The organism is Nocardia sp. NPDC058058, from assembly GCF_042885355.1.
In the GTDB taxonomy this organism is placed as follows: domain Bacteria; phylum Actinomycetota; class Actinomycetes; order Mycobacteriales; family Mycobacteriaceae; genus Nocardia.
This window is the reverse complement of the sequence record NZ_JBHVSA010000004.1, coordinates 965,462-1,023,132: the sequence shown is the minus strand read 5'-3', so window position 1 is coordinate 1,023,132 and position 57,671 is coordinate 965,462. Positions and strand designations below refer to the sequence as shown.

Below are 57,671 nucleotides of genomic sequence, written 5' to 3'. Positions count from 1 at the left end.
CGTTGTGCCGAGCTGATGTCCGGCCGCCATGACCAGCGCCGAAGCGGCGACCGCCGCCGTAGACAGGGTCTGCGCGACCCGCCCGCCGCCGAGTTCGCGGGCCATCCAGCCCGCGCAGAGCACCACGGCCGATGTCGCGAGAATCGCCGGAACACGCAGCAGTATCAGTGAATTGGGGTCGATCGAGGAGATGCCGCGTGCGATCAGCGGCACCAGCGGCGGTTGGTCGGCGTATCCCCAGTCCAGCCGCCGTCCCGCGGCCAGGAAGTACATCTCGTCGCGGTGGTATCCGTACCGATCCGCGCAGCCGAGCAGGATCGCCGCGAAAATGCCCGCCACCCAGTACATTCGGCCAGCGTGTCAAACGGCGATGAACGCCGGATGGATTCAGCGCACCCGTTTACCATGCGAACCCGACGCGGGGCTGCGGTCCCGACGCCGGGAGGTGGTGCGGTCAGCCGAACGGGCTGAAGCCGGAGCCGGAGTTGCCCGACCCGGTGTTGATCTGGCCCGAGCCGGTGCCGGCGGCGCTGGAGCCGCCGTTTCCGATCTGGACCGAACCGAATCCGGCGGCGGAGCCACTGCCGCCGTTGCCGCCATTACCGTTGCCGGAGCCGGTATCGATGCCGCCTTCGGTGACGGTGCCGATGTCCTGGAGCGGGATGCCTTCTGCGGACGCGCTCGGGGCCGCGGCGATGAACAGTGCGATCGCTATCGCGCCGGTGGTACCTACCAGCGTTTTCATTTAGGGAGACCTCCATATGGGGTGCAAGGGTGCGCCGACACCGTAGCCCACTCGTAGACCTTTTGAATGACGTTTGTTTCACTATTGGCCATGGCGCATTGGAGACTTGCGAAACCACCGCGCTGACCAGCCGATTCGACAAGCCTCGACGTCAGTTCTTACTCTGAAGTAAGATAGTCTTACTCTGGAGTAAGATTGCTGGGCAGGATCACCCTCCACACTCAAGAAAACTGGTGATTATGAGCACTCGAGACACCGCAAAGACGCGACGTCCGGATACTTCCGCCGTAGGCCTGAACCCGGTCAAGCGCGACTGGATGGGCGCTGCGATGCGGGTCATGACGACCATCACGGGGTCCGAACTCGCGGAGAAGTACAACCTGCGCAAGCCCATCGAACGGCTGACGTACGAGGGCACCAAGACCGGTTTCCGCAGCCTCGGCGCCGCGACCCGCGTCTTCGAGAAGGTATCCGGTGGTGGCGCTCCGAAGCGCTTGCCCGCCAACGAGTCCAAGAAGAAGGACTACTTCGATCTGACCCCGACCGACGATCAGCAGATGATCGTCGAGACGGTCCGCGACTTCGCCGGCGAGATCCTGCGCCCGGCCGCCTATGACGCCGACAATGCCGCCAAGGCCCCGCGCGATCTGCTCGAGCGCGCGTCCGAGCTGGGCATCACGCTGATCAATGTGCCCGAGGAGTTCGAGGGCGCGGCCGCCGAGCGTGGCGCGGTCACCAATGCTCTTGTGGCCGAGGCGCTCGCGCACGGTGACATGGGTCTGGCGCTGCCGCTGCTCGCGCCGAGCGGTGTGGCCGTCGCGCTGTCCCAGTGGGGCACCGACGCGCAGCAGAAGACCTACCTGGGTTCGTTCGCCGGTGAGAATGTGCCGCAGGCATCGGTCGTCATCTCCGAGCCGCAGGCGCTCTTCGATCCGTTCGCGCTCAAGACCAAGGCCACCCGCTCGCCCAGCGGTTACCGTCTGAACGGTGTGAAGAGCCTGGTTCCGGCCGCGGGTGATGCCGAATTGTTCATCGTGGCAGCCGAACTCGACGGTCGTCCGGCTTTCTTCATCGTGGAGTCGGACACGCAGGGTGTGGTCGTGGAGGCCGATCCTTCGATGGGTCTGCGCGCCGCGGGCCTGGGTCGCCTGATTCTCGACAATGTCGCCGTGTCCACCAACGCGCTGCTCGGTGATGCCGAAACCGCCCAGCGCTCCGAGGATTACGCCGATGCCGTGCGCCTGTCCCGCCTGGGCTGGGCCTCGCTGGCGGTCGGCACCGGTCAGGCCGTGCTGGACTACGTGATTCCGTACGTGAAGGAGCGCGAGGCGTTCGGCGAGCCGATCGCGCATCGCCAGGCGGTGGCCTTCATGGTCGCCAATATGGCCATCGAGCTCGACGGTCTCCGTCTCGTGACGCTGCGGGGTGCGTCGCGCGCGGAGCAGGGCCTGTCGTTCGCTCGCGAGGCCGCGCTGGCCAAGAAGCTGGCGACCGAGAAGGGCATGCAGATCGGCCTGGACGGTGTGCAGCTGCTCGGCGGTCACGGTTTCACCAAGGAGCACCCGGTGGAGCGCTGGTACCGCGATCTTCGTGCCATCGGCGTTGCCGAGGGCGTCGTCCTTCTCTGACCCGACTTCTCAACGGAGAGACAACTCATGATCAATCTCGAACTCCCCAAGAAGCTGCGGGCCAGCGCCAACCAGGCCCACCAGGTTGCCGCGGAGATCTTCCGCCCGGCTTCGCGCAAGTACGACCTCGCCGAGCACGAGTACCCCACCGAGCTCGACACCATGGCCGCCATGATCGAGGGCCTGTCCGATTCGGGCACGCAGGACATCTCCGGCGCCACCGGCGGCCGCAAGGCCAAGGGTGAGGGCGAGGCCGAGCCGGATGTGCACGCCACCGAACTGCTCGGAAACAGCAACGGCGGCAATATGTCCGCGCTGCTGAACGCCCTGGAGACCTGCTGGGGCGATGCGGGCCTGATGCTCTCGATCCCCTACCAGGGCCTGGGCAATGCCGCCATCGCGGCGGTCGCCACCGATGAGCAGCTGCAGCGTTTCGGCAAGGTGTGGGCCGCCATGGCCATCACCGAACCGTCCTTCGGCTCGGACTCGGCCGCGGTGTCCACCACCGCCACCCTCGACGGTGACGAATGGGTCCTCAACGGCACCAAGATCTTCGTGACCGCCGGTTCGCGCGCCACCCACATCGTGGTGTGGGCCTCGGTCGACAAGTCGCTGGGCCGCGCCGCCATCAAGTCGTTCGTGGTGCCGCGTGATGCCAAGGGCCTGACCGTGTCCCGCCTCGAGCACAAGCTCGGTATCAAGGCCTCGGACACCGCGGAGATCCGTTTCGAGGATTGCCGCATTCCGAAGGACAACATCCTCGGCAGCCCGGAAGTCAACGTGGAGAAGGGTTTCGCGGGCGTCATGCAGACGTTCGACAACACCCGCCCCCTCGTGGCCGCCATGGCCGTCGGCGTCGGCCGCGCCGCCCTCGAAGAGCTCCGCAAGGTCCTCTCCGACGCCGGCATCGAGATCGACTACGACAAGCCCGCCAACAACCAGCACGCCGCCGCCGCGGAATTCATCCGCATGGAAGCCGACTGGGAGTCCGCCTACCTGCTGTCGCTGCGCGCCGCCTGGATGGCCGACAACAAGAAGCCGAACTCCTTGGAAGCCTCCATGTCCAAGGCCAAGGCCGGCCGCATGGGCACCGACGTAACCCTCAAGGCCGTCGAACTCGCCGGCGCGACGGGCTACTCCCAGCGCACCCTCCTGGAAAAGTGGGGCCGCGACTCGAAGATCCTCGACATCTTCGAAGGCACCCAGCAGATCCAGCAGCTGATTGTGGCTCGCCGCGTCCTGAACCTGGGTAGCGACAAGCTGAAGTAAGTTCTGGCACTGCGGAAACCGGTGTGGTCCTAGTTTGGGGCCGCGCCGGTTTTTCGTTTTCGGGGGGTGGGGGTTGGGCGGAAGATGTTGTCCCAGTGGTTGTTCAGGTGGGTGATGGCTTCGGGGAGGGGGACGGCGGTGTAGGTGCCGGGGGTGGGTTCGGTGATGAGGTTGAGGGTTTTCAGGGCGGTCAGGCCGTCGGGTGATTGGAAGTCGAAGGTGGTGTTCCAGCGGGATTGGAACCAGGATTCGACTGATTTGTCTAGGTCGGCGGGGGTTTGGGGGTGGGGGGCGGTGTTGAGGAAGTGGTAGGTGAGGAGGGTTTGTTTGAGGTCGGCTTCCTCGGCGGCGTCCAGGAGGTGGTGGAAGACGCCCGCGCCGTTGTCGAGGGTGCGGAAGTAGAGGTGTTCGGAGAGGGTTTTGAGGAGTTTGATCTTGCGGTTCTTGAATTTGGAGAACTGGCGGAAGAGGTAGCCGCCGAAGGCTCCCGCACCGGCGGCCAGGCTGATGAGGGCGGTTTGGTCGAGTTGGACGGACTCCTGGCGGAGACCGGCCCAGAAGGCCAGCAGCAACAGGACCGGGGCCAGGGCGGCGATGAGTTTCGTTGCTATGACGATGATTCCGGAGATCATCGCGGGCACGCCGATCAGGAGCTTGTCCAGGGGGCGCATGCCGACCCGGACATAGGGGTAGAGCATTTCGAGATCGTTGCGCGGGACATCTCGGAACAGCTTCAACACCACCTCGCCACCCAGGCGCGGTATGTAGACGAGAACCTTGGAATAGCAAGTGAATTCGATGGCACGACGGCGTAATCCGAACAGCCACTTCACCTTTTCGGTGCGCTGGGAGACGCCGCGACGGAAGAACAGCGCGGTGTCGAGATCCTGTTCGTCGACCGCCAACCGCACCTTGACCAGGGAATGCTCGGCGAAGGCCCGGCGGATCTCCGCGCCGCCGATCCGGGTGAAGTCGGCGGCCTCGGCGAGCGCGACCAGTTCACGCTCCAGGACCTGCTGGGCCACAATGTAATCCGCGGTTGTCGCGGCGTGCACGGACCGCTCGTCCGCCGCCGGATCCAATACCTGATACGCGTCGAGCACCGCATCGCCGCGCAGGTGGTAGCGCTGGTGCACCAGCGCGGCGAGCAGGCGGGCGAACTCCAGGAAGGATTCCCGTTCCGCAGCGGGTACCTCGTTCGCGCAGAGCGCGATTACCGCGCTCTTGCGGAACGGCAGGAAATGTTCGGCCTCCATCGGTGCTCCTTCCGACGGGCGGGCCCGTCGGAGTTCACCTTAGGTGCCGGACACGGGTCGCCGAAGCAGGGTGCGCAGGGCTCCCGGCAGCGGCTTGGGATCGCGCTGCGCGGGGGCGCGCAGTGCCCACGAGGTCAGCGTCAACGCGGTGAAGACCAGTGGACTGATCCAGCGCGGAGCCGGATCGCCGACGGCCAGGTGCGAGGCGGCCGCACCCGCGTAGACGAAAACCAGTCCGGCGTAAGCCCATTCCTTCAGGCGCGGGAAGCCGGGTGCGACCACCGCGCCCACCGCGAGCAGTTTGGCGGTGCCGAGAATCGTCGCGAAGTACATCGGGTAGTGCAGGTCGTCGAAGGTGTCCCGCACGTACGGGACGCGGGCCAGATCCCAGTAGGAGCCGACGACCGATTCGGTGAGGACGACGCCGCTGGTGACGACGAAGGCGGCGAACTTGGCGCGTTCGGCCGTGGTCGTGCCCGCGTACGTATTGATCAGCGCGCCAACGCGACTCGCGGGCGCGGTGTACACCGGGGCGCCCGCGTTCTGGGCCGCCGCACTGGATCGTGTCTGTGTGCTCATCGCTCGTCCACGATCTCGCCGGTCTCGACGGTGGCGTCGACGGTCAGCGCCATGGTCGCACCGACCAACGGAAAGCCCTGGGAGGCACCGATTGCCGTGAGCATCTGCTCGGCGGAGTCCCAGCGCCAGGTGTCGGCGTAGCTGCCGTCTTCGAGGCGGGTGAGCCGAGTTTCGGTCAGCCCCGGGTTATTACGGCGAATCCCGTCGATGAGGATGCTGCGCTGGGCCAGCATGGCGTCGAAGTCGGCGGCCTCGACGCGGTAGTGGTGAATCCTGACGACCGGCATGATGTCGTTCCTTGCTCTATTCGGGTGGTCTTTCTGACAGGGAAAGCGTCACATCGGGCCGATCCGGCGAGTAGTGCCCAGCCGCACCGATCGCGGGTGCAACCGCGGGCGTATCGGTTGTGCAATCTGCATATTCGCAGATGGGAACCCATGCGGTGAGCACGAACTCGCCATCGCGCACCGAACCGGTGAAGCGCCCGCCCGCGTCGAGCACCCGGGCGCGCATATTGCGCAGGCCCTGCCCGTCGCGGGACGGCTGCGCGCCGACCCCGTCATTGCGAATGCTCAAGTGCAACCCGGCATCTCGTTGTCCACACGAGATCTCCGCGCGGGTGGCGGCGCTATGCCGGAGAATATTGGTGACCGCCTCGCGCAGCACCGGCACCAGCAGCGCACCCGCCCGCCCCGGCAGCCCGGCATCGGACTCGATATGCACCGCCACGTCGCCGTCCGCGAGTGCCCTTCTGGCGGACCGCAGTTCGCGATGCAGTGAGATCCCGGGCAGATCCTCGACCATGGCGCCCGCCTCGGTCCGCGCGTCGGCCGCGATGCGCATCGACTCCCCGATCTCGATCGCGGCCCGGCTCGGGTTCCGGGTGATGAGTTCGGTGATGAGATCGCTCTTGAGCGCGAGCACCGACAGCGTGAGCCCGAGCAGATCGTGCATATCCCGGGAGACCCGTAATCGCTCCACGTGCAGGGTGATTCGCATGAGTTCGGCGCGCGACCGATTCAACTGCTCGGACAGTTGCAGGAACCGGGACAGCCCGAACAGCACCAGTACGGCCTGCGCGGCAAGGAATACCCAGCCCGCCCGGCTGGTCAGATCGGTCGCGGCTTCGGTGTACACGGCCCGCAGCGCGATCAATCCGGCCGCGATGCCCAGCGCCCACAGCCCGGGCACGCTGAGCAGCACCGCGGTGGCGAGCAGGATCAGCCATACGCACCAGGACGCCCCCAGCCAGGGCAGTGGCAGCAGGGTGATGACCGCCTGGAGCGCCAGCAGCGGCGTGGCGTGCCGCGGCCAGCGCAGTTGCGCCAGTAGCAGACTCGACATGGCCGTGCCGCCCACCGCGATCGCGATGCGATAGTCCGTGGCCTCCAGGGTCTGATCGACGGTCCAGGCGATCAGGCTCATGACCAGCGCGGCCTGGGTCAGCCGCGGCGCGAATCGGGCGACCGGATCGATATCCACCGGCGGGGTGTGGAAGCGATGGTGTTCGTCGGCGGTTTCCCGCACGGTCTGGGTCATGCCGCGGGTCACCCGGGCCACCCGGGTGGCTGCCTGCCGCGCGGCTTCCGGGTCGGATTCCAGATCACGCTGCGCGGCCCGCAACCAGTCGATGACGATATCGAGTTGATCGCCGAGCGCGGCCCGCAATCGGCGCGCGACCTGTAATCGCTCACGGGCCAGCGTGATCCGCTCCAATTCGCCCCGCGTGGTGACGAGCCGATCGACCAGTTCCGGTAACCGCAGCAGGCTGTACATGACGATGCCGACGGCCGCCGTGGTGAGCACGCCGTACAGGTAGCCGGTCCAGCCGTCGCGCCAATCCTGGTGTGCGATACCGGCGCTCGCCGCGACCAGGCAGAATGCCTGCCAGCGCAGTCGATTCGGCACACACCACAGCACGGTGGCGGCGAGCAGGAACCCCTGATTGACCCCGCTGCCGCCGACCAGGAGTATCGGCAGGCAGGTCAGCGCGAGCTGAACCGGCAGCACCCATCCCCGGCTGCCCGGGCGGCGCTGGGCCAGCACCAGCAGTCCGGCCTGCACCGCACAGCAGAGCACCATGACCGGATCCGCGCCGCCGACGAGTACCGACAGCGTGAAGACCGCCAGAAACAGATACCCGGTCGATCGCGGTAGTAGTGCCACGCCGATGATTGCATATCAGAGCAGCCGTTCGGGCAACCGCGATACCGCACCGAACCTGCGGTGAGGAGCGGGTTTTCGTGCTGAGAGTGCTGGTTGCCGAGGATATGCGGCTACTGCGCGACACCCTGGTCGCCGCCCTGGAATTGGAAGACGATATCCGGGTCGTCGCCGCCCTCGATCGCGGTGAGGCGATCGTGGACACCGCTTTGGCGGAACAGGCCGACCTCTGCATCGTGGATATCGACCTCCCCGGCGTGGACGGCCTGACCGCCGCCGCCGACCTCGCCGTCCGCTACCCCGCCTGCCCGGTCCTGATCCTCACCGCCCTGTCCAACCCGCGACACCTCAAGCGCGCCATGGAGATCGGTGTCAGGGGTTTCGTCCTCAAGGACACCCCCCGGCAAGCATTGCTCGCGGCGGTCCGCACGGTCGCGGCGGGCGGCCACATCCTCGACCCCGATCTGGCCTTCACCGCCCTGCGCACCCCCGACTCCCCCCTCACCGACCGCGAAACCGATGTCCTGCGCAGCTTTTCCGCAGGCGCGGACCCCCGCGAAATAGCCGCCCACCTCAACCTCACCTACGGCACCGTCCGCAATTACCTCGCCTCGGCCGTCACGAAACTACAGGCCCGCAACAAAGTCGACGCCGTCCGCATCGCCACCGCGTCGGGCTGGCTGTAATCCGCATTCCTCGAGCGAGATTCGTCAGCGCGGATGGGTGGCGGCCTCCCCCTGCTCGATACGCCTGCTGATCCGCGCGATGCGAGCGGCGGTGGATGGGTGCAGCACTGTGAATCGCGAATCGTAGCGTCTGGTGAAGGCCGACAGCATTTCTCGGAGCGGCGGGCCGTAGCCGAGATCGGCGACCACCTTGTCTGCCAAATACTCCTCCCGCCAGCTGAGCCACATCATCGGAAAGAGCTGCAGGTCACAAATTATGGCCAGGATGCACGCGTACCGGATATCGATGGCCGGAATCATGAGCGCTACCAGGGGGACGAAAGGGATTGGAAACGCGAGCAGCAGAACCAAGGCGTGGTACGCGGTCCATCGCTCCCGACGCGGCAACGTCTCGATCAGCAACTTCATCGGACCGGCGAAGATCTTGAGAGTCGTGGTCGCGCAGAGTGTTTCGATGGCGTTCAGAGTCCACCCGCCGATCACGTGATGACCGAATTCGTGCGCGACAACGGCCCGCAATTGGAGTGGTGGCAGATCGCGGATAGCCTGTGTCGACACCACGACCATGCGATGCGCATGCGAGTGTGCACGCGTCCCGCGTAGTTGGGATTGGTCCCGCACCATCAACCGCAGCCGGGATTCGGGCATGCCCGCCGCGTGCAGCACATCGCGACGAGCCGCGATCAGCGTCGCGAGGGGACCCTCGAACTCCGCCGGATACACCGCCTCATCCGGGTGTTCGCGAATCGAACGCAGGCGGCTTTCGTCATCCGGCAGCACCCAGGTGAACACCCGCATGAACAGCCAGGCCAGCACCCGGACCACCACGACCGCGATGGCCGCCCACAGACCAACCAGCACCACGAGACTTCGAAGAATCACCACGTTCGCGACAGCCCACGGCAGGGCCACGATCAGCCGGGCGAACGGCAGGAGCATCGCTTCCAGACGAAAGCGGCCGGTGAGTCGGTATTCGGATGCCGCGGACGCGGCAGCTGGGGTCATGCGAATCGGTCTCCGTCAGGCGCAACGCCGGTAGCAGGAGGTGTTCTGCAACGATACGAACCCTCCGCGCGGCGATGTAGCCCCCGATTCCTCTGGCCGAGACAGCTATTCACGATCGCGCCAGCGACCCCTAGCGGGCGGATGCGTCAGCCGGTTCCCAGTCGACGCGGTGGTCGAACATCCAATTCAGGTGGCCGACACCGCCCTTGGCGGCGCGGCGCAGGAAGAAGGGGGTGAGCATGCGGACAAGCCAGCGGGAGATGCCGTTGGTGGCCTTGTCGCCGCTGGTTTCCGCGCCGTGGGCGACGACGCGTTCGACGCGCTCGCGGCGGCGGTGTTCGAATTCGGTGAGGGCGGCGGCGGTTTCGGGGATATCGCGCAGGCAGGTGGCCAGGACGATGGCGTCTTCGACGGCCATGGAGACGCCCTGGCCGGAGGAGGAAGCGACGGCGTGCGCGGCGTCGCCGATGATGACCATGGAATCGTTGTGCCACTTGGCTACCGAGGGCATGTCGTACTGATTGAAGGCGGGGACGAAGGTCTCGTCCGGGGTGGCGGCCACGATGCGGGCGGCCGGGGTGCGGTCCGCGGCGAGCAGGCGCGTCAGCTCAGCACGCCAGTGCGCGATATCGGTTCCGGACAGCTCGGATTTCGAAAGCTCCCGGGTGTGCGGCACATTGGCGAACCACCAGATCTCCCCGGTGGGCGCGACCAGATAGCCGAAGAACACTTCCCTGCCGAAGATCATGTTGTAGATGCCCGGTTCGAGCGCCAGTTCGGCGTGCTGCTCCGGATCGTTCACGAATCCGCCGAGACCGTAGATGCCGAGGTAGTTGGCCTGCGGTGCGGTCGGGTCGATGATTTCCCGAGTGCGGGAACGGATTCCGTCTGCCCCGATGAGCAGATCGGCGTCCAGGGTGCCGCCGTCGGCGAAGGTCGCGCGCACACCGCCGCCGGGGATTTCGACGGCATCGACCAGGCGCCTCCCGAATTCATAGCGAATCCCCCGCCGCTCGGCCTCGGCATTGAGCGCCCGGTACAGATCGCGCCGCTTGACGCTGTGCGTGACGGTGCCGTCGGGCAGCATGCCACCGATCGGCATATCGGCGATGTGCTTACCGCGCGCGGTGGCGAACGACAGCGTCCCGGTGGGATGTCCGGTCGCCTGCACCAGCTCGTGCGCGTCGATCAGGGACAACGCGGCCAGCCCGTTCACCGCGACGGTCAGGTACGCCCCCAGTTGTTCGGCCGCCGCGTCCTCGTACGCCTCGCAGACAACGGCTTCGATACCGGCGCGCTGCAATGCCATGGCCGTGACCGGTCCCGCGATACCGCCGCCGATGATCAGTGCTTTCTTCACGGTATGTCTCCTCATGAGCTTCCTCGGCTGTGATGTATCTTGATTATCAAGACAATATTAGTTTGACGATCGAGGTTCTTGAATGTCAAGAGAAAATATGGAAACCCTGCGTGCGCAGGTCGGACAGGAGTCTCAGGCGCTACAGGCCGCGGTCGACGGCGTCGACGAGGCCGCCGCGGCCGTCCTCGGGGTCAACCGAACCGACCTGCGCTGCCTCGAAGTCCTCATGCGCGGTGAGGCCACGCCCGGTCAGCTCGCCATCGAACTCGGACTCACCAGCGGCAGCGTCACCACCGTGGTGGACCGGCTCACCAAGGCCGGATACGTGGAACGCCATCGCGAGGACGGCGACCGCCGCAAGGTACTGATTCGCAGCACCCCAGCCGCCCAGGCGAAGGCGTGGGAGATCTACGGCCCCATCGCGACCGAGGGTGCGGCAGAGCTGTCCGAATACTCGGCCGAGCAGCTCAACACCGTGCTGGAATTCCTGCGGCGCAGCCGGGACCTGCAAATTCGCCATCGCACCCGAATCGCAGAGCTGCCCAGAGCCATTCGCTGAGGGCGCTAACACAGCCGATACATTCGGAGGCTTTCCGCTTCACACACGGTGCCGACAATCGACGCATGTCGCACCCTGGACCCACCGTCGCGGAGATTCTGGCATCGCACGAAAGTGGTAGCGGGTCACCGATACACACGGCCGCGCGGGTGGCCGACGCCATCGCCGCGCGCGGAGATGACGGCACCTGGATCACGCCGGTGCCCCGGGAACAGCTGCTCGCCGCCGCCGCGGAGATCGAACAGCGACCGGGCGCGCGGACGCTACCGCTGTACGGGGTGCCGTTCGGGGTCAAGGACAGCATCGATGTGGCGGGCTGGCCCACCACGCTCGCCTGCCCCGACTTCGCCTATACCGCAACCGAAACCGCGCCCGCCGTACAACGGCTACTCGACGCCGGGGCGCTGTTCGTCGGCAAGACCAACCTCGATCAGTTCGCGACCGGACTGAACGGCACCCGGACGCCGTATCCGATCCCCCGCAGCGTATTCGGCGGGGATCTCATCTCGGGCGGCTCCAGTTCGGGCTCGGCCCGGGCAGTGGCGCTGGGCGAGGTGCCATTCTGTGTCGCCACCGATACCGCCGGTTCGGGCCGAGTTCCGGCCGCGCTCAACGGGATTGTGGGGTGGAAGCCCTCGCGCGGGCTGATCAGCACGGTCGGTCTGGTGCCTGCCTGCAAATCGTTGGACTGCCTGACACTGATGGGCACCCGGATCGAGGATCTGGACCGCGTCTTCGAGGTGATCGCGGGCGTGGACCCGGCCGATCCGTGGAGCCGCGAGCGCGGGGAACGCTTCGACGGCAAGCGGATTCGGGTCGGACTGCCCGCCGAGGACGAACTCGAATTCTTCGGCGACGAGGTGTTCCGACACGCGCACCTGGGGATGCGCGATCGCCTCGCCCGCCTCGGATTCGACTGCACGCCAACCACACTGCGTCCGTTCCTGGACGCGGGCGAACTGCTGTACCAGGGACCGTGGGTGGCCGAGCGGCTGGTGGAGTTCGAGACCTTCCTCGCCGAACACCCCGATTCCATCCTGCCGGTGATCCGCGAAATCCTCACCGGCGGTTTCCGATTCAACGCCGTGGATGTCTTCCGCGCCCAGCAGCGCCTTCAGGAGCTCAAGGCCGCGGTGTCCCGCATGTGGACGGATTTCGATGTCATGGTCGTACCCACCATCGGCACCACCTTCACGGTGCCACAGGTGCTGGCCGATCCGATCGCCGCCAATACCGTGCTGGGTCACTACACCCATTTCGGAAACCTGCTGGACCTCACCGCGATCGCCGTGCCCGTGGGCATGACCGCGGATGGCCGCCCGCTCTCGGCCATGGTCTTCGGACCCGCGCTGGCCGATGACACGGTGCTCGCGGCGGCCGCCCGCATCCTCGACGAGCCGCGCCCGCTGGTGGCGCATTCGGAAGTCCGGCTCGCAGAGAGAGAACGAAGATGACGGCAGTTCAACACATTTCGGCGCGGCCGACCGAATACTCCTTCGAACCGGGCGCGCTGGCGCTGCTCGTCATCGATATGCAGCGCGACTTCCTGCTACCCGGCGGGTTCGGCGAGAGCCTGGGCAATGACGTGGCCCTGCTGCGCACCGTCATCGAACCGCTGGCCGCGTTGATCGCCGCCGCCCGCGCGGCCGGAATCCCCGTGATCCATACCAGGGAGGGACATCTCCCCGATCTGTCCGACTGCCCACCGGCGAAGTTGTTGCGGGGCAGTCCCTCACAACGCATCGGTGATCCGGGCGCGTTCGGGCGCATTCTGGTGCGCGGTGAGTACGGGCACGACATCGTCGATGAACTCGCGCCGCTCGCGGGCGAGGTGGTGATCGACAAACCCGGTAAGGGCGCGTTCTACGCCACCGAACTCTCGGATGTGCTGGCGGCCAAGGGCATCACCTCGCTGCTGGTCACCGGGGTCACCACCGAGGTGTGCGTGCACACGACCGTGCGCGAGGCCAATGATCGCGGATTCGAATGCCTGGTCGTCTCCGACTGCGTCGGTTCGTATTTCCCGGAATTCCAGCGAGTCGGGCTGGAGATGATCGCCGCGCAGGGCGGCATCTTCGGCTGGGTGGCCGATTCGGCCGCCGTCATCGGCGCTCTCGACGCCAGCACTTCGGCTCCATCGCACGCCAGCGCTCAGTGAACAGGAACCAGCATGTCCGTCGATACCAAGCTCCCTGACGAAACCGGTTCCGCCGCACCACTTTCACTGCCCTGGTGGACGCGCGGCGATACCAATGCCTTCTTCGGGTTGTCGTTCAATATTCTCGTCAATGTCCTGACCCTGACCACGCTTTCCATTGCGGTGGTGAAGATTCCGAGCGGTGATGTGCTCGGCACGGTGCTGCCCGCGCTGGGTGTGGCGCTGGTGCTGGGCAATCTCTACTACATGCTGCTGGCACGGCGGCTGGCCCGCCGCGAGGACCGCGATACGGTGACGGCGCTGCCCTACGGGCCGAGCGTGCCGCATATGTTCATCGTGGTCTTCGTGGTCATGCTGCCCATCTATCTGAAGACCAATGATCCGATGAAGGCCTGGTCGGCCGGTCTGGCCTGGGCGTTCATGATCGGCGTCATCGTGATGATCGGGGCGTTCGTCGGGCCGTTCATTCGCAAGATCACCCCGCGCGCGGCCATGCTGGGCACCCTCGCGGGTATTTCGATCACCTTCATCGCCATGCGGCCCGCCGCGCAGATGTGGGAGGCGGCCTGGATCGGACTGCCGGTGCTGGCGATCATCCTGATCGGCTTCTTCACCGATGTGAAGCTGCCGGGCAATGTGCCGATCGGCCTGGTGGCGCTGCTCGTCGGTACGGCGATCGGCTGGATCGGCGGCTATATGTCGGTACCGGACGTCTCCGCCGCCGCGCACAATATCGCGCTGGGCCTGCCGGATCTGCGGCTGCATCTGCTCTTCGACGGACTGGGCAATCTCGCACCGCTGCTCGCGACGGCAATTCCCTTGGGCGTCTACAACTTCACCGAAGCCATGAGCAATGTGGAGAGCGCGGCGGCCGCCGGCGATAACTACAACCTGCGCAGCGTGCTGCTGGCCGACGGCTTCGGCGCGATCATCGGCTCCGGGTTCGGATCGCCGTTCCCGCCCGCGGTGTACATCGGGCATCCCGGCTGGAAGGACGCGGGCGGCCGCACCGGATACTCCCTCGCCAGCGGCGCGATTATCGGATTGATGTGCTTCCTCGGCCTTTTCGGGGTGCTGGCCACCATTCTGCCGATTCCCGCGATCGTCCCGATTCTGCTGTACATCGGCCTGCTGATCGGTGCGCAGGCCTTCCAGGCGGTGCCGCGCCTGCACGCGGTGGCGGTGGTGGCGGCGCTGCTGCCCAATCTCGCGGAATGGGGTGTGGGACAGATCGACAACGCGCTCAGCGCGGCCGGTACCACCGCGGACAAGGTCGGCGAAGCGGCGCTGGGACAGGCGGGCGTGGTCTACGACGGATTGAAAACGCTCGGATCCGGTGCGGTGCTCGCCGGTCTGGTGCTCGGCACCATGGTGACGTTCATTCTCGAAAAGCGTTTCCGCGCAGCGGCTGTCGCGTCGGTGGTGGGTGCGGGGCTGGCGTTCATCGGACTCATCCACGCGTCCGAGGTCGGCTGGGCGGCCGCGCCGAAGGTGGCACTGGGTTACCTGTTCTTCGGACTCGTCTGCCTGGCCTGCGCGTTCCTGCCCAAGCCGAGTCAGGAGCCCGCACCCGACACGCTCGACACGGCGGAAGCGGAATCCACGTAGCGCGAAGGGGCGGGTGCGGGGCACACTCGGTGCTGTGAAGCTGATGCCAGTTGGGGGTGGGCTGTCGTGAGCACGCTTGCTCGAGGAGAGAACCGCCCCGCACCCGGGGAGCGCTTGACGGTCACCGTCGCCGGTTCGGCCGCGCTCGACGTCTCGGCGCTGCTGCTGGGCACCGACGGAAAAGTGCGGTCCGACGCCGATTTCGTGTTCTTCAACCAGCCCGCGGGCCCCGGAGTCACCTATCGGCACGGGGCCGGGCGCGGTGACATGGTCGATGTGCGGACCGGCGAGGTGCCCGCGAAGGTGGACAAGGTGGTGGTCACCGCCAGCCTGGACGGCAGCGGCCCCGCCACCTTCGCCGGGGTCGGCACCCTCACCGCGACCATCGGCTCCGATTCAGGGTCCTTGACCTTCCCCATGTCCGGGCTCAGCACCGAGACCGCCGTCGTGTGCGTGGAGATCTACCGCCGCGGCGGGGCATGGAAAGTGCGGGCCGTAGGACAGGGCTACGACAACGGCCTCGCCGGTATCGCCGAAGCGTTCGGCGTGAATATCGACGATGAGCCCGCGCCCGCGCCGCCCAGCGCGCAAGCGGTCGCCACGCCGCCCGGCCAGTACCCGTCCGCGCCGCCGCCGCGGCCCCCGAGCGCATCGCCGCAGGGCCAATACAGCCCGCCGCCAACGCAATTCGCGCCGCCTCCCGCGCCCGGGCAGTACAGCCCGCCGCCTCCCCCGCCCGCTGCCCCGCAACCTCATTCACCGTCGCCGGCTTACTCCGCGCCGGCCGCACCCGCCTTTTCGCAAGGAGCCCAGCCCATGCAGAGCGAACTGTTCGATCCCCGTCATGCCGAGGTCAATGGCATCGGTATTCAGAAGCAGGGCGGGAAGATGATCAAGGTCGCCGTCAATGGGGAGGTGATGGCGCGGGCCGGATCCATGGTCGCCTACCAGGGCGATCTGCAATTCAAGGCGCTCGGCTCCGGCGGTATCGGCCGTGCCATCCAGCAGCGGCTGACCGGTGAGGGCGTACCGCTCATGAAGGTCACCGGACGCGGTGACCTGTTCCTGGCCAATGGCGCGGCCGATGTGCACACCGTCGACCTGGACGGCACCGACGGTCTCACCATCAACGGCGCGAATGTGCTCGCCTTCGATCCGACGCTGACCTACAACATCAAAATGGTCCAGGGCGCAGCGGGTTTCGCCAGCAACGCGGGCCTGTTCAACTGCGTCTTCACCGGTCGCGGCCGCATCGCCATCACCACGCACGGCTCCCCCGTCGTCCTCAATGTCGACCAGCCCACCTACGCCGACCCGCAGGCCGCCGTCGCCTGGTCCTCCAGCCTGCAAACCGGCATCAAGCGCAATGACTCCATGGGCTTCAGCCGCCTCATCGGCCGCAGCACCGGCGAGGGCATGACCCTGTCCTTCTCCGGCCGCGGCTTCGTCATCGTCCAACCCTCCGAACTCCCGCCCGGCGGCCTCATCGGCGGCACCGGCGGCGGCCAGGAAGCCGGCCAGAGCGGCGGCCTGCTGGGCGGCATCCTCGGCTGATCACCCGGGAGCATCCCACCTAGAATCATGGGATGAAGGTGCTCGGTGCTTGCCCGCTGGATTGCCCGGATGGCTGCTCCTGGGTGGTGGACGTCGAGGATGGCGTCGCGGTCGGGTTGCGGGGGAACAAGGCGCATCCGGTCACCAGGGGTGCGCTGTGTGTGAAGGTGAATCGGTATCTGGAGCAGTTGAAGTCCGATGAGCGGATCACCTTTCCGATGCGGCGGGTCGGGCGCAAGGGTGAGGGGCGGTTCGAGCGGATCACCTGGGATGAGGCGCTCGACGAGATCGCCACGCGGCTGAACGGTGTGGTCGCCGAACACGGCGGGGAGGCGATCTGGCCGTTTCACGGGACCGGGAGCCTCGGGTATATCCAAGGGCTGGAAGGGTTTTCGGGGCGGCGGTTCTTCAATGTGCTGGGCGCGTCACTGCATGATCCGACGATCTGCTCGGTGGCGGGGACGCTGGGGGTGAAGTACACGCTGGGGACTTCCGGTGGAATGGATCCGGAGGATTTCGTCCATTCGAAGTTGATTCTGCTGTGGGGCACCAATCCGCTGAGTTCGGGGCATCACGGCTGGAAGTTCATTCAGGACAGCGGGGCGTACACCGTCGCCATCGATCCGGTGCGTTCGCGCACCGCCGAGCGCTGCGATGAGCATCTCGCACCGCTGCCGGGCACCGATGCGGCGCTGGCGCTGGGGCTCATGCATGTCATCGTGTCGATGGGCGCGCAGGATGACACGTTCATCGCCGAGCACACCGTGGGCTGGGACGAATTCCGCACGCGGATAGCCGAATTCACCCCGGAGCGGGTCGCGCAGATCACCGGGTTGCCGGTGGAGCGGATTGTCGCGCTGGGTGAGCGCATCGCCCGCACCCGTCCCACCGCCATTCGCGCCTCACAGGGTATGCAGCGGCACGCGGGCGGCGGCATGGCGCTGCGGGCACTGGCCTGCCTGCCGGGCGTCACCGGCGACTGGGCGATTCCCGGTGGCGGACTGCACTATTCGACGAGCGGGCATTTCGATCTGAACACCGCCGGTCTGGTGCGTTTCGATCTGCTGCCGCATCCGGTGCGCACGCTGTCCATGACCCGGCTCGGCGAAGGACTGTCGGAGACCGATGGACCACCGGTCAAGGCGCTGTTCGTGATCGCCGCGAATCCGGTCGGATCCAATCCCGATCAGGCGGGCGTGCGGCGCGGACTGGCCCGCGAGGATCTGTTCACCGTTGTGCTGGAACACTTTCCGACCGATACCGTGGACTACGCCGATATCGTGCTGCCCGCCACCATGCAGCCCGAACATCTCGACGTGCTGGCCGCGTACGGCAATCTGTATCTGGTGTGGAATGAACCGGCGGTCGCGCCGCCGGGTGAATGCCTCTCCACCACCGAGACTTTCCGGCAGCTCGCGCAGCGCATGAACCTCACCGAGCCCGCGCTCTACGACTCCGATGAGGAGCTGGCCGCACAGCTGCTGAAGGGCCATGACATCGACCGCCTGCGCCGCGAGGGCTTCCTGAAGGTATCGCCGCGCCCGGTCCCCGTCGACAAGGTGCGCTTCGTCTCCGACCGCGCCGCGATGGCGGGTCATGACCCGCTACCGGCGTACATCCCGCCCGCCGATCCCGGCGACGGACTGGTGCTGATCTCGGCGGCCTCGCACTACTTCCTGAACACCACCTTCGGGAACAACCCCGAATTGCGCCGCCGCGCGGGCGATCCGACGGTGATCCTGCATCCGGACGATGCCGCCGCCCGCGGCATCACGGACGGCGATCCGATCACCGTGGCCAATGAGCGCGGTTCGTTCCAGGCAATCGCGGAGGTCTCCGATCGGGTCCGCCCCGGTGTCGCCGCCACCCCCAAGGGCCGCTGGGCCAAGTATTCCGGCGGTGCGACCGTGAATGCCACCGTCGCCGAACGTGATTCGGACTTCGGTGGCGGCGCGGTATTCCACGACAACCGGGTGCGGATCACGGTCGCCGCCGAAATCGCTTAGGAGAACTGGATATTGACCGAGGCCCCGGGCGGAATCTTGCGCACCTGATCGTGGATCTGCCCGAGAATGTGCAGACTCACCACCATATCGGTGACATCGACATTCTCGGCCTCCAGCTCGCCACCGAGCACCAGCGGATGCGAGAAGTCGTAGACCTCATCCGCCCCCGGCACCAGCCCGCGCTCGCGGAGTTCGGCCGCGAGTTCGGCGAGCAGGTACTTCTCCTGTCCCGCAGCGGTATTCAGCTCGGCTTCGAGGTCATCGAGGGTGTCCCATTCGCGGGTGAGCTCACCTTCGACGGTATCGAGCCACCACACGCCGTCATCCCCGCCCAAGAACACATCGCCGAAGACCGAGGTGAACAGCGGCGTCTTGTCCGCGAGCCCGATCCACGCCCAGGAACTCAGCGCGTCGCCGAACTGTTCGGGCGTGAAGGATTTGATCAGTTCCACACCGGCACACTACATCTCACCCCCACGATCACATCCACGCGCGGGAGCCCGGTGATCGGCCGAGGCGGCCCCGCCCGCCTCGGCCGATCACCGGTGTCGCGAACTAGGCGGCGCTACCGCTCGCCTGCGACATGATCGTGGTGAAAATGTTGGCGATGACTTCGAGCAGTTCCATCGGGGTACCTCATCAACTGGAAAGTGGGACACCGCAGCCTCATGGACCGCGGTGTACGGCGGGTGTCCGCCACATGAATACCCGTGGTCATTCTGCACACCTGCGGCAAATGTCCGGTGTGACCGAATTTGTGTAACGCTCGTCACAGCCCGCTGTTACCGTGGCGGAACCCGTCGCATGCGAGGCGGTGGGCCGCACATTCTTTCGGAGGTGGGTCGACATGGCCTCGGTTCTGCATTCGGCGCAACAGCGACTGGCACATACCGCCGAGGTGCTCAAGGGGTTGAAAACCCTGCGGGACAAGGGAATCACCGATCCACGCAATCCGGTGGAGACGCTGCGCACCGCCCGGGAATCCCAAGTGTTCGGCCCGCCCGCCACCGCGGTGCGGCATGCCGCGCGCGTCTGGCCCGAGCTCATCGGGCTCGCCGACGAACGCGGTGAGCTCACCTACCGCGAACTGGATGAGCGCTCGAACGCGGTGGCGCGCGGCCTGCAACGCCTGGGCGTCACCCCCGGCACCGTGATCGGCCTGCTGGCCCGTGATCATCGCGGCCTGCTGCTGGCCATGGTCGCGGCGGGCAAGCTCGGCGCGCGCGTGGCATTGATGAACACCGGATTCGCCAAACCGCAGTTCGCGCAGGTCTGCGAGCGCGAACTGGTCAAGATCGTCATCCATGACAGTGAGTTCCTGGGCCTGCTCGACGCGCTGCCCGCCGAGCTGCCGCGCGTGCTCAGCTGGGTGGACGAGGGCGTCGACCTGCCCGCGGGCACGGTAACCCTGGACACCCTGATCGACGCCAATGCCAAAGCCCCGCTGCCCAATCCGAAGAAGCCGGGCGGCGTCGTCATCCTCACCAGCGGCACCACCGGCCTGCCCAAGGGCGCGCCCCGCGATAAGACCTCACCGCTGGCCACCGTGCAGGTGATCGACCGCATCGACTTCCCGTCCCAGGGCACCATGGTCATCGTCTCGCCGATCTTCCACAGCACCGGACTGGCCACCTGGCTGGTGGGCACCGGACTGGGCAACAAGGTGGTGGTGGCGCGCCGCTTCGACGCCGAGCGCACCCTGCGCCTGATCGCCGAGCACAAGGCGGACATGCTGGTGGCGGTGCCGACCATGCTGCATCGAATGGTGGAGCTGGACAAGGATATTCGCGATCGGTACGACACCTCGTTGCTGAAGGCCATCGTGATCGCGGGCTCGGCGCTGTCCCCGGAACTCTCGGTGCGCACCGCCGAGGTGTTCGGCCCGGTGCTCTACAACCTGTACGGCTCCACCGAATGCGCGGTGGCGACGGTGGCGCGGCCGGAGGACCTGGCCATCGCGCCGGGTACCGCGGGCCGCTCCCCCACCACGTGCGAGGTGGTGCTGTTCGACGCGGACGGCAAACGCATTCGCGCCAAGAACGTCACCGGCCGCATCTTCATTCGCTCGGGAGCACCGTTCAAGGGCTATACCGACGGACGGCACAAGCAGATCATCGACGGCTATATGTCCAGCGGCGATGTCGGCCATTTCGATGATCGCGGACTGCTTTTCGTGGACGGTCGCGATGACGACATGATCGTCTCCGGCGGTGAGAACGTCTTCCCGCAGGAGGTGGAGAACCTGCTGCTGGAACGCCCCGATGTCTTCGACGCGGCGGTGGTCGGCGTGGACGATGTGGAATTCGGCAAACGCCTGCGCGCCTTCATCGTGCCCGAACCCGGTGTCCCCGCACCCGATCCGGCGGAGATCAAGGCGTACATCAAGAACAATCTGGCCCGCTACAAGGTGCCCCGGGATGTGTTCTTCCTGGACGATCTGCCGCGCAATGCCACCGGCAAACTGCTGCGCCGGGTGCTGGTGGAATACGAGGAGCCCGCCAATTCCTGACCCTGCGCGCGATCCGCGCGGGTGTCATCCCCGCCACCACCTGGGCGGTTTATACGCTACCTCGGGTACCAGAGACCTCGGCCACACCCTTCCCACCAGCGCTTGCTAGGGTTAGCGGTGCACTGGATCTCGAGGTTGCGGTCCGAGCGCCGACTCGTCCGGCGGGGGATCGCGGAAGGTTGTACCTATGTCTCTAGCCCTTCCGTCGGCAGGCACGGTTTTTCGCAAGGCCGGTGATACGGCGCTGAGTGTCAACGCCATGGTGCGCGGGGGTCTGTTCAATCCGCTGCGCCCGGATCAGGCGGTGCGGTCGGCGCTCAATGTGCTCAAGTTCGGGCCCTTCGCGGGCGCGGTCGTGCACGCCGCCAACACCAATCCGAAGTCGGCGGCCATTGTCGACGAGCGCGGCGAGATGACCTTCGAGCAGCTGGACAAGCAGTCCTCGGCCTTCGCGCGCGGCCTCGCCGCCCAGGGCCTGGGCCCGGGCGATGTGATCGGCGTACTGGCTCGCGATCATCGCGGCATGGTGCTCGCCCTGGTCGCCGCCGGCAAGCTCGGCGTGCGCGCGGTGCTGATGAACACCGGTTTCGCCAAGCCGCAGTTCGCGGATGTCGCGACGCGCGAGAAGGTCAAGGCGGTGCTGCACGACAGCGAGTTCTTCGACCTGATGGGCGCGATTCCGGCCGAGATCCCGCGCATCCTGACCTGGGTCGATGAGAAGGACAACGCGGACCCCTCGATTCCGACCATCGAATCGGTGGCGGCCGGGCAGTCCACCGCGCCGCTGTCCCCGCCGGATAAGCCGGGCGGCATGGTCATTCTGACCAGCGGTACCACCGGCACCCCGAAGGGCGCGCCCCGCGATAAGGTCAGCCCGTTCATCACCGCGCAGTTCCTGGATCGAATCCCGTTGCCGCGCAACAGCACCGTGGTGATGGCCGCGCCGATCTTCCACGCCACCGGGCTGTCCCAGTTCACCATCTCCATCGCACTGGGCAACCGAGTCGTGTTCCAGCAGCGGCGTTTCGACCCCGAGACCACGCTGGCGAACATCCAGAAGTACCGGGCGCAGGGCCTGACCGTGGTGCCGACCATGCTGCAGCGCATCCTCGATCTGCCCGCAGAGACCCTCGCCAAGTACCAGCCGAGCGAGACCCTGCGCGTGCTGTTCGCCGCCGGTTCGGCCATCCCGCCGGACGTGGTCACCCGCACCCTGGACTACTTCGGCGATTCGCTCTACAACGTGTACGGCTCCACCGAATGCGCCGTCATGACCGTGGCCAACCCGGCGGAACTGCGCAAGGCGCCGACCACCGCGGGCAAGGCGCCGGTGGGCATTCGCATCGCGCTGTACGACGAGAACCGCAAGCGCATCACCGCGCCGAACGTGACCGGCACGATCTTCATCGAGAACGGGCACTCGTTCAAGCAGTACACCGACGGGCGCACCAAGGAGTACGTCGACGGGCTCATGTCCAGCGGCGATGTCGGCCACTTCGATACCGACGGACTGCTTTTCATCGACGGACGCGATGACGACATGATCGTCTCCGGCGGCGAGAACGTCTTCCCGCAGGAGGTGGAGAACCTGCTCTCCAACCGCCCCGATGTGCTCGAGGCGGCCGTGGTCGGCGTCGAGGACCGCGACTTCGGCAAGCGGCTGCGCGCCATCGTCGTACCGGGACCGGACTCCAAGCGCGATGTCCAGGAGATCAAGGACTACGTCAAGGAGAACCTGGCGCGCTACAAGGTGCCGCGCGAGGTGATCTTCCTCGATGAGCTGCCGCGCAATGCCACCGGCAAGCTGCTGCGCAAGCCGCTGATCGAAATGGCCGTTCCCGCCGAGTAATTCCGGATGGAAACTGTAATGCCGGGCCGGGAAAAGGGCCCGGCATTCTCAGCTATTATCAGCGCGTGAGTTTCGAGTCCGGCCGGTCGACGGCGCATAACAGCGGTGATGCCGCTGTATTGCGCGGTGGATCGGCCGGACTGCTTTCCGGGGCGTTCGCGGTCGCCGCGCACGGCTGGATCTCCGGGGCCGCGCCACTGGAGTCCGGTGCGCTGACGCTGCTGGTGGCGGCTTCGGCGGCGGTCGGTGCGCTGGTGGCCGGAATCGGCGCGCTGCGCACCAGCTGGCTCGGGCTCGTCATCGCACTCATCGGCGGACAGCTGCTCGGGCACTTCAGCATGATGTGGGGGTCGCCGGGGAGCAGCGCGCATCACCACCATCACGCGTCGATGTGGAGTCCGGCCATGCTGGCCGCGCATATCGTGGCAGCCTGCGTGGCCGCCGTGGTGATTCTGGGCGCGGAGGGCGCGTATCGCATAGCCAGCACGGTGCTGGCTTGGGCGCTGCCCGTTGCTGTTTCGCTGCCGGTGCTGACCGGACCACCTCAGCTTCCGATCGCGCATCGCGATCGGGTCGTGCTGCGCGTCTTCGCGGCCGACGCCTTCCGGACCCGCGGTCCACCCACTCTCGGTCGAGTCTGATTTCTCCTCTCACCCGGCACGGACCTGAGTGTTCGTGTGTCTTCGCCGTATTCGGCGTACCCGGGTTCTCCTCGAACATCAGAAAGACCGCTGGTGACTATTACCGAGAGCGGTGCCGTCGAGACGGTACCGCCTATTCCCCCTGCCCAGAATTCGGAATCTCCCCCACCTAAACGCAGTGCGGGCAATGCCTTTCAGGCGCTGATGCTGCGACTGCATTTCTATGCCGGTGTATTCGTCGCACCGTTCATTCTCATTGCCGCCGTGACCGGTGCGCTGTACGCGGTGGCGCCCACGCTGGAGACCTTCGTCGATCGCGGTCTGCTGCACACCGATTCGACCGGTCCGGCCAAACCGCTGTCCGAGCAGATCGCCGCGGCCACCGCGGTGCAGCCGAAGCTCCCGCTGGTCGCGGTCGCACCGGCGCAGAACAGCGGTGACACCACCCGGGTCATCTTCAATGATCCGAGCCTCGGCGCGTCCGAGCGGCGGGCGGTGTTCATCGATCCGGTGACCGGGAAGTCCGTCGGCGACAGTGTCGTCTACGGCAGTTCCGGGGCGCTGCCGACGCGCACCTGGATCGATCAGCTGCACCGGGATCTGCACCTGGGCGACTTCGGCCGCTACTACAGCGAGATCGCGGCGTCCTGGCTGTGGGTCATCGCGCTGGCCGGGCTGGTGCTGTGGTTCCGCCGGGTGCGGGCGCGACGCGAAAAGCGTTCGGCCGGTTGGCTGTTCCGCCCGGACCGCTCGCGTCCCCGGGCGCGGACACTGAATTGGCATGCGGCCGTCGGCATCTGGATTCTTCCGGTGCTGCTGTTGCTGTCCGCGACCGGTATGACCTGGTCCAAGTACGCGGGTGAGAACGTCACCAAGCTGCGCCAGGAGATGAGCTGGACCACGCCCGCGGTGACCACCAAGATCCCCGGAACCGATGGCCCGGCCGTGCCCGCCGCCGGTGATCACGCCGGTCACGGCGGGGGCGCGATGCCCACCGCCGCGCCGAGTGCGAACAAGGCGGCGCTGGTGGACACCGTGTACGCGGTGGCGCGCGCCAATGGTGTGGACGGCCCGATCGAGATCAGCATTCCGGCCAAGGACGGCACCGCGTTCGTGGCCAAGGAACTGCGCCGCCCCGGCGTGCTGACCGTCGATGCCATCGCGGTGAACGGCAGCACCGGTGTGGTCACGGACTCGCTGAAGTACTCGGATTGGCCGTTGGCCGCGAAATTGACCAACTGGGGCATCCAGTTCCATATGGGCCTGATGTTCGGGCTGCTCAATCAGCTGCTGCTGCTGGCCGTCATGGTCGGCCTGCTCACCGTCGTGGTGCGCGGCTATCTGATGTGGTGGCGACGCCGCCCGACCAAGTCCGAGGGCAAGGTCGCGCTGGGTAAGGCCCCGCGGCGCGGGGCGCTGCGGCAGACCCCGATCGCGGTGCTGGTGCCGTTCGTCGCGGTCGCCGCGGTGGCGGCCTGGTTCGCACCCATGATCGGCATTCCCCTCCTCGGTTTCCTACTGGTGGACGTCTTGGTGGGCTTGGCATCCCGCCGTCGCGCCACCGCCTGACAACCGAATCCCGCTGAGCGGCACGGCCATTGGGTCGTGCCGCCGGTGAGCCATACCTTTTCACGCCGATCCCGGCGGTCGGGATCGACTCTGCCGTGCAGTACCTGACCTGCACTGACACAAGGATTTTCACCTGATGAAGCTCAACACGTTCGCCGCGTCCATCGCCATGTCGAGCGCGCTTGCCATCTGCGCCGGCACCGCGCACGCCGATACGACGGCCGATGCGGCGATCAACTACACCGCCACGAACAGCGAGACCAACACGGTCATACGCACCGATGCCGGTTCCATGGCGGTCGAGGACGGCGTCTTCAAGATCAAGGCGGCCGACGGCAAGACCATCGCCGGAACCGAATTGACCTTCCGCGTAGACGATTTCGTCTTCCCCATCGCCACCGAGATCCACGACCGGGTCGCCACCCTCACCCCGCAGTTCGATCTGACCCACGCCACCTACCAGCCCGTGGCCCTCCCGTTCGAGAACGGGGCGCCCTGGAAGACCGAATACGACCGCGAACAGGCCGCCTGGAGCCGCATGACCAGCACCATCGGCATGGGCGCGACCATCGGCACCCTGGTCGGCGGCCTCGGCGGCGCGGCGGTCGGCTGCCTCATCGGCGGCGCCACCCTCGCCACCGTCACCGGTGCGCTGACCGCCATGTTCGGCGCTCTGGGCGGCGCGGTGCTCGGATGCATCGTCGGCATGAGCGTGATCGGGTTCCTCGGAACCGTCGCGGGGCAGATCTTCGTGACGGCTCCGGTGGCGATTCTCGCTGCGGCGCAGTACTTCACAACGATCAACCAGCCGTTCGTGGCGCCGGCGAAGTAGGCTCGGAATAGCGCGAAGGGTATCGCTCGGGCAATACGGACAATACCCTTCGCGCCTCTGAAAACAGTTGCATCACAATGTAATTCGACTTCCATGCCACCGCACTGCCAACTGCGATCGATTCCCTCGTTTCTCAGCCGCTTATTCCGGTGCCGGACAACGACATTGTCGAATTGATGCAACAGCTCGAAATCGCCACCCGCAAACTCGACGCGCTCAAACTCGATCTAGTCTTTGACCCTCTCAGTGAGTAGCAACTCCAGCTCAGCCGCAACTTCGTTGAGAGGGTCAAGACTCCGATGCACCCGACAGAGAATAATCGCCCCTTCCACGGACGAAAGTGTCAGTGTGGCAAGACTTCCCGCACGCCCCGCGGGCACTCCCGCAGCCGTCAGCGAGGCGATGAGCGCGGCGCGCCAGCGCACAAAAGTAGCCGCCACCTCCGGATGCAGCGCCCGATCATCCTCGGTACCACCGACCGCGACAGCGACAGCCGGACACACCGCCTGAAAATCCTCGGTATTCAGCAGTAACCGCTGCCAGAAATCAACAAGCCGATGCAACGCCTGCACCGGGCCGATCGCCGATGTCTCCTCGATCATGGCGGCGATGGCATCGGACGCCATACCCAAACTCTCACTGAGCAATTGACGGCGACCACCCGGAAAGTGATGGTAGACCGATCCGCGCGGCGCACCGGTGCGAGCCAGTACCGCATCGATGGTGACCCCCGCGGACCCTCGTTCCCGGAGCAGTTCGACCCCGCCGATCAGCATCCGCTGCCTGGTTTGACCACGTGCCGCCATAACGCTAATCCTCTTGCGGTGCTTCGAACTTCGCCTGCACGGCCGACAGGTTCGCACGCATGTTGCGCTCCCATTCGACCAGGCGATTGGCAATGATCCGCCCCTCCTTCTCCGGCATGGCGGTGATGGCCGCGTTCAACCCGGACGGGTCCGGCCCCATCCGGGCCCACTGCCGCACGATCACCCCGGAGCTGGCCGGATCGACCTCGAATCCCCAAGTGGCACTGACACCGAGCGGCCCGCGCACCTGCCACACCCACCGCCGTTCGGGCTCCACCTCGATCACTTCGCATTCGGTGCTCCACGCACCCATGGCGCTGTGCTGATTCGTGCCCCGGAATCGAGCGCCGAGCACGACGTGGTCCGCCCCATCCAGCCATTCGACCGAGTCCAATTCATCGGACGCACCGGCGGGCAGCCCGATATCGGTGACCACCGCCCATGCCTGCTCCGGGGTACAGGACACCCGCTGGGAAACTTCGATGGTTGGTTGATCGCGGTAGCGCACTGTGCAGCCCTTCGGGGTTCCGGCCAGAGTTTCTATGGTCTATAACATAGAACATGATCTCGATGGAGCCCAAGGGGAAACCGCTGAAGGTCGGAGTAGTCATCGAACCTCGCCTGCCGGGGGCGGCGGAGTTCGCGGTGGAGGCGGAGCGACTGGGCGTCGCCTCCCTCTGGGTGCCGGAGGTGTGGGGTTATGACGCACTGACCGGCCTGGCCTATCTCGCCGCCAAGACCTCGACGATCGGGCTGGGCACCTTCGTGGTTCAGCTCGGCTCGCGCTCACCGGCACTGCTGGCCACCTCGGCCCTCAGCCTGCAAGAGCTCTCCGGCGGACGCTTCAACCTCGGCATCGGGGTATCCGGGCCACGGGTCATGGAGGGCTGGCATGGCGTGCGGTTCCGCAAACCCGTCGCCACCACCCGCGAAACCATCGAGATCCTGCGAATCGTCAGTCGCGGTGAGCCTTTGAGCTACGACGGCGAGGTATACACGCTGCCACTACCGGACAGCGCCGGTCGGGCACTGCGTCCACTGATCGCGCCACGCGAGGTGCCGGTATACGTCGCGTCCATGGGCCCGGCGAATCTCCGCCTCACCGGCGCCGCCGCCGACGGCTGGCTCGGCAACGCGTTCATTCCCGAAGCGGCCGAGGTATTCCTCGATCCACTGCGGGAGGGCGCGGAATCGGCGGGCCGCACGCTCACCGAGCTGGATCTGGTCGCGCCGGTAGCAGTCGAGTTCGCCGACGACGAAACCGATGCGGCACAACGCATTCGCAAACACGCCGAGGGTTACGCCTTCACCATCGGCGCGATGGGAGCGAACGGCCGCAACTTCTACAACGAGGCGTTCACCCGACTCGGCTTCGGCCCGGCCGTGGAGCGCGTCGCGGAGCTGTGGCAATCCGGCAATCGCGATGAGGCACGCCGCACGGTCCCCCTCGAACTCGGCAGCCACACCAACCTGGTCGGCACCGCCGACGATATCGCCGAGCGCGTGAAACGCTATCGGGCAGCCGGGATTTCGACGCTATTGGCCAAGATGGAGACACCGTTCGAGGAACAGCTGGTCACCCTGCGCCGACTGCTCGATCTGGTCCACTCCTGAGCAGATGCGCCCGGCGCGGGCGGCGATGCCTATTCGGTCTCGTCGTCCGCGCTCGTCAGCTGCGGGACCGGGCGTAGGCGGACCCAGGCGAAGAAGATCAGGCCGACGACCGTCATACCTATTCCGGCCCATAGGTTTATATCGATGCCGCCGGTCTTGGCGCGCTGGAAATCGGTGTTGTACGCCAGCGCTACGACGATCAGGATCACTCCGTAGCAGGCGAGTAACCCGCCGACGATGGTGCGGATATCGAACAGCATTTGACGCCTTTCCTTATCCGACGAACACATTGAGCAGAATCACGATGACCAGCGCTATCCCGGCCAGCAGGCCGGGGCGCTGATACCAGGGCAGGGTGGCCGCGTCCGCGTCGGTGCGCATGGCCTTGGGGGTTTCGGAGTAGACCAGGCCCGCGAGTTCGGCGACCGGTTTGGGCCGCGACACCTGGGTGACGAGCACGCTGACCACGATGTCGACCACGAAGGCGATGCCCGCGGCCACGAAACTCGTTCCTTGCCCGGACAATTCGAAGACGTGCGCCTTGCTCATCACGAATACGACGATGGCCGCGCCGGTACCGCAGACCAGTCCGATCCAGCCCGCGGCCGGTGTCATGCGCTTCCAGAACATGCCCAGGATGAAGGTCGCGAACAGCGGTGCGTTGAAGAAGCTGAACAGGGTCTGCAGATAGTCCATCATGTTGGAGAAATTGCCCGCGATGAACGCGGTGCCGACCGCGCCGAGCGTCGCGCCGACCGTGGCGAGGCGACCGACCTTCAGGTAGTACTCATCCGAGCGGTCGCGCTTGATGTACCGCTGCCACAGGTCATAGCTGAAAACGGTGTTGAACGCCGACACATTGGCCGCCATACCCGCCATGAACGCCGCCAGCAGTCCGGCCAGGCCGACCCCGAGCAGGCCGTTGGGCAGCACATCCTTCATGAGGTAGAGCAGCGCCTGGTTGTAGGTGACATCGCCCTTGTAATCCGGATTCGCCGCCAATTGTGTTTTGAAATCGGCGATCTGGGGCACCAGCACCGCGCTGATCATGCCGGGGATGACCACGATGAACGGGATGAACATCTTCGGATACGCGCCGATGATCGGGGTGCGCTGCGCCGCCGAGATGGAATGCGTGGCCAGCGCGCGTTGCACCTCGACGAAGTTGGTGGTCCAGTAGCCGAAGGACAGCACGAAGCCGAGACCGAAGACGATGCCGATCACCGAGGCGATATTGCTGGTGAAACCGGTGAGCTCATTGCCCGGCCAGGAGTCCAGCTGTTCTGCCCCGCCCGGACCCTCGATCACCTTCTCGCGCAGCCCGTCCCAGCCGCCGACCTTGTGCAGGCCGACAATGGTGAGCGGCAGCAGCGCGGCCACGATGATGAAGAATTGCAGCACCTCGTTGTAGATCGCCGCCGACAGCCCGCCGAGGGTGATGTACGAGAGCACGATGGCCGCCGCCGCCAGCACCGACACCCACAGCGGCCAGCCCAGCAGCACATTCACGATGCTGCCCAGCAGATACAGGTTCACGCCGGCGATCAGCACCTGCGCCACCGCGAAACTCAGCGCGTTCACCAGATGCGCGCCCGGACCGAACCGGCGCAGCATGAACTCCGGCACGCTGCGCACCTTGGAGCCGTAGTAGAACGGCATCATCACGATGCCCAGGAAGAGCATGGCCGGAACCGCGCCGATCCAGAAGTAGTGCATGGTCGGCATGCCGTATTCGGCGCCATTGGCCGACATGCCCATGATCTCGACCGCGCCCAGATTGGCCGAGATGAAGGCCAGGCCGGTCACCCAGGCCGGTAGCGAGCGCCCGGACAGGAAGAAGTCGATACTCGACGAGACCCGCTGCCGCGCGATCCAGCCGATCCCGAGCACGAAGACGAAATACAGTGCGACCAGGGCATAGTCGATGGGGTCGGCATCGAGTCGGAGCTGGCTCGAGGCCATTACCGCAGCGGGCTGCCCGAATGCCACCGCGGGCAGGCTGGCGTCGAACGGCATACGGCTCTCCTGTCGAAACAGATGGCGCGGGCACGACTGTAGCGCGCAATACTAGCGGGGTGTTCGCTGGCGCCCGGGAGGCGCGGCCTGGCGTCTAGGAGTGTTAACCAATCACCAGGTCCAGTGCGGCACTTCGCGCAATGGATGAAGTTGCTCGTCAGTTTCCGCGAGTGAGTTCTGCTGTGCCACCTGGGCGCCGAACTCCACGTGCTGGCGTACCGCCTCGCGGAATTTCTCATCGGCGGGCATCCCCGCCGCGTCGAGCGATTCCAGATACACCTCGACGAAACGTTGCCGCTGCGCATCGGTGATCTTCAGTCCGCGATGCGCGTCGATGATGTACGCGAAACCCAGTTCCCGGGTGAAACGTCCTGGGCCACCGAAAGATTCGGCGGTGAACCAGGTCAGATGATCGACGTGATCCGGCCGGCGCACCGGGAACACCTCGCGTAGCACGGGATCGGCCAGGGCTCGGTCGTAGAAGATCTCTTCCAGGCGGTGCAGGGCCTCTTCGCCGCCGGCGAACTCGTACAGGCTCTCCATGGCTCGCTCGTTCCTGGTGTGCGAGTAGATCGTTCCGGTATTCAGGCTAATCCCGGACAGCCGAAAACGTGCGGGATAACGACCGGGCGGTGCAATCGGACAACCCGGGCTGTTCCCGAGCCGGGCGCTAGGACAGTCGGCGCGCACCCGCGGCCGGGGTCACCTCGAAATCACGCGGCGCATCGAAACCCCTGCGCGCGAAGGCATCCCGGACCGTGGTGACGATCCCCGCGGCCCGCCCGGCGTCCGCCAGCGCGATGACGCTGCCACCGAAACCGCCGCCGACCATCCGCGCGCCGTACGCGCCCGCCACCAGTGCGGCGGCCACGGCGGTGTCCAGCTGCGGTGCGGAAACCTCGAAATCGTCCCGGAGCGAGGCGTGCCCGGCGGTCAGGATCGGTCCGATCGCGCGCGGATCGGTGCCGTCACGCAATTTGTCGGCAACTTGCCGCACCCGGGCGTTCTCGGACACCACGTGCCGCGCGCGCCCGCGCAGCACCGGATCGGTGAGCCGATTCGCCTCGGCCAGGGTCGCGTCCCGCAGGAACGGCACCCCGAGTTCCTTGGCGGCGGTGGCACATTCGGCGCGCCGTCGCGCGTACTCACCGTCCATCAGATGGTGCGGACTGCCGGTGTCGAACACCAGCAGGCTCAGCCCGAACCGCCGCAGATCGAACGGGATCTGCTCGTATTCGCGCGTGCGCACATCGAGGAACAGCACATGCCCCGCGGTGCACAGCATGGACGCCGACTGATCCAGGATGCCGGTGGGCACCCCCACGTAGACGTTCTCGGCGGTCCGCGCGATATCGATGATCTCGGCGGTGGAGACGCTGGGCGCGAACAGATCTCGCAGCGCGATGGCCACCGCGCAGGACAGCGCCGCGGAGGAGGACAGGCCCGCGCCGATGGGCACGTCACCGTCCAGTTCCAGATCGACCCCGCGAACCTCGTGCCCGCGCCGCTCGAATTCGCGGATCACCCCGAGCGGATAGTGCGACCAGTTCGGCAGTTCGGACCAGCCCGCGGCGGCGAGCGCGCCCATGGCGATCTCGACCTCATCGCAGGGCGCCTGCGCCGACCGCAGCCGCACCATCCCGTCCGTCCGGACCGCGGCGGTGCAGGTCGTGCCCAGCGGCAGCGCCAGCGGCAGTACGTATCCCTCGTTGTAATCGGTGTGCTCACCGATGAGGTTGACCCGGCCGGGGGCGAGCCAGCGCCCCGCCGTCGATGTCGCGGACGATGCAGCCACCTCAGCTCCTGTTCCCTGAGTCACGCGGGCCGTCGGGTTCCATTGCGCAGCGAGCATAGCGAGTCACGCGGATCGTGATGCTGCGGGTTCGACGGACTCCAGTACGCGAAGCGACATTTCGTGCCATGATCGACTCGGTTGCCCAAATCTCGATGGCAGCGCCTCTCCCCCGTGGATACTGCGGCCCTCGCTCGGCACCTATGCTCGTACGGCAATGCTCGGTTCGTGATTCGTGGTGGCACAGCCGATTACAACTGGGGACGGAGCGGACAAAAGGGGGGCTGGTGCAAGCAGACGAACAACCGGCCGGTTCCGGTAGACGGTTACGAGTCTGTTGGCGTTCACTGCTGTTCGGTTGTGGGGTGTTGATTCTGGCATTGCCCCTGGTGGTGGACAATCGCCTGCTCGCTCTGTGCACCCTGTTCGCCTCGGTCACCATCGCCCTGGTCATGATCGGCGCGGGTGTGCACCGCTATCGGCCACGTTTCCCACTGCCCTGGTATCTGCTGTCGGCCTCGGCCGTGCAATTCACCATAGGCACCACGCTGCGCGAAGTCACCGACTGGCACCGGCATCCGTTCGACGATCTGTTCACGCTCAGCGGCTACTGCTGTATCGGCGCGGCCGCCGTGCTCTGGCTGCGGCCGCGACAGAACAGTACCGATCACGATCTGCTGCTGGATTCCGGCCTGATCGGACTCGGTGCGGCGCTGCTGTCCTGGACCTTTCTCATCTCGCCGATTCTGCATCGCGCGCACGGGTTCAATTTCACCACCATCACCGCGATCACCTATCCGGTGGTCGACGCACTGCTGCTCACCGTGGTCGCGCATTCGGTGGTGACCTCCGCGCGCTCGGAAACCTCACTGCGCCTGGTGTATCTGGCCATGCTGGTGATTCTGGCGGGCGATCTCGGCTACAACCTGGAGACGGCCGGTTCGGCCGAACTGGGCCGCCAGATCCTGCTGCTGCCACTGCAACTGGCGTACACGCTGATCGGCGCGGCGGCCCTGCACCCGACCATGGTCCAACTGGGCGGGCCGCGCGATATCCATTCGCATCGCTCCCGTCAGCGCGCCAGCATCATCGCCATCGTCATGATCGTGGCCTCGCTGGTGCCGGTGGTCGGCTCCAGCCTGGATCTGATGGATCGCGTGGTTGTCTCCTCGCTATTCGCCCTACTACTCGCCGGCGTGCTGCTACGCAGCGAACGCGCCATCGAACGCAGCGCCCGTAGCGAACGGCGCGCGCAGTACCAGGCGGACCACGATATGCTCACCGGCCTCCTGAACCGCGCCGCCCTGCTGCGGGCGCTGCATCGTAATCGGGACCGCTGGGGCGATCAGCCGCTCGCGCTGCTGTTCATCGATCTGGACGGGTTCAAACGGGTCAATGACAATTGGGGGCATGCGGTCGGCGATGAGCTGATCGCCAATGCGGCGGCCCGTATTCGGCGCATCATCCGGCGCGATGACGCCGCCGCGCGGTATGGCGGTGACGAATTCGTGGTGCTCGCCCCGCTGGGTCGTCAGCAGGCGCTATTGCTGGCCGAGCGGCTATTGGCCACGCTCGGCGAACCGTTCGAACTCAGTGCCGCCGAAGTGCGCATCGCGGCCAGCATCGGAATTGCCTGCAGTGGCCCGCGCGGGGCCGATACCACGGTGTATGAGCTTCTCCGCGAGGCGGATTCGGCTATGTACCATGCGAAGGAATATTCGCTGGGGTACGTTTTCCATGCTGATCTCAGGCATGGTCACCCGGAGTCCGGACCGCGTACGTGGCACCGGGAGTCCGCGGTCTGACATCGTAATTGTTGTCAACGCACGGATATTCGGGTATTTCAATGAACATTACGACGAGTCGCTATCGACTACTCACCGCGACCGGGGCCGCCTCGGTCGCACTCGCGCTCGGCGCGGCGGGAGCCGCCAACGCGGCGCCGCTGGAGCTGGGGAACACCCCCGCGGTGACCGCACCGGCCGCGACGGATATCGCCATCGGCACCGGATCACTGAATCCGGGTTCGATCGGAAGCGGTTCGGCCACAGGCGGTTCCAGTAACCCCTACGCGCCGTACACCGGCTCCGGCAAGGGCACCGGATCCTCCGGCTGGGGCGACAAGATCGGTCGAATGGGACCGAATATCGCCGCCGGTATCGATAACTTCCTGCGCGGGCTGGGGTTCCGGCCGGGCAACGTTCCCGCTGCTCCGGACGCGGAACCTCCTGCGGCGGAAGGCTAGCCGGCGAGTTCGTCGAGCAGCCGCCGGGCGTTCTCCAATTCGGCCTGCAGCTGCTCGACCTTGGCACGCTGTGTCAGTCGCACCGCCTCGAGCACGCCGTCGACCACCTCGGCGACCTCCGGGTGCAATAGCTTGGCGGCCTGCGAGACCGACGAACCCGGTACGGACAGGCCCTTGATGGTGCGCTTCTTGCCATTGACGACGTCCAAGGTCCACTCGCCGTCGGCGGTGCCGCTGAGCGTCACCACGACTTCCGGTTCCTTGGGCTTCTTGGCGGCGGCCGCGTTGCGCGCGGGGCGGGATGCGGCGGCAGCCGGTTTGGCCTTGGCGGCCTCGGTGCTGGTTTCGGTTGCGGGAACAGCTGTCTCGGGCTTGGGCGCGGCGGGCGCGCTCGGCGGAGTGGCGGCAATGGTCGCGGTGGGGGCTGCGGGCGACGGCATCGTCACGGTGGGGTCCTTCCTGGTTGCCGTTTTCTGTTTCGCACCGGCTGCGGACTGCTGCCGGGCCGGTTTGGTCAGGGTCACCTCGGTGGGGCCGAACGAAAGCACATCTTTGGAACCGGTCGGCTTCACCTGCAGGAAATCACCCTCGGACGGATCACCGAGTGAGATCACCTTGCCGGAACGGCCTTCCGGTACTCCGACCGCTGCCGCCGTGAACCACACCATCGGCGGACGGCCTGCATCGATCTGCTCGGCGATCTGCCGAATCTCTATCTCCGACAAGGGCTGTGGCTTGGTGCTACGGGACGACATGGGACTCTCCGGGCGGACGGTTGGACATCAGCGTGCACAGAGCATGCCCCATGGCACCGACAAATCCACATCCGGAGAATTCGCACCGCCACCGACGCACTGGTCAGTGAACGTTTAGCTAATCCAACTCGTGCGGCCCACCGAGCATGGCCGGCGGGTCCGATCGTAGGCGCAGAGCCCCCGGCGCGCCCAACTTTCAGGGCTGTCGGCTCGCTCCGCTCAGCGCTGTCGACTCGCTCAGCTCAGAGCTGCTCGACCCCGCGCAGCACGCAACGCACGCTCTGCGGCCGGGTCACCGGATCGAGTTTGGTCTCGGTGGTGAAGTCCTGGGTGGCACCGGCCGCCACGGTCACCTCGGTACTGGTGCGTTCCAGCACCGTCGATTCCGCGGTCAGGAAACTGATCACCACGAGGTACCGGTGTTCCACCTGATCCCGGTTGCTCACCACCGCGGTGGCCTCCCAGCCCGCCGAGGTGCCGCCACAGCCGGTGACGAACGCGCTGCGCTGCATTTCCGCGGTGCTGTGCTGGGCTTCGGCCTTATCGGCGCCCTCGACTCCCGGCGTCGGCGTACCCGCTCGCGTACACCCCGCCAGCACAGCCGCGCATCCACCGAGAACACCGACGAGCCTCAGGTAGGGGGCGATCATGAATCTCCCTTTCCACCACGCACTTCTGTGCAACAAATCAGCCGTGCGGTCAATCAGCCGCCCCCCGTAACACTGTTGCCGCTAATTAGCCGCGCGCAGAGATTACCCCAGCTGACCCGCGTGTCGTCACATGACGCGTTAGGCGTGTCGCACCGGGGGCGGAAGATCAGTTCGCACCCAACACCTCCAGCACGCGACGGGCCTGATAGTCCGCCCCCAACTGGTTCGGATGGAAGGGTACGGCCAGCCCGACCGGCGTGCCGGAGAACGGGATCAGACCCTCCACCCAGCGGGTGCCGACCGGCTGACAGGCATCGTGCCCGGCACTGCCGGAGTAGGTGTCCACGAACTCGACGCCGCTGGTCGCGGCCACCCGGGCGAGCATGTCGTGCAATTCGATGAGCTTGCCGCCCAGCCAGATCGCGTCCGGATCGGAAATCGGGATCATCGGGAAACACCCACCGGTGACGCCGATGCCCTCGAAGTAGTCCAGCAGCAGCACGCGCGCGTGCGGAGCGCGCTCGCGAATGCCCGCGAGCACCGCGGCCACCCGGGGTTCGGCACGCGCGATATTCGCCGACATCCGGTCCACCCCGTTCACGACCATCGCGTCGAGACAGGGCGTGGCGCGCGGATCGGCGGTGACGCAATCGGAGACGGTGGCGGCCAGTTCCGCGTCATTACCGCCGATTTCGAGGGTCACCAGATCGGTGGACTCGGTCAGCCGATCGAATTGCGGTGGGTTGCTGCCGAATACGGAGGCTTGCGGGGAGGTCATATTGACCGTCACCGCACCGCCGCAGGTGGCATCGCGGAACACCGGGACCGCGAGCGCGGCCGCCACCTGTTTGGCATAGTTTCCGATGCTCTGCACGCAATGCAGCGGAGTGAAGGCGGTGGTCACCTGGCTCAGGGTGGCATCGGCCGCCCACGAATCGCCCAGCGCCACATACTCGTTCACCGCGGGTTCGGCGTGCGCCGTGCCGACCGGGAGCACTACCGCGAGCGCTGCAACCGTCACCAAGGCATGCGAGAGTTTCAAGTCGTTTCCCCTTTGACCGACACCCCGACAGTGAACTGGACCGTTGTTCAGTTGGGAACGTAGCAGCCGCCCGACAACCACGCGCGGCGAAAAGGTGAATTCTGGCGACTACGGCCAACCAGCGACAGCCAACCCACGTCGGCGGTTACAGGCGACCGGCGGCGGTGATTACAGCCAACCGGCGGGCGGTGATTACGCGCACTTCCTCGGCGCGGTGATCACCGAGATCCGCGCCGAGTCCGCCCGGATCGTGCCCTTCCCGCTGCTGGAACCGATTCCGGCAGCGGTCTCCACCGACCCCGGTCGCGATAGAGCCGCGACCGGAACCCGCTGTCTCACATCCGGTCTCCCGCGGCCAGCACCGCCTCGGCGTGCTCGCGCTCGTACCCGAGCAGCACATCGTGGGCGACCTCGCCGTCCACCACGGTGACGCGGCTGAAGACGGGCGGATAGCCGCGCGCCATCACCGTGTAGCGGCCGTCCGCCAGATCCGGGACCACGTAGTGGCCGGTGTCGTCGGTGCGGGTGACGGCGATCAGGTCGCCCGCCTCGTCCAGGACGGTGATCTGGGCGTCCGGAACCTTGTGTCCCGCATCGGTGCTCGCCGATCCCGCCAGCACCGCGCGCGGCAGCAGTTCGACATCGTGGCGGAGCATGCCGGAGTCCGGGACGGTCAGGGTGACCGCGGTGGGGCGCATATGACCCGCCACCGCCACCAGGGTGTAATTCCCCGCCAGCACGCCGCGGCAGACGTACGCGCCGTCGGAGGTGCTGACGGCGGAGGCGACCACATCGCCGTAGGTGTCGGTGAGGGTGACCGAGACATCGGCCAGGGGCGCGCCGCGGCCCGCCGCCCGCACCACGCCCGAGACCTCACCGGAGCCGATCAGCGCGATATCGAGCTGATGCGGACGCCGCGCGACCGTAATGGTCACCGCCGTCGGCTGATAGCCGTAGGCGGAGACGATCAGGACGTAACCGCCCGGGCGAGGCGCGCCGATGGCATAGGAGCCGTCGGTGGTGCCCAGCGCGCGCGAAACCTGATGTCCGCGTTGATCGATCAGGGTGAGCACGGCATCGGGAATCGAGGTGCCGTCCTCGCGGTGCACGCAGCCGGAGATGGCGAGTCCGGTCGGCTCGACGATCCGCAATTCCTGCTCGGGTTCGGGTTCGACCTCGGGTTCCGGTTCCGGTGGCGCGGCCTCGGCCGCCGCCGGGCTCGGCATGTCCTGGAGCGGAATCTCTTTCATGAACATGAGCACGAACGCGGCCAGCACCGCCACCGCGCCCGCCACATAGAACACCCCGGCCATGGCATCGGTGAAACCGATCAGGATCGGGTCCCGCACCTGTTCGGGCAGTGCGGCGATCCCGGTGGTGTTGCTCTGGATTCGGCCCAGCTCCCCCGCGTCGAACCCGGGCGGCAGCTCACCGCCGAAGGCCCGCAGGATGCGTTTGGGCAGCAGATTGAACAGGATGGTCAGGAAGATCGCCACGCCCAGCGTGCCGCCCATCTGGCGGAAGAACGTGGCGGCGGCGGTCGAGACGCCCATATCCGAACGGGGACCGGCGTTCTGGGTGGCGATGACCAGGGTCTGCATACAGCCGCCCAGGCCGAAACCGATGATGCCGCAGTACAGCAGCGGCTGCCACAGCGCGCTGTCGTAGTGCACCCGCGCGAACAGCACCGACCCGATCGCGATCACCAGCGAACCCAGGATGGGCAGCACCTTGTAGCGGCCGGTGAATTTGGTGACCAGTCCGGCCAATTGGGCGCCGATCATGATGCCGACCACCAGCGGCAGCATGAGCAGTCCGGCCTTGGTCGGTGAATATCCGCGCACCACTTGGAAATACAGCGGCACCAGCACGATGGCGCCGAACATGGCAACGCCCACAATGAGTCCGCCGATGATGGCGAGGCTGAAGGTGCCATTGCGGAAGAGCCGCAACGGAATCAGTGCGGCGTCCTTCATCAGGAATTCCACGATCAGGAAGAGCACGAACCCGCCCGCGGCGATGCTGTAGCAGAGCAGCGCGCGATGGCTCTGCCAGCCCCAGTCCCGGCCCTGCTGGGCGATGATGAGCAGCGGCACCGTGGCGGCGGTCAGGGTGATCGCGCCGAGCCAGTCGGTGCGAATGCGCTTGCGCTCGAACGGCACGTTGAGCACCCGGGCCACCACCAGCATGGCGAGTACGCCGATGGGGACGTTGACCAGGAACACCCAGCGCCAGCCCTCCAGGCCCAGCAGGTGATCGGCATTGGAGAAGAAGCCGCCCAGCACCGGGCCGAGCACGGTGGCGATACCGAAGACCATCATGAAATAGCCCTGGTAGCGCACTCTTTCCCGGGGCGGCACGATATCGCCGATGATCGTGAAGGCCAGCGACATGAGCCCGCCCGCGCCGATGCCCTGTACCGCGCGGAATCCGGCGAGCTGGTACATGGTGGTGGCGAAGGTGCAGGCCACCGAACCGAGTACGAAAACCCCGATGGCTATGAGGTAGCAGGGTTTTCGGCCGTAGATGTCGGCGAGCTTGCCGTACAGCGGGGTGCTGATGGTGGCGGTGATCAGGTACGCCGTGGTGGCCCAGGCCTGTTGATCGAAGCCGTGCAGGCTGTTGGCGATGCGCACGATCGCCACGCTGACGATGTTCTGATCCAGTGCCGCCAGAAATACGCCCAGCAACAAACCGGACAATATGGTCATAATCTGACGGTGCGACAGTGACTCTCTCGCACCGCTTTCCGAAGCCGGCGGGATAACCCGCGGCTTGGTTGGGGCATTAGTCATGTTTGGGGCCCTTGTCGGATTTCGGGTGTCCGTGCAGTGCGGTGCTACTCGAAAAGACCTCGCCATGAAGCAATTCGGGCAGCGTACCCCTGCCGATCCGGCCCCTGACCGGCCACCCCCGCTATGAGGTGGTTACCCCTCCACTTGTGCGTACAGCGGAATTCCGGTGTGGAAGAAGCGAATGAGCTGACCGATCCGCACCGAGTGATCCACGCAGTGCCCGAAGTGATGCGCCATCATGGCGATATCGATGGCCATGGCCGAACCGTGCGACCAGCCCGAATCCGCGGCCGCCTCGGCGGCGCGCAGCCGCAGCCGGTCCAAGGCCTCATCGCGCGGCACCAGCACCTGATCGCGCGGCGGATTCTGCGCGGCAATGACTCTCACCACCAGATCCACCAGAGCGCTTACCGCACCGGCGATCTCGGTCAGCATCTCGGCGATCGGCTGCACCGCAACCGGTTCCGGATAGCGGCGCACCACCACATCGGCGACCCGGCTCAGCGCGGCGGCGATGCCGAGTAGATCGTCGGCGATCTGCATGGCCGTCACCACGTGGCGCAGATCGCGCGCCACCGGGGCCTCCAGGGCCAGCAGTATGACCGAGCGGTCCTCGCACTTGGCGTGCTCGATCTGCACCTGCTCCTCGAGAGCGAATACCTCGTAGGCCGCCGTGAGGTCACTGCCCTCCAGCGCCACCGCCGCACGTTCGGCCGCCTCATGGGTCAGCCGCGCCATATGCGCCAGCTCATCGGTCAGCGCCATGAGCTCGATGGAGAATTTCGTCCGCACTCGCATATCTTGTCCGCCCACCCGCACAACTGCACAATATCGCGGCAAAAGCATTCCGCCCGAATGCGTCTCGGCCATGTCATCGGAAAATAACCAACCGACCAGTCGTATTCATTGCCCGGGCACCGGTGCGTCGCATCCGGAAAAGCGCCCGGGGTGCCCGACACTGGGGCGGTGGCCGAGACCTCCGTGTCCATCGAAACCCCGCCCCCGGCGAGCCGGATGCCGACCTGGCTGCCCCGCGCGATGGTGCTCGCCTTCGCCCTGCTCGGGGTGTTCGAGCTGGTCAACTGGGCCGCACACGAACTGATCGGGATCGCCGTCATGATGACGGTGGCCTTCTTCATCTCCCTGGCCATGGAGCCCGCGGTGGACGCCATGGCCGGGCGCGGGGTCAATCGCGGGATCGCCACGGCGGTGGTATTCCTCGTCGTTTTCGCCTGCACCATCGGCTTCCTGGTGACGCTCGGCATTCTCATGGTGGAGACCGTCGGCAATGTTCTGGACGAATTGCCGCGTCTGCTGGACGAATTGGTGTCCTGGGTCAATCACACCTTTCACCAGGATTTCACCGTGCATCAACTCCGCGACCGGCTTTTCAAGGACTCCGACGTCATCAGCTCGTACGCCGAGCGCGCCGCGAACAATGTGTGGGGACTGTCCAATACCGTGCTGGGCGGCTTCGCCCGGGTGGTCACCATCGCGCTCTTCAGCGTGTACATGACCGCCGACGGACCCAAGCTGCGGCGGTCGCTGTGCTCACTGCTGCCGCCCGCGAAACAGGGTGCGGTACTGCACGCTTGGGATCTGGCCATCGATAAGACCGGCGGCTACCTCTACTCCCGCGCGCTGCTCGCGGTCATCTCCGCCGTCACGCACGGGGCGTTCCTATGGCTGATCGGATTGCCCAACGCCTTCGCGCTGGGCATCTGGTTCGGCGTCATCGCCTCGTTCGTGCCGACCATCGGCACCTACATCGCGGGCATTCTGCCGATATTGGTGGCGCTGACCATCCGGCCCATCGACGCGGTCTGGGTGGTGCTGTTCGTCGTTGTGTACCAGTGGATTCAGGACTACGTGCTGCAACCACGCATCACCGCGCGCACGGTCGATGTGAACCCGGCCGTGGCACTGCTGTCGGTCATCGTCGGCGGGGCGCTGCTGGGCGCGGTCGGGGCGCTGCTGGCAATTCCCGCGACCGCGACACTGCAGGCGTTCCTGAGCGAATACGTCACCCGGTACGACGTCACCGAGGATCCGCGCATCGACCGCGTCAAGCCGACGCAGGCTCCCGCACCAGATCCCGCGAACGGGCCGTCCCCAGAATCGAACCCAGAATGACCAGGGGGAAGCCGATCGCCATACCGGCGGTCAGCGGCTCGCCCAGCAGGCTCACACCGATCAGCAGCGCCACCGCCGGATTGATGTAGGTGATGACGGTGGCCCGCGCCGGGCCGACCTCACCGATCAGCGCGAAGAAGACCACGAACGCCAGCGCGGTGCACAGCAACCCCAGACCGACCACCGACCAGGTGGCATCGGCCGGGTAGTGAACGGGCCTGCGCCACACCGCGAATGGCAGATAGATGACCGCGGCGAATACCAGCGAGGCGGTGACCACGCCGATCGGCGGTAGCTCCTTCAGCTTGCGATCGATGATGATCGGGCCGAAGGCGTAGCCGACCGCGCTCACCGCAATGGCCGCCAGCGCACCCAGATTCGACACGTCGATATCGAGGCCGACCAGTGCGGCCACCCCGGCGATGCCGATCACCAGACCCGTGATGCGACGCGTGTCCAGGCGTTCGTGCCCGAGCCGGGTCACCACCACCACCGCGATCAACGGCACCGCGGCGAGCAGCAGCCCGACCGTGGAACTGGTCAGCGTGGTCTCGGCGGTGCCGATCAGCAGCCACGGTCCGGTGATCTCCACGATCGTGTAGACCAGCACCCACTTCCACTGCCGCAGCACCGGTAGCAGCACCTTGGCGTACAGCGCCACCGGCAGCAGCACCAGCGCGCCGATGGCGGTGCGCCCGAAGGCCACCACCACCGGATCGAAATCACCGACGGCCACCCGGATCATGGCGTAGGGGACGCCCCAGATCACGCCCATGGCGAGGAACAGCACCCAACCGCGCCTACTCACCACTCACCTCCGCCGAACCGGTACCGCATGGCGAACACCTCTCAGTCGAACCACTCCGGGTCGCCGCTCGCGATCAATTCGGTGAGCACGGCCCGCTCCCGGAAGGCCTCCTGGAGCAATAGACCCAACCGCCGCAGGGTCTCCGCGTCTTCCCCGTACGCGACAAAAGTTCCCGCTTCCGGGTCCAGGCCGAACTTTCCGTCGAGTTCGGGTGCGCGGGTGGCCACCGCGGACCGGGCCACCCCGGCCCAGGCGTAGCCGCCGCATTCGTAGCCGGACTCGGCGAAGACCTCTTCGAGTTCGATCATGTGGCTGTCCGACAGCATCAGGCAGTAGTTGCCGGGGTTGTGGTCGTATTCGAAGAACACCAGCGGTGCGAAGGTTTCGCGATCGGTCATATCGGCGAACCTAGCGGGCGACACCGACAATCGACAGATACGACCGTGCGGGCCGCCCGCGCACTAAAGTTCGCACATGTCGACTTCAGAGCGGGTGGGCAGTGCCGAGGCGGCCGAGGCGGGGCGGGCCGCGCGCAAACAGGCGTCGCGCACCCAACTCGGTGAATGGCGACCCGGACCCGATCGCGCCGATCCGATCGGCATTCTGGAACAGCAGGCCACCACCCGGGTGCCCGAACTGGTGCGAATCCGGTACGCGCGCATGGCCGCCGGGCAGTTCCCGTTCTACCGGGGCGCGCCCGCGATCATGGCGGCCGATCTCGCCGCCGGACCCGATACCGGGCTCACCGTGCAGCTCTGCGGTGATGCGCACCTGTCGAATTTCGGGCTCTTCGCCTCACCCGAGCGCGCCCTCGTCTTCGACCTCAACGACTTCGACGAAACCCTGCCCGGACCGTTCGAATGGGATGTGAAGCGGCTCGCCGCCAGCGTCGCGGTGGCGGCGCGCGCCAATGGCAACTCCGATACCGAGGCGGGTGCGGCGGCCATGGCCGCCGCGACGGCGTACCGCGAGACCATGGCGCAACTGGCGACCCTCGGCGAGACCGAGGTCTGGTACGAGATGGTCAATGCCGAGGATGCCGCCGCGGTGCTGCGTCCACAGGACCGCAAGACCGTCGAGAAGGTGATCAACAAGGCCAAGACCCGCACCAGCCTGCAGGCCCTGGACAAGCTCACCGAACCCGGACCGGACGGTGAGCCACGCATCAAAGCCGATCCACCCCTGGTGCTGCCCATCTCGGAAATCGAAGAGGCGGACCTGGATTCGGTGCTCGCGGACTACCGCACCAGCCTGCCCGAGGAGCGCCGGGTGCTGCTGGATCGCTATCAGCTGCGCGATCTGGCCATGAAGGTGGTCGGCGTCGGCAGCGTCGGCACCCGCTGCTTCATCGCGCTGCTCACCGGGCACGCCACCGGTGACCCGCTGTTCCTGCAGGTGAAGCAGGCCGAAACCTCGGTGCTGGCGAATCATCTGCGCGCCAGCGTATTCCGCCATCAGGGCCACCGGGTGGTACACGGCCAGCGCCTCACCCAGGCCGCGGGTGACATCTTCCTCGGCTGGGCCACCGGCCCCGACGGCCGCTTCTACTACTGGCGGCAACTCCGGGATATGAAGGGCTCCATCACCATCGACGATATGAACGCCGAACAACTGGGCAAGTACGCAAACCTGTGCGGCCGCACCCTGGCCCGTGGCCACGCCCGCTCCGGCGACCGCGTCGCCATCGCCGCCTACCTCGGCACCGGCGACGTATTCGACCGCGCCATGGCCGATTTCGCCCTGGCCTACGCCGACCAGACCGCCACCGACCACGCCGCCCTGCTCACCGCGATAGACCTGGGCCGCATCGACGCGGCCACCTGATCGACCCGGCGCGCATGGGTTCGGGCCGCACCGGCTACGACTCAGGCCGCCGGGACCGCGTGCGGCATCAGGTGTTTGGCGTAGAGGCGGTGGATTTCGAGCATGACGTACTGCGGGCGCGCGCCGTCCTGGTCCGCGACGGTCAGCAGGTGGGCTTCCAGGAGTTCGTCCAGGGCGGCGTCGGGATCGGCGAGGCCGGGCAGGGTGACGGTGCTGAAGCGTTCGCGCGGGGACAGGGTGGCGCCGAGATGGTGCAGCGCCCGGGTGGCGTCGGGGCCGAGGCGGCGCACGGTCGCGGTGATGCCGTCGCGGATATCCGCTGCGCCATAGGCGAATTCGCGCAGGCGGCGCTGCTCCTCGGACATTCGGCCGAGCTGCTGGGTGATGGTCCACTCCGGGCGGGCCGCCAGCCGCGAGCCGACCGCGTGCAGGGCCAGCGGAATGCCGGAGCAGCAGCGAATGAGCGCGGTGGTGGCCCATTCCTCGGCCGCGACCCGGTCCGGGCCGACAATGGCGGACAGCATCTCCAGGCTCTCGGTCATCGGCAGCTCACGCACCAATACGGTGCGAAAAGACTTCGCACCCAACATGAAACGGCTCGTGACGAGCATTGCGCTGCCGGGTCCGGGGGCCAGCAGCGGGGCCAGCTGTGCCGCCGAGGCCGCATCGTCGAGCACCACCAGCACCCGCCGCTCGGCGAGTTCGGCTCGATAGCGGGCCACGCGGGCGGACAGATCGACCGGCAGCGCGGCCGCCGGCACCCCGAGCGCGTCCAGCAGCGACGCCACGACCTGAGCCGGATCCGCGGGGTTCGAGGTCGAACCCCCGAGTTCGGCTCGCAGCACACCGTCCGGGAACTGCTCCGACATCAAATTGGCGACGCGAAAAGCCAAGGCGGACTTACCGATTCCCGGGCCTCCGGTAATCAGGACCGGACGGGATGCACCGGCGGTGTGCTCGACCAGCGCGCGGCGGACCCGCTCGACTTCGGCGGTCCGGCCACGGAATCCGTTCGGGGCGAGCACATCCGCGCCGGGCCGCACCCCGGATGCGAGTTCCGCGCCGGGCGCTGTCCCGCGCTCCGGTGCCGATCCCGATGAAATCGATTCCCCCGGAGCGGTTTCGGTCGCGCGCAGCAACTGAGCGTGCAATTCCCGCAGTCGCGGGCCGGGATCGACACCGAGTTCGGTGGCCAGGGTGCGGCGCAGCCGGTCATAGTGCGAGAGCGCTTCGGCACCGCGGTTGTCCAGGTGATACGCCCGCAGCAGCCGTTCGTGCAGATCCTCCGCCAGCGGATGCTCCAGCAGCGCCTTGCGCAGATCGGCGGCCACCAATTTCGGATTGCCGAGGCGCAGTTCGGCATCGGCCCATTCGGCGATCACCTCGTGGCGCAATTGGCGCAGGCTGTCTCGAAAGCGCCGCACCCAATCGCTGTCCAATCCGGCCAGCGGCTCCCCGCGCCAGAGCGCGAGCGCCCGGCTCAGGGTTTGCGCGCGGGCGGGATCATCGAGCGTCAGGGCCCGGGCGCGGGCCACCAGATCGCGGAACACCGACAGGTCGACGCTGTTCGGCGGCGCCTCCAACCGATAGCTGCCGTGCACGCGGCGAATCTCGGGGGTCGCGCCGGCCCGGGTGCCCGCGGTGCGCAAAATGCGCCGCAGCCTGGTCATATAGGTGTACACCGAATTTCGGATGGTCTCCGGCGGGTCATCCCATACCCGCGCGACCAGGGTATCGGTCGAGATGGTCTGATCCGGCTCGGCGAGTAGCGCCGCGACGATCCCCCGCTGTTTGGACGGCCCCAGATCAACGACGCGGCCGTCCACCAGCAACTCCACGGAGCCCAGCAACCTGAATTCGATCATATCCTCCGCCGTGCCCCGAAACCCGTGGTGAGGTGCAAAAACTAACAGCCTCAGGGGTGTTCGGCAAAGCCCCTACATCACGCGGCAGTGCGGGGCGCGACGGCGCGGACTAGGTGTGCGCGGCCCCATCGATGCGGATCTCGGTGCCGCTGATGAACTTGCCGTCATCGGAGACCAGCATGGCGATGACGCCCGCGACATTCTCCGGTCCCGCCATCTCGGCCGGATTGTCCTGCGGGACAACGGCGATCAGGCGGCTGAACAGCGACCAGTCCGAATCCTGGGGCAGGTAGCCGGGAGTCGCGTCGGTGATGCCGGACTTGATCCCGCCGGGCGCGACGCTGACCGCGCGCAAGCCCTGCTTGCCGTATTCGAGGGCGAGCACGTGGGTCAGGGTCTGGATACCGCCCTTGCTCGCGGAGTAGGCCGCCATGTACGGGTGCGCGAAATTGGCGGAGGTGGAGCTGAAGTTCACCACGGTGCTGCTCGGGTTGGCCAGCAGTGCGGGCAGCGCCTCCCGGATGACCAGGAAGGTGCCGGTGAGGTTGACGGCGATGATCTGGTTCCACAGGTCCAGCGAGGTCTCGTGGGTGTGCGCCGCGCGCAGGATGCCCGCCGCGTTGACCAGTGCGTCCAGCCCGCCGAGCGTATCGATCGCGCTCTTGACACCCGCGATGACGTCGGCCTCCTGGCCGATGTTCATCTCCAGCGTGCTGAGGCGTTCGGCCGTGCCGGCCTCGGCGGCGTGCTTGCGGGTGAGCTCGAGGCCCTCGGCGTTCACATCGGCGCCGACGACGACCGCGCCTTCGGACAGCAGGCGAAGGACGGTGGCCTGCCCGATACCGGATCCGGCGCCGGTCACCAGGATGCGGCGCTGTTCGAGACGGTTCATGAGAGCTCTTCCTGATCAAAGCGAGTGTTTCTGACACGATATGCCACAAATGGCACATCGCGCCATTAAATGTTTCCGGCTCGGTAGAGTCCCCCTGTGACCAGCGACCGAAACCGTACCGCGCCCGCCCCCGGCCGTCCCGCCCTGAGCGCGACCCGCCGCGCCGCCACGCGCCGCGAAGTCGCCATGGTCGCCGCCCACCTCTTCGCCGAAAACGGTTACACCGCAACAACGGTCGATGACATCGCCGCCGCGGCGGGCATGGGCCTGCGCACCTTCTACCGCTATTTCGCGGGCAAGGAGGACGTGGTGGCCCCGCTGCTGGCCATCGGCACCCAGGCCTGGTCCGACGAACTCGCCTCCTGCCCACCCGAACTCCCGCTGCGCGAGGCCCTGGGCCACTCCTATCGCACCGCCACCGCCGCCGCTCTCGCCGATGAGGGCATCGCCGAATCACTGCTCCGCCCGCTGTTGCGCGCCGCCACCGAACTCCCCGCGCTGCGCGCCACCTGGCTACGCGTACAACACGATTGCGAAACCCGCCTCATCCCTATCATCGCCGCGCGCACCGGCCGCGCACCCGACGATCTCGACGTGGCCCTGGCCGCCGCCATGGCCAACACCGCGGTCCGCCTCGCCAACGAACTCTGGGCCACCGGCAACCACTCCGGTTCCCCAGCCGACGCCGTCGACGCCTGCCTGGCCCGGCTGGCCGCGCACATCCTGCTGTAGCACCGAAATTCCGCGTCATTTCTCAGGGAATTGACAATTTCGGAATGTGTTACTAGTTTTGGGCTCGCACCTCGATAGGCGAGGCTCCTGCACGAACACAGGCCACTGATCTGACGACGTCGAGAGACGCCCAAGGTTAGGACAGATTTCTCCGGATTAAGGGGTTATCCTAAGTGGCTTTTCGATCCGCACGGATCGGAACACGTCGTGCAGTGCCGAAGCTTTGACGAGAGGGGTGTCTGCCCGGATCGTTTCCGGGCGTTCCTCCCCCGGTGCGCTGACCTATCGCGTTCTACCCGTTGGGAGGTGAGGCATCCGATGACCAGTGACGACGTTCCGGGATCTCCGGACCAGCCCCCTCCTGCGCGGGGCCGGTAGCCGGCACACCACATCGCGTCCGATGATTCGGCGCGCATAATTCACACGCGCTTCGGCAGCGAATTCGGCTGCCGAATTATTCGCGTGCGCAATTCCGGGTGAATTCGTCTATTCGACGCCCGAATCCGAGCCGTCCGCATGACCGATGCGCGACGGTGATCGCTGCTGTCCCGGTAATTCCGGGCAATGATATGCAGAGGCATACCTTTCTCATGAGAACTCGTCTCATCACCCTGGCCACGGCCGCCACCACCGCCGCACTGGTCGGCATCTCCACCACGGCGCTGGCCGATCCGGCGCAGGCCGCACCGGTACCCGCCAGCGTGCACGGTCAGGCCCGCATCGACGGGCAATCGGTGCTGCTGCACACCGACCTCGGATCGCTGCGGGTCGTCGATCGGCGGCTGGAGATCGTCGATCCGAACAGCACCGTGCTCGGCGCGATTCCGCTGACCGTGGTCAAGGACGGCACCGCGTACCCGGTGGACGCGCACGTCGACGGCGAAAACGCCACGCTCACACCGCGATTCGATCAGGCGCGCCCGATCACCGACACCGAGACGCCCATCGCGGCCGGGGACAGCCCCGAGGATCGGCTCAATACCGCCATGGGGAATGTGAACAACGAGCTCACCGTGGCGCTGGCGGTCGGCACCCTGCTCGGCGCGATCATCGGCGCACCCCTGGGCTGCGTGGCGCTCGGCCTGCTCGGCGGCGGCGCGGCCGGAATCGCCACCGGAGGTCTGGCGGCGATCCCGGCCGCCGCCGTCGGATGTCTGACCGGGGCCGTGACCGGCGCGGGGATGGGCGTGGTGGTGTTCAACCTGCTCATCGGCGTGCCCGCGTTGATCGCCTCCGCGGTCCACTTCTACAACGTCATGACCGCTCCGCCCGCCGTCGCGAACGGCTGAGGCGCGGCGGGGCTCGAATACAGGAAAGCACTGCCATGACCGTCGATCTCGCAATTCCCAAGACCCCCAACGCATCTCCGCGCGCACGGCGCGTCCGCAATCGGCTGCGGCCGGTCGACTATCTGCTCATCGGCGCGGGCGTACTGCTGATCGTGCTGGTGCTGCGGCTCTTTCGCGATATGTCCGTGCCCTGGGTGCCGGGCGATTCCGCCGACGCGGTCTCCACCGATCCGTCGAACCTGCCGTACTACGCGGCGCGCACCACCCTGCGCATGTTCCTCGGCCTGGGCGCATCGCTCATCTTCACGCTGATCGTTGGTCAGTGGGCGGCGCGGTCCCGGCGCGCGGAGAAGGTCATCATTCCCGCGCTGGACATTCTGCAATCGGTGCCGGTGCTGGCGCTGGTGTCGATCACGGTGACCGCGTTCATCGCCCTGTTCCCCGGCTCGTATCTGGGCGCGGAGGCGGCGTGTGTGTTCGCCATCTTCACCGCGCAGGCCTGGAATATGAGCTTCGCCTACTACCAGGCGCTCCGGAATATGCCCCGTGAGCTGGACGAATCGGCACGCATGATGCGGCTGACCCGCTGGCAGCGCCTGTGGCGGCTGGAGGTGCCGACCGCCATGGTGCCGTTGATCTGGAACGGCATGATGAGCTTCGGCGGCGGCTGGTTCATGCTCGCCTCGTCCGAGGTGATCAGCGTGTCCGGTCGCGATCAGGCGCTGCCCGGAATGGGAAGTTTCATCGCGGCCGCCACCTCCGAGGCGAATGTCGGCACGCTCATGCTGGGCGCGCTGGTCATGGTGGCCACCATCGTGCTGGTGAACGTGCTGTTCTGGCGACCGCTGACCGCCTGGTCGGAGCGTTTCCGCGTGGAGCACACCGAAAGCGCCTCCGCACCACGCAGTCTCGTGCTGGATCTGCTGCGGCGCAGTACGCTGCCGCGGCGCATCGGGCGCGGGCTGCGGCCGGTGGCGGAGCGAATCGACCGTGCCATGCGGATTTTCGGGCGCAGCACCAGGCCCGCGTACTGGGACGGCACCGGAACCAGCGGCGGCGATATCGTGTTCTTCGGCCTGCTGTTCGCCGGTATCGGCTGGGTGATCTGGCGGCTGGCAACGTATTTCGAGAGCACCGTCGGGTTCGCCGAATTCGGTCCCACCTCGCTCATGGGTCTGGCCAGCCTGAGCCGAGTCGCCGTGCTGCTGGTGTTCTCGACCATCGTCTGGGTGCCGATCGGGGTGTGGATCGGGATGAATCCGCGCATCTGCCGATTCGCGCAACCGGTCGTGCAGGTCATGGCGAGTTTCCCGGCGCAGTTCCTGTACATCTTCGTCATCGCCGCGCTCACCTACACCGGCATCTCACTGAACTTCGGCGGCGTGGTGCTGATGGCACTGGGCGCGCAGTGGTACGTGCTGTTCAATGTCATCGCCGCGGCCGGGCAGATCCCGACGGATCTGCGCGAGGCCATGGACGATCTGGGCGTGCGCGGCCGCGAGCGCTGGAAGTCGTTGATACTGCCCGCGATCGCGCCCGGATACCTGGTCGGCGCGATCACCGCCTTCGGCGGCGCGTGGAACGCCACGCTGGTCGGCGAGGTCGTCGAATCGGGTGGCAAGCATATGGAGGCGTACGGGCTCGGCGCGTACATCACCGAGGCGACCACCAATGATCTGTTCGCGAAGGTGCTGCTGGGCACCGTGGTGATGAGCATCGTCACCGTCTTCATCAATCGCCTGGTCTGGCGACGCCTGCAGCGCATTGCCGAGAAGCGTTTCGCACTGCTCTAACCCCTTGTCTGATAACAGCTTTCGAAGGAGGACAGCTCATGTCCACCCCCATCGTCACCGTGGATCGCGTCACCAAGAACTTCACCAACCCCTCCGGCGAGCAGTTGCCCGTGCTCTCCGATGTCAGCCTGGAGCTGCGCGAAGGCGAAATCGTCGCGCTGCTGGGCAAATCCGGCTCCGGCAAGTCCACCCTGCTGCGCATTATCGCGGGACTGGTGCAGCCTTCGGCGGGAGCGGCACGACTGCGCGAGGCCGATATCACCGAGCCGAATGCCGCCACCGCCATGGTCTTTCAGAGTTTCGCGCTGCTGCCGTGGCTGACCGTGCGGCAGAATGTCGAACTCGGCCTGCGCGCGCAGGGCGTGCCGGAACCGGAGCGCAGCGAGCGCACACTGGCGGTCATCGACATGATCGGCCTGGACGGCTTCGAAAACGCCTATCCCAAGGAGCTTTCCGGCGGTATGCGCCAGCGGGTCGGGTTCGCCCGCGCCCTGGTGGTGCAGCCCGAGGTGCTGCTCATGGATGAACCGTTCTCCGCGCTGGATGTGCTGACCGCCGAAAACCTGCGCGGCGAACTGGTCCGGCTATGGGATCAGACCGCGTTCCCCACCAAAACGGTGCTCATGGTCACCCACAATATCGAGGAGGCGGTGCAGCTCGCCGATCGAATCCTGGTGCTGGACAACAACCCCGGCCGGATCAAGGGTGAGTTGCGGGTGCAGTTGGAGCGGCCCCGCGATGTCCGGAACCGGCACTTCCTCAATATCGTGGACCAGGCGTATCGCATGCTCACCGACGGCGCGTTCGACGGCGGCCACACCATCGCGCCCACCCCCACCACCCGGCCGCTGCCCGATGCGGGCGTGGACGGCATCGGCGGCATGCTGGATCTGGTTGCCGCACAGGGCGGTCACGTCGATCTGCCGGAACTGGCGGGCGATCTGCGGTTCGAACTCGACGACCTGATGCCGCTGGTGGACGCCGCCGCCATGCTCGGGCTGGCGACCGCCTCCGGCGGCGATCTGGACCTGACCCCCGACGGCCGCAACTTCGCCGAGGCCGATATCGACTCCGCCAAAAGGATTTTCGCCCGGCTGGCCCGCGCCAACGCGCCACTGGTCGGGGCGATCGACCACGCCCTGACCACCGCGCCCAACCACCGTCTACAGGACGGCTTCTTCCTGGATCTGCTGCGCCGCGGTTTCACCGAGGAGGCCGCCCAGCGGCAGTTGCGCACCGCCGTCGACTGGGGTCGATACGCCGAACTCTACGAATACGACGCCGACGAACGCCTGCTCACCCGCGATACCGCGGCGGCGTAGCGAGCACCGGTGCGGTGCGGAATTCGATTCTCCGGCAACCGATAGCGCGGGCTTGTCGGTGCCCGGCTCTACCGTGCGTCGCATGAGTTCGACCGCACTGCATTCGCTCACCTACCTCCGCCCGTCGGGGCTCGACCGCACCGGCGGGCGGGCGCTGCTGGGCTTGCAGACCAGCGGCGGCCGCACCCCCGCCGGGACGGTCGCGAACCCCACCTTCTTCCGGGGATTCGTGACCCGGCCGGCGGTGGCGGCCGCCGGACTGCTGGCCGTGGCCGATGTGGCGGCGGCGCGCTACTACGATCCACGCCGAATCCGTTCGGCGCTACTGGATCCGGTGGTCACCGCCAATGGCGATCGCCTGCGGTTCGAATCGTTCTCCGGATGTTGCGGCGTACACGCGCGGCTCGATATCCTGGCCGCCGGACTCGACGGCGATACCGGTTACGGCACCACGAATGTGGATGTGAACACCCCGCTGCGCGATGCGCTGAACGGCGTCACGGCCGGGGATCCACTGCATCTGACCGTCGGACCGGACGAGTTGGCGGTCGCCACCCTCGGTGACCGGGTGGTGGAGAAGAAGGTGCCGCTGCCCGATCGCTGGCTGCGCGGATTCGCCGAAACCCAAACCATCGCGGCGGAATTCGAGCTTCGTGCCGAGGTCACCGCCGCCGAGGCGGTGCGCTTCCTGCGCGCACTGCCGCGTCCGGGCGGCACCGCGGAGCGCGGCGGTCAGTGGGTGGTCGCCACCGCCGGGCGGCTACGGCTCACCTCGCGGCCGGTGCCCGGCGCGGTGTGCCTGCCCGGGCCGCAACGCTTGGCGGCACTGCATCGTGTACTGCGCCAAGCGGATTCACTGCGCCTGTACGGACCACAGGTCGGTGTGGGCAGCCCGCTGCTGGCCTCCGCCTGGGAGATCGGGCTGCCCGGAATGCGGCTCACGCTCACCCTCTCGCCCGAAGCCGGGCGCGGATTCTCCGGGGAGGGCACGGTTTTGAACGCCCTCGCGGACACGGACACCGAATCCGACGCCGAACTGCTCTCGGTGCTGCTGGCCTGGGATCCGCGCATCGAACTCGGTCAGCTGGCAACGCGCTCCGGCCTCGCCCCGGAGCGGGTGCGGGCGGCGCTGACCCGGCTCGGCGTGGACGGCCGCATCGGCTACGACTTGGCCGAGGCCGCCCACTACCATCGCGAACTCCCCTATGCCGCAGGGCGAGTCGAGCGGCACAATCCGCGCCTGAAGGCGGCCCGCGAACTGGTCGCCGCCGGAAACGTGCGCCCGGATCCGGCAGACCCGGAGGCCGCGACCGTGACTTCGGGCAGCTACGCGCACCGCGTCCGGCTCGGCGAGGACGGCCGCTTCGTCTGCACCTGCGACTGGTGGGCGGAAACCCGCGGCAATCGCGGCCCGTGCCGACATGCCTTGGCCGCACGCATCATTCGCGCCACCGCACGCACCGCACTCTGATCCGCGCCCCGACCGCTCCGCGCCGGCCCGCACTCCTTCGGCACGCTTCGGCCGACTCCGCCGCGCTGCCCGCTCCGACCGCGCGGTCGGGTGCCAACCACCGCCCCGGCTCATCTGCCGCCGCGCGTTCATCGTCGATAGACCTTTGCCCCGAGGGGGATCCATGACCGAAACCATTGCCGCCACCGCACTGCCCGATCTGCGACCGGCCACCATATCCAAGCAGATCGCCCTGCTGACGGTCGCCCAGCGCCGGGCCATGGGACCCACGCTGAAACAGGCGCGCGCCGAGCTGACCCGGCGCAGTTGGTGGGAACCGGCCACCCGGCAGGACCGCGCGGTACAGCTGTGGGGCCTGGGCTGTCTGTCCACCCCGACCGCGGTGGCCCGCTGGCTGACGACCGGCGCGACCCGGCTGGCCGATACCCGGCCCGATCTGTTGATCGCGTGCCTCGAAGCGGGCGACCGGGATAGCGCGTGGCGGGCCGAACTCGCCGGACAGCTGGCGGCGGGCCGGGCCGAACGCTGGGGCGGGCTGCCGTACTTCCCGCTCATCGTGCACCTGGTGCGCACCTCGGACGCGGCGGTGCCGGATACCGATGAATTCGTGCGCGCCTGGATCAGCAGTCGTACGGGCCACGAGCACGTGGCCATCCCGTGGCGGGCGGCACAACTTCCAGGCGGGGAGAATCTGCTGGCACGGTTGCGCGTCGACCCTTTCCTGCCCACCCTGGCGCGCCGGGCCGTCGAGCTGACCGGCGTCGTGCTCGCGAACGATGCGGATGATCCCGAGAACTCCTGGCCTTACGCGCTCGGCGTGCTGTCCGCGGAGGGCATTGTCGATCGCGAGGCCCTGCACACCTGCACCCTGAACGCACTGCTACGCGGCGACGGCACCCCGTCCGACGCGGTCGGCCGACTGAGCGTGCTCACCGCGCTGCGCGCCGAGACCGCCGAATGCGCCAGCCGGATAACGGCTTACACCGAACTGCTGGTGCGCGGCCGCTCCACCGCCGCCGCGCACGCGCAGAGCGTGCTCATCGCCCTGCACGCCGCGGATCTGTTGCCCACCGCCGAGGTGGTGGCGCTGTCCGATGAGGTGTTCGCCCGGCCGGAGAAGAAACTCGTTCGCGCCCAATTGAGTTGGCTCGAGCGCGTGGTGCGCGCGGAACCCGGGTTCACCTCCGGCGCCGTACGCTGCTGGGCGGCCGCCCTGCCCGCCCTCGAGGACGCGACCCTGCGCGCCCGGATCGACAAACTCATCGCCAGGTATCTGCCCGGGGCCGATGACGAGACCAGGATGGATCTCGCCGCCGTGCCCGAGCCCGTGCTCGAACCCGAAGTCCCACTGCCGATTCCGCCCGCACCGGCGGTTCTCGACGGTGTGCCCGCGAGTCCGGCCGAGACCGCCGAGCTGTACCGCTGGCTCAGCGCCCAGCCCTGGGATGATCCGCTGCGCGGTGAGCTGGTCTTCGACGGGCTGGTGCGGTTCACCAGCTCCGATCGCGCCGCGCTGACCGAAGTGCTGCGTCCGGTGCTGGAGGCCGAACTGAGCGCCACGGATACGACCGGCCGGTGGTGGCGATCGCACGGCTGGGGACCGCTCACCACGGCGTCCATCGCCGTTGGTCTGCTCCGGGATCGCCCGCGCGAGCGCTCGGCCTCGAATCTGCTGGCCGAGCGCATGATCGAATGGGGCGATCTGGTGCTCGCGGGCGCACCGCTGCCACCGTGCGCGCTGGCCACCCCGACCTTCGAGAACGGGCAGATCGCCGCCGCCGAGCTGCTGGACCGCTTGCGCAGCCATCGCGATGCCGGAATCCGGCCCGGGGCAATCGAATTCGCACAGGCCCTGGTTCGGGTGGCGCCCGACGCCGATCCCGGGATACGCACCGGCGCAGTGGATCTCGGCACCCCCGAGGGTCTTCGGCTCGCGGCGGCGCTGGCGGGCGAACCGCTCACCGATCTGCCCGGAACCCTGGGGATGGTGCACCTCGGTCCCGACGACGCGTGGAGCTATCTGCCCATCGAACCGGTCGAGTTCCCGAATCCGGAAGTGCTTGCGCGCTGGCAGCTTTGGAGCACCTGGCGGGAGAGCGAGATCCCGGTGCGCCTGGCCGAACTGCCCGGACCGAAGGATATCGCCGTGCACGGGCATGTGATGCGAGCGCTGTGCGCCGATAAGGCTCCCGAGCGCGTCGCGGGTGTCGACGCGCTGGCGGCATTGGCGAGCACCGGTCAACTGCGGCCCGAACTACTGGTCGCGACCCTGCCCGGGCAGTTGTCGCTCAAACGGCTGGCGGGCTCGCTCCGCGATGCCGTGCTGGCGCTCGGACCGCACCACGCCTGGCCGGTGATCGACGCCCTGCTCACCCCACTTCTGGTGCGCGACAAGACAACCGGACTAGCGGATGTGCTGGCGGTAGCCGCCGACTGCGCCCGGCGACACGGGGCCACCGCGCACTACCCCGCACTGGTTCCCCTCACCGAACGCCCCGGCTCGGGTCGTCTGGTCACCGAGGCGAGAACCTTGCACGCGGCGCTGCAACAGCATTGCAGGTTGGATCAGGGTTTGCGGCCGACGGCGCAGTAGCAGGAGACCTTCGCGTCCAGGGCGGCCGGGAGATCGGTCGCGCCCAGCAGCCGCCACCGGTGCGGCGGCACCACGCCCGGCTCGACCAGATCGAGGTCCGCGAACCACGAGGTCACCTCGCCATGACTGCGGACCTGCGCGGGCAGCTTGCGAACGCGATAGACGTCCTGGCTGGCCAGCACCTGTTCGGGGGCGAAATCGGCGGTGATGGTGCAGATCACGAGATACGAGCCGGGAGCCATGGCGTCCAGGAACGTGCGCACGATGTGCGGGATATCGGCCTCGACGAAGTGCAGCAGCGCGATCATGCTCAACCCGATCGGCTGGCTCAGATCGAGTATCTCGGTCAGTTCGGGATCGCGCAGGATCGCCGCCGGATCGGTGACGTCGCCGTGAATGTAGGTGGTGGCGCCCGGGATTCCGGCCGTCATCAGCGCGCGGGCGTGCGCGAGCACCACCGGATCATTGTCGACGTAGACCACCCGCGCGTCCGGCGCGGTCTCCCGGGCGATCTGATGCAGGTTGGGCTCGGTCGGGATACCGGTGCCGATATCGAGGAACTGCCGAATTCCGGCCTCGGCCAGGAACTTGGTGCTGCGATGCATGAACTGGCGATTGAGCCGGGCGGCGGTGCGGATATCCGGCCACACCTTCAGGATCTCGGCCGCGGCCCTGCGATCGACCTCGTAGTTGTCCTTGCCGCCCAGGAAGTAGTCGTACACGCGAGAGGTATGCGGCTGATCCAACTGATGTTCGCTATCCATTCAATCACCGCCCCTTTCGCCTGATCGAGGACAAACCCTTCGGCATAGGCTAATCGGCCAACGGCCATACCGAGTAGTTTCATGGCGAAGGACGCATCCGCCCGCCGGACACGAGCCGCGCCACGCCATCCAGCAGGCAACCGAGCCCGAAGTCGAAAATGCTCTGCGGTTCCGACGCCGCGAGGGCATCGGGGCCGAAACGCGCGATCATCGGCAGGTTTCCGGCGGCGAACGCGGCGCGGGCCGGACCGTCGCTGGCGGTCATCCACTGCTCCCGGGTGATGTCCGATTCGCGCTCACGCGCCAATTGATATGCGGCGCTTTGCGTATGTGTGGACAGCGTGATCGCGATGCGGACCATGGTGGGGAAATCGAGCCCGAGGTCGTCGATGGCGCGCAGTCGCCACTCGGTGTACGCCATCATCGCGGGCGCCACCGGCGGACGCGTCGTGATCGCGAATAGCTGTGGCACCCAGGGATGTTCGAGATAGATC

General features: G+C 66.9%; 51 protein-coding genes and 1 riboswitch (2 of these 52 running past the window's edge). Of the genes, 25 read left to right on the top strand and 26 right to left on the bottom strand.

Going from position 1 to position 57,671, the window contains the following annotated elements; translation table 11 throughout:
• Together ACFVUS_RS35775 and ACFVUS_RS35770 are read right to left on the bottom strand one after the other, a co-directional pair.
• On the bottom strand, positions 1-348 hold the 5' end (the start) of the coding sequence (locus ACFVUS_RS35775; RefSeq protein WP_387777009.1) for a glycosyltransferase family 39 protein. 1,083 nt of this gene lie to the left of the window's left edge; only the first 348 of its 1,431 coding nucleotides appear in the window; its start codon is at positions 346-348; its stop codon lies off the left edge, out of view.
• Positions 349-454: 106 nt separating this feature from the next.
• Entirely contained in the window at positions 455-745 is a 291-nt protein-coding gene (locus tag ACFVUS_RS35770) for a hypothetical protein (protein ID WP_387777006.1), read from the bottom strand.
• 233 nt (positions 746-978) lie between these two features.
• On the opposite strand from ACFVUS_RS35770, the gene ACFVUS_RS35765 reads away from it, so the two are divergent.
• Positions 979-2,373 carry an acyl-CoA dehydrogenase family protein gene (locus ACFVUS_RS35765; RefSeq protein ID WP_387777003.1) on the top strand — a complete coding sequence of 465 codons (1,395 nt, stop codon included), beginning with the start codon at positions 979-981 and terminating at the stop codon, positions 2,371-2,373.
• Positions 2,374-2,400: 27 nt separating this feature from the next.
• The gene (locus tag ACFVUS_RS35760; protein ID WP_387777000.1) at positions 2,401-3,642 is read left to right on the top strand and encodes an acyl-CoA dehydrogenase family protein; all 1,242 of its coding nucleotides are present in this window, start codon (positions 2,401-2,403) and stop codon (positions 3,640-3,642) included.
• 29 nt (positions 3,643-3,671) lie between these two features.
• Here the strand turns inward: ACFVUS_RS35760 and ACFVUS_RS35755 are convergent, their stop codons facing one another.
• Genes ACFVUS_RS35755 through ACFVUS_RS35740 form a run of 4 tightly spaced genes read right to left on the bottom strand, consistent with a single transcriptional unit; the run spans position 3,672 to position 7,643 of the window.
• Positions 3,672-4,898 (bottom strand): DUF3754 domain-containing protein, encoded by a 1,227-nt coding sequence (locus ACFVUS_RS35755; protein ID WP_387776997.1) that lies wholly within the window; start codon positions 4,896-4,898, stop codon positions 3,672-3,674.
• Positions 4,899-4,937: 39 nt separating this feature from the next.
• On the bottom strand, positions 4,938-5,477 hold the full coding sequence (locus tag ACFVUS_RS35750; protein WP_387776994.1) for a DoxX family protein: 540 nt from the start codon (positions 5,475-5,477) through the stop codon (positions 4,938-4,940).
• The gene (locus ACFVUS_RS35745) at positions 5,474-5,764 is read right to left on the bottom strand and encodes a hypothetical protein (protein ID WP_375966179.1); all 291 of its coding nucleotides are present in this window, start codon (positions 5,762-5,764) and stop codon (positions 5,474-5,476) included. Before ACFVUS_RS35745 ends, ACFVUS_RS35750 begins: the two co-directional genes overlap by 4 nt.
• Positions 5,765-5,780: 16 nt before the next feature.
• Positions 5,781-7,643 carry a histidine kinase gene (locus ACFVUS_RS35740; RefSeq protein WP_387776991.1) on the bottom strand — a complete coding sequence of 621 codons (1,863 nt, stop codon included), beginning with the start codon at positions 7,641-7,643 and terminating at the stop codon, positions 5,781-5,783.
• A gap of 77 nt (positions 7,644-7,720) precedes the next feature.
• Between ACFVUS_RS35740 and ACFVUS_RS35735 the strand changes: the two genes are divergently transcribed.
• Positions 7,721-8,326 (top strand): DNA-binding response regulator, encoded by a 606-nt coding sequence (locus ACFVUS_RS35735; protein WP_387776988.1) that lies wholly within the window; start codon positions 7,721-7,723, stop codon positions 8,324-8,326.
• 24 nt (positions 8,327-8,350) lie between these two features.
• Here ACFVUS_RS35735 and ACFVUS_RS35730 read toward each other — a convergent pair whose 3' ends face one another.
• Both ACFVUS_RS35730 and ACFVUS_RS35725 read right to left on the bottom strand, forming a co-directional pair.
• Complete coding sequence (locus ACFVUS_RS35730; protein WP_387776985.1) at positions 8,351-9,331, bottom strand: M48 family metalloprotease; 981 nt, start codon at positions 9,329-9,331, stop codon at positions 8,351-8,353.
• 130 nt (positions 9,332-9,461) lie between these two features.
• A complete protein-coding gene (locus tag ACFVUS_RS35725; protein WP_387776982.1) occupies positions 9,462-10,691 on the bottom strand; it encodes an FAD-dependent oxidoreductase in 1,230 nt (409 codons plus the stop codon).
• An 82-nt stretch (positions 10,692-10,773) separates the two neighbouring features.
• Here ACFVUS_RS35725 and ACFVUS_RS35720 point away from each other — a divergent pair, with 82 nt between their 5' ends.
• The 6 genes from ACFVUS_RS35720 to ACFVUS_RS35695 all read left to right on the top strand — a co-directional run bounded on the left by ACFVUS_RS35720 (position 10,774) and on the right by ACFVUS_RS35695 (position 18,576).
• Entirely contained in the window at positions 10,774-11,250 is a 477-nt protein-coding gene (locus ACFVUS_RS35720) for a MarR family winged helix-turn-helix transcriptional regulator (RefSeq protein ID WP_387776979.1), read from the top strand.
• Positions 11,251-11,315: 65 nt separating this feature from the next.
• The gene (locus ACFVUS_RS35715) at positions 11,316-12,704 is read left to right on the top strand and encodes an allophanate hydrolase (protein ID WP_387776976.1); all 1,389 of its coding nucleotides are present in this window, start codon (positions 11,316-11,318) and stop codon (positions 12,702-12,704) included.
• The gene (locus ACFVUS_RS35710; protein WP_387776973.1) at positions 12,701-13,408 is read left to right on the top strand and encodes a cysteine hydrolase family protein; all 708 of its coding nucleotides are present in this window, start codon (positions 12,701-12,703) and stop codon (positions 13,406-13,408) included. Before ACFVUS_RS35715 ends, ACFVUS_RS35710 begins: the two co-directional genes overlap by 4 nt.
• A gap of 12 nt (positions 13,409-13,420) precedes the next feature.
• Positions 13,421-15,016: a regulator gene (locus ACFVUS_RS35705; protein WP_387776970.1), complete on the top strand. Its 1,596-nt coding sequence runs from the start codon at positions 13,421-13,423 to the stop codon at positions 15,014-15,016.
• Positions 15,017-15,082: 66 nt separating this feature from the next.
• Positions 15,083-16,570, top strand: a complete 1,488-nt coding sequence (locus ACFVUS_RS35700) for an AIM24 family protein (protein ID WP_387776967.1) — start codon at positions 15,083-15,085, stop codon at positions 16,568-16,570.
• Positions 16,571-16,602: 32 nt separating this feature from the next.
• On the top strand, positions 16,603-18,576 hold the full coding sequence (locus tag ACFVUS_RS35695) for a molybdopterin-dependent oxidoreductase (RefSeq protein ID WP_387776964.1): 1,974 nt from the start codon (positions 16,603-16,605) through the stop codon (positions 18,574-18,576).
• Here ACFVUS_RS35695 and ACFVUS_RS35690 read toward each other — a convergent pair.
• Complete coding sequence (locus tag ACFVUS_RS35690) at positions 18,573-19,028, bottom strand: T6SS immunity protein Tdi1 domain-containing protein (protein WP_387776961.1); 456 nt, start codon at positions 19,026-19,028, stop codon at positions 18,573-18,575. The genes ACFVUS_RS35695 and ACFVUS_RS35690 overlap by 4 nt on opposite strands.
• Before the next feature lie 395 nt (positions 19,029-19,423).
• Here ACFVUS_RS35690 and ACFVUS_RS35685 point away from each other — a divergent pair, with 395 nt between their 5' ends.
• The 5 genes from ACFVUS_RS35685 to ACFVUS_RS35665 all read left to right on the top strand — a co-directional run bounded on the left by ACFVUS_RS35685 (position 19,424) and on the right by ACFVUS_RS35665 (position 25,976).
• A complete protein-coding gene (locus ACFVUS_RS35685) occupies positions 19,424-21,085 on the top strand; it encodes an acyl-CoA synthetase (protein ID WP_387776958.1) in 1,662 nt (553 codons plus the stop codon).
• A gap of 187 nt (positions 21,086-21,272) precedes the next feature.
• A complete protein-coding gene (locus ACFVUS_RS35680; RefSeq protein WP_375966145.1) occupies positions 21,273-22,934 on the top strand; it encodes an acyl-CoA synthetase in 1,662 nt (553 codons plus the stop codon).
• A 65-nt stretch (positions 22,935-22,999) separates the two neighbouring features.
• A complete protein-coding gene (locus ACFVUS_RS35675; protein ID WP_387776955.1) occupies positions 23,000-23,575 on the top strand; it encodes a hypothetical protein in 576 nt (191 codons plus the stop codon).
• Positions 23,576-23,779: 204 nt separating this feature from the next.
• Positions 23,780-25,144, top strand: coding sequence for a PepSY-associated TM helix domain-containing protein (locus ACFVUS_RS35670; protein WP_387776952.1), 1,365 nt, complete (start codon positions 23,780-23,782; stop codon positions 25,142-25,144).
• Between the two features lie 136 nt (positions 25,145-25,280).
• On the top strand, positions 25,281-25,976 hold the full coding sequence (locus tag ACFVUS_RS35665) for a hypothetical protein (RefSeq protein WP_387776949.1): 696 nt from the start codon (positions 25,281-25,283) through the stop codon (positions 25,974-25,976).
• Between the two features lie 227 nt (positions 25,977-26,203).
• Here ACFVUS_RS35665 and ACFVUS_RS35660 read toward each other — a convergent pair whose 3' ends face one another.
• Both ACFVUS_RS35660 and ACFVUS_RS35655 read right to left on the bottom strand, forming a co-directional pair.
• Entirely contained in the window at positions 26,204-26,782 is a 579-nt protein-coding gene (locus tag ACFVUS_RS35660) for a TetR/AcrR family transcriptional regulator (protein WP_387776946.1), read from the bottom strand.
• A gap of 4 nt (positions 26,783-26,786) precedes the next feature.
• On the bottom strand, positions 26,787-27,290 hold the full coding sequence (locus ACFVUS_RS35655; protein ID WP_387776943.1) for an SRPBCC family protein: 504 nt from the start codon (positions 27,288-27,290) through the stop codon (positions 26,787-26,789).
• A gap of 53 nt (positions 27,291-27,343) precedes the next feature.
• Between ACFVUS_RS35655 and ACFVUS_RS35650 the strand changes: the two genes are divergently transcribed.
• On the top strand, positions 27,344-28,396 hold the full coding sequence (locus tag ACFVUS_RS35650; RefSeq protein WP_387776940.1) for an LLM class flavin-dependent oxidoreductase: 1,053 nt from the start codon (positions 27,344-27,346) through the stop codon (positions 28,394-28,396).
• Positions 28,397-28,425: 29 nt separating this feature from the next.
• Here the strand turns inward: ACFVUS_RS35650 and ACFVUS_RS35645 are convergent, their stop codons facing one another.
• The 4 genes from ACFVUS_RS35645 to galK all read right to left on the bottom strand — a co-directional run bounded on the left by ACFVUS_RS35645 (position 28,426) and on the right by galK (position 32,207).
• Positions 28,426-28,656: a hypothetical protein gene (locus ACFVUS_RS35645; RefSeq protein WP_387776937.1), complete on the bottom strand. Its 231-nt coding sequence runs from the start codon at positions 28,654-28,656 to the stop codon at positions 28,426-28,428.
• Positions 28,657-28,669: 13 nt separating this feature from the next.
• A complete protein-coding gene (locus ACFVUS_RS35640) occupies positions 28,670-30,358 on the bottom strand; it encodes a sodium:solute symporter family protein (RefSeq protein ID WP_387778535.1) in 1,689 nt (562 codons plus the stop codon).
• 165 nt (positions 30,359-30,523) lie between these two features.
• Positions 30,524-30,955 (bottom strand): group II truncated hemoglobin, encoded by a 432-nt coding sequence (locus ACFVUS_RS35635; RefSeq protein WP_387776934.1) that lies wholly within the window; start codon positions 30,953-30,955, stop codon positions 30,524-30,526.
• A 127-nt stretch (positions 30,956-31,082) separates the two neighbouring features.
• A complete protein-coding gene (gene galK / locus ACFVUS_RS35630) occupies positions 31,083-32,207 on the bottom strand; it encodes a galactokinase (protein WP_387776931.1) in 1,125 nt (374 codons plus the stop codon).
• 362 nt (positions 32,208-32,569) lie between these two features.
• On the opposite strand from galK, the gene ACFVUS_RS35625 reads away from it, so the two are divergent.
• On the top strand, positions 32,570-34,009 hold the full coding sequence (locus ACFVUS_RS35625; RefSeq protein WP_387776928.1) for a diguanylate cyclase domain-containing protein: 1,440 nt from the start codon (positions 32,570-32,572) through the stop codon (positions 34,007-34,009).
• 41 nt (positions 34,010-34,050) lie between these two features.
• Entirely contained in the window at positions 34,051-34,449 is a 399-nt protein-coding gene (locus ACFVUS_RS35620) for a hypothetical protein (protein WP_387776925.1), read from the top strand.
• Here ACFVUS_RS35620 and ACFVUS_RS35615 read toward each other — a convergent pair.
• From ACFVUS_RS35615 to ACFVUS_RS35595, 5 genes are all read right to left on the bottom strand, one after another.
• Positions 34,446-35,204 (bottom strand): DUF6319 family protein, encoded by a 759-nt coding sequence (locus ACFVUS_RS35615; RefSeq protein WP_387776922.1) that lies wholly within the window; start codon positions 35,202-35,204, stop codon positions 34,446-34,448. The two genes, ACFVUS_RS35620 and ACFVUS_RS35615, sit on opposite strands and share 4 nt — an antisense overlap.
• Positions 35,205-35,446: 242 nt before the next feature.
• Complete coding sequence (locus tag ACFVUS_RS35610; protein ID WP_387776919.1) at positions 35,447-35,854, bottom strand: hypothetical protein; 408 nt, start codon at positions 35,852-35,854, stop codon at positions 35,447-35,449.
• A gap of 166 nt (positions 35,855-36,020) precedes the next feature.
• A complete protein-coding gene (locus ACFVUS_RS35605) occupies positions 36,021-36,875 on the bottom strand; it encodes an SGNH/GDSL hydrolase family protein (protein ID WP_387776916.1) in 855 nt (284 codons plus the stop codon).
• A 356-nt stretch (positions 36,876-37,231) separates the two neighbouring features.
• Positions 37,232-39,691, bottom strand: a complete 2,460-nt coding sequence (locus ACFVUS_RS35600; protein ID WP_387776913.1) for an MFS transporter — start codon at positions 39,689-39,691, stop codon at positions 37,232-37,234.
• A gap of 132 nt (positions 39,692-39,823) precedes the next feature.
• Positions 39,824-40,483, bottom strand: coding sequence for a phosphate uptake regulator PhoU (locus tag ACFVUS_RS35595; protein ID WP_387776910.1), 660 nt, complete (start codon positions 40,481-40,483; stop codon positions 39,824-39,826).
• A gap of 174 nt (positions 40,484-40,657) precedes the next feature.
• On the opposite strand from ACFVUS_RS35595, the gene ACFVUS_RS35590 reads away from it, so the two are divergent.
• Entirely contained in the window at positions 40,658-41,824 is a 1,167-nt protein-coding gene (locus tag ACFVUS_RS35590; protein WP_387776907.1) for an AI-2E family transporter, read from the top strand.
• Here the strand turns inward: ACFVUS_RS35590 and ACFVUS_RS35585 are convergent.
• Both ACFVUS_RS35585 and ACFVUS_RS35580 read right to left on the bottom strand, forming a co-directional pair.
• Positions 41,757-42,632, bottom strand: a complete 876-nt coding sequence (locus ACFVUS_RS35585) for a DMT family transporter (protein ID WP_387776904.1) — start codon at positions 42,630-42,632, stop codon at positions 41,757-41,759. The two genes, ACFVUS_RS35590 and ACFVUS_RS35585, sit on opposite strands and share 68 nt — an antisense overlap.
• A gap of 41 nt (positions 42,633-42,673) precedes the next feature.
• Positions 42,674-43,030, bottom strand: coding sequence for an immunity 51 family protein (locus tag ACFVUS_RS35580; protein ID WP_387776901.1), 357 nt, complete (start codon positions 43,028-43,030; stop codon positions 42,674-42,676).
• A 76-nt stretch (positions 43,031-43,106) separates the two neighbouring features.
• On the opposite strand from ACFVUS_RS35580, the gene ACFVUS_RS35575 reads away from it, so the two are divergent.
• A complete protein-coding gene (locus ACFVUS_RS35575) occupies positions 43,107-44,456 on the top strand; it encodes a DUF2252 domain-containing protein (protein ID WP_387776898.1) in 1,350 nt (449 codons plus the stop codon).
• Between the two features lie 41 nt (positions 44,457-44,497).
• Here the strand turns inward: ACFVUS_RS35575 and ACFVUS_RS35570 are convergent, their stop codons facing one another.
• On the bottom strand, positions 44,498-46,321 hold the full coding sequence (locus ACFVUS_RS35570; RefSeq protein ID WP_387776895.1) for a BTAD domain-containing putative transcriptional regulator: 1,824 nt from the start codon (positions 46,319-46,321) through the stop codon (positions 44,498-44,500).
• 109 nt (positions 46,322-46,430) lie between these two features.
• A complete protein-coding gene (locus ACFVUS_RS35565) occupies positions 46,431-47,213 on the bottom strand; it encodes an SDR family NAD(P)-dependent oxidoreductase (RefSeq protein ID WP_387776892.1) in 783 nt (260 codons plus the stop codon).
• Positions 47,214-47,309: 96 nt separating this feature from the next.
• Between ACFVUS_RS35565 and ACFVUS_RS35560 the strand changes: the two genes are divergently transcribed.
• From ACFVUS_RS35560 to ACFVUS_RS35535, 6 genes are all read left to right on the top strand, one after another.
• Positions 47,310-47,945, top strand: a complete 636-nt coding sequence (locus ACFVUS_RS35560) for a TetR family transcriptional regulator (protein WP_387776889.1) — start codon at positions 47,310-47,312, stop codon at positions 47,943-47,945.
• A 63-nt stretch (positions 47,946-48,008) separates the two neighbouring features.
• A riboswitch (M-box (ykoK) riboswitch) is annotated at positions 48,009-48,187 on the top strand.
• Positions 48,188-48,535: 348 nt separating this feature from the next.
• Positions 48,536-49,234 carry a hypothetical protein gene (locus ACFVUS_RS35555; RefSeq protein ID WP_387776886.1) on the top strand — a complete coding sequence of 233 codons (699 nt, stop codon included), beginning with the start codon at positions 48,536-48,538 and terminating at the stop codon, positions 49,232-49,234.
• A gap of 35 nt (positions 49,235-49,269) precedes the next feature.
• Positions 49,270-51,027, top strand: coding sequence for an ABC transporter permease (locus ACFVUS_RS35550; protein WP_387776884.1), 1,758 nt, complete (start codon positions 49,270-49,272; stop codon positions 51,025-51,027).
• A 38-nt stretch (positions 51,028-51,065) separates the two neighbouring features.
• A complete protein-coding gene (locus tag ACFVUS_RS35545; RefSeq protein WP_387776881.1) occupies positions 51,066-52,349 on the top strand; it encodes a nitrate/sulfonate/bicarbonate ABC transporter ATP-binding protein in 1,284 nt (427 codons plus the stop codon).
• Positions 52,350-52,431: 82 nt separating this feature from the next.
• Positions 52,432-53,820: an SWIM zinc finger family protein gene (locus ACFVUS_RS35540; RefSeq protein WP_387776879.1), complete on the top strand. Its 1,389-nt coding sequence runs from the start codon at positions 52,432-52,434 to the stop codon at positions 53,818-53,820.
• A gap of 163 nt (positions 53,821-53,983) precedes the next feature.
• Entirely contained in the window at positions 53,984-56,413 is a 2,430-nt protein-coding gene (locus tag ACFVUS_RS35535) for a hypothetical protein (protein WP_387776876.1), read from the top strand.
• On the opposite strand, the gene ACFVUS_RS35530 is transcribed toward ACFVUS_RS35535, so the two are convergent.
• Positions 56,386-57,177, bottom strand: coding sequence for an SAM-dependent methyltransferase (locus ACFVUS_RS35530; RefSeq protein WP_387776874.1), 792 nt, complete (start codon positions 57,175-57,177; stop codon positions 56,386-56,388). The two genes, ACFVUS_RS35535 and ACFVUS_RS35530, sit on opposite strands and share 28 nt — an antisense overlap.
• Before the next feature lie 79 nt (positions 57,178-57,256).
• Positions 57,257-57,671, bottom strand: the 3' portion of a protein-coding gene (locus ACFVUS_RS35525; protein WP_387776871.1) for a TetR/AcrR family transcriptional regulator. The gene runs 404 nt beyond the window's last position; only the last 415 of its 819 coding nucleotides appear in the window; its start codon lies off the right edge, out of view; its stop codon occupies positions 57,257-57,259.

Bases quoted from the DNA above. Each gene is read 5' to 3' on its own strand.
- ACFVUS_RS35770 (WP_387777006.1), bottom strand. From the start codon at position 745: ATGAAAACGCTGGTAGGTACCACCGGCGCGATAGCGATCGCACTGTTC.
- ACFVUS_RS35760 (WP_387777000.1), top strand. From the start codon at position 2,401: ATGATCAATCTCGAACTCCCCAAGAAGCTGCGGGCCAGCGCCAACCAG.
- ACFVUS_RS35755 (WP_387776997.1), bottom strand. From the start codon at position 4,898: ATGGAGGCCGAACATTTCCTGCCGTTCCGCAAGAGCGCGGTAATCGCG.
- ACFVUS_RS35750 (WP_387776994.1), bottom strand. From the start codon at position 5,477: ATGAGCACACAGACACGATCCAGTGCGGCGGCCCAGAACGCGGGCGCC.
- ACFVUS_RS35745 (WP_375966179.1), bottom strand. From the start codon at position 5,764: ATGCCGGTCGTCAGGATTCACCACTACCGCGTCGAGGCCGCCGACTTC.
- ACFVUS_RS35730 (WP_387776985.1), bottom strand. From the start codon at position 9,331: ATGACCCCAGCTGCCGCGTCCGCGGCATCCGAATACCGACTCACCGGC.
- ACFVUS_RS35720 (WP_387776979.1), top strand. From the start codon at position 10,774: ATGTCAAGAGAAAATATGGAAACCCTGCGTGCGCAGGTCGGACAGGAG.
- ACFVUS_RS35715 (WP_387776976.1), top strand. From the start codon at position 11,316: ATGTCGCACCCTGGACCCACCGTCGCGGAGATTCTGGCATCGCACGAA.
- ACFVUS_RS35710 (WP_387776973.1), top strand. From the start codon at position 12,701: ATGACGGCAGTTCAACACATTTCGGCGCGGCCGACCGAATACTCCTTC.
- ACFVUS_RS35705 (WP_387776970.1), top strand. From the start codon at position 13,421: ATGTCCGTCGATACCAAGCTCCCTGACGAAACCGGTTCCGCCGCACCA.
- ACFVUS_RS35695 (WP_387776964.1), top strand. From the start codon at position 16,603: ATGAAGGTGCTCGGTGCTTGCCCGCTGGATTGCCCGGATGGCTGCTCC.
- ACFVUS_RS35685 (WP_387776958.1), top strand. From the start codon at position 19,424: ATGGCCTCGGTTCTGCATTCGGCGCAACAGCGACTGGCACATACCGCC.
- ACFVUS_RS35680 (WP_375966145.1), top strand. From the start codon at position 21,273: ATGTCTCTAGCCCTTCCGTCGGCAGGCACGGTTTTTCGCAAGGCCGGT.
- ACFVUS_RS35670 (WP_387776952.1), top strand. From the start codon at position 23,780: ATGCTGCGACTGCATTTCTATGCCGGTGTATTCGTCGCACCGTTCATT.
- ACFVUS_RS35665 (WP_387776949.1), top strand. From the start codon at position 25,281: ATGAAGCTCAACACGTTCGCCGCGTCCATCGCCATGTCGAGCGCGCTT.
- ACFVUS_RS35660 (WP_387776946.1), bottom strand. From the start codon at position 26,782: ATGGCGGCACGTGGTCAAACCAGGCAGCGGATGCTGATCGGCGGGGTC.
- ACFVUS_RS35650 (WP_387776940.1), top strand. From the start codon at position 27,344: ATGATCTCGATGGAGCCCAAGGGGAAACCGCTGAAGGTCGGAGTAGTC.
- ACFVUS_RS35645 (WP_387776937.1), bottom strand. From the start codon at position 28,656: ATGCTGTTCGATATCCGCACCATCGTCGGCGGGTTACTCGCCTGCTAC.
- ACFVUS_RS35640 (WP_387778535.1), bottom strand. From the start codon at position 30,358: ATGGCCTCGAGCCAGCTCCGACTCGATGCCGACCCCATCGACTATGCC.
- ACFVUS_RS35635 (WP_387776934.1), bottom strand. From the start codon at position 30,955: ATGGAGAGCCTGTACGAGTTCGCCGGCGGCGAAGAGGCCCTGCACCGC.
- ACFVUS_RS35620 (WP_387776925.1), top strand. From the start codon at position 34,051: ATGAACATTACGACGAGTCGCTATCGACTACTCACCGCGACCGGGGCC.
- ACFVUS_RS35615 (WP_387776922.1), bottom strand. From the start codon at position 35,204: ATGTCGTCCCGTAGCACCAAGCCACAGCCCTTGTCGGAGATAGAGATT.
- ACFVUS_RS35610 (WP_387776919.1), bottom strand. From the start codon at position 35,854: ATGATCGCCCCCTACCTGAGGCTCGTCGGTGTTCTCGGTGGATGCGCG.
- ACFVUS_RS35600 (WP_387776913.1), bottom strand. From the start codon at position 39,691: ATGACTAATGCCCCAACCAAGCCGCGGGTTATCCCGCCGGCTTCGGAA.
- ACFVUS_RS35580 (WP_387776901.1), bottom strand. From the start codon at position 43,030: ATGACCGATCGCGAAACCTTCGCACCGCTGGTGTTCTTCGAATACGAC.
- ACFVUS_RS35575 (WP_387776898.1), top strand. From the start codon at position 43,107: ATGTCGACTTCAGAGCGGGTGGGCAGTGCCGAGGCGGCCGAGGCGGGG.
- ACFVUS_RS35570 (WP_387776895.1), bottom strand. From the start codon at position 46,321: ATGATCGAATTCAGGTTGCTGGGCTCCGTGGAGTTGCTGGTGGACGGC.
- ACFVUS_RS35565 (WP_387776892.1), bottom strand. From the start codon at position 47,213: ATGAACCGTCTCGAACAGCGCCGCATCCTGGTGACCGGCGCCGGATCC.
- ACFVUS_RS35555 (WP_387776886.1), top strand. From the start codon at position 48,536: ATGAGAACTCGTCTCATCACCCTGGCCACGGCCGCCACCACCGCCGCA.
- ACFVUS_RS35550 (WP_387776884.1), top strand. From the start codon at position 49,270: ATGACCGTCGATCTCGCAATTCCCAAGACCCCCAACGCATCTCCGCGC.
- ACFVUS_RS35545 (WP_387776881.1), top strand. From the start codon at position 51,066: ATGTCCACCCCCATCGTCACCGTGGATCGCGTCACCAAGAACTTCACC.
- ACFVUS_RS35540 (WP_387776879.1), top strand. From the start codon at position 52,432: ATGAGTTCGACCGCACTGCATTCGCTCACCTACCTCCGCCCGTCGGGG.
- ACFVUS_RS35535 (WP_387776876.1), top strand. From the start codon at position 53,984: ATGACCGAAACCATTGCCGCCACCGCACTGCCCGATCTGCGACCGGCC.
- ACFVUS_RS35530 (WP_387776874.1), bottom strand. From the start codon at position 57,177: ATGGATAGCGAACATCAGTTGGATCAGCCGCATACCTCTCGCGTGTAC.